The organism is Blautia ammoniilytica, assembly GCF_025566965.1.
GTDB classification, from domain to species: domain Bacteria; phylum Bacillota; class Clostridia; order Lachnospirales; family Lachnospiraceae; genus Blautia_A; species Blautia_A ammoniilytica.
Genome location: NZ_JAOQJL010000001.1, coordinates 203,150 through 243,957 on the forward strand (window position 1 = coordinate 203,150; position 40,808 = coordinate 243,957).

Consider the following 40,808-nt stretch of genomic DNA (forward strand, 5'->3'; position numbering starts at 1 on the left):
TGTTAAAGCTACTTCTGTGATGGGAGTTCTGTTCTTTGTGCTTGCTGTAGTTCTGAACCTGAATTTCTAAGCATATTCCAGTGACAGGACAAGCCGCAGGTTTTACAGCTTTATGCTGTGGACATTGTGTATAAGTTAGTAAATGGGAAAGGCTGTTGCATATTACAACAGCCTTTTTTTTATCAAAGGAGATATTTTGAGCGGAAGAAATAATACAGACAAAAGGAAAAAATTCATACTGGAATTAATGGGAGATCCTGTCTACAAGCCTATGCGGCTGCGGGAAATGGCCTCTTTGCTTGGCCTGTCAAAGGAAGAAAAAAGAGAATTGTGGCAGGTGTTGGATGAACTGGAGCAGGAGGGCAAGGCACAGCAGGACAAAAAAGGCAGGTATTCCAAAGTATCCGGTAAAAAGAAAAAAAACAAGATCAGGGAAAAAGATTCAAAAGCTGTAAAAGAATGGAACAGCGGAAAAGAAAAAAACCGGGTTAAAAAAAGACTGACAGAAAATCATTTCCAGGAAGATCTTGCGGATATGCCCAGGTATGAAGGGACATTTATCGGGCACAATAAAGGCTTTGGCTTTGTAGAAACCGAAGAACTGGAAGAGGATATATATATTCCGGAGGAAAATACAGGAACAGCTATGCACCAGGACCGGGTAGTGGTAGTTGTGACCAGGGAGCCGGAGGATGGAAAACGCAGGGAAGGCGCTGTTGTGAAGATCCTGGAGCGGGGTACTATCCAGATTGTAGGTACGTATCAGAATAACCGGGATTATGGCTTTGTTCTCAGTGATAATCCCCGATTTTCCAAAGATATTTTTATTCCCAAGAAGGATTCCAAGGGAGTCCGGGATGGAGATAAGGTGGTTGTTCAGATCACAGATTACGGCACTAAGAACAAAAGCCCAGAAGGTAAGGTGATCGAGGATCTGGGGAGTATGAAAGCGCCAGGGACAGACATCCTGGCTATTGTGAAAAGCTTTGGAATTCCAAGTGAATTTCCGGATAAGGTGCTGCGTCAGGCAGAACGTGTACCGGATCATGTGCTGGATGCAGACAGGGATGGCAGGCTGGATCTGACCCATCTTTTGACGGTTACCATTGACGGTGAGGATGCAAAGGATCTGGATGATGCGATTTCCCTGACAAAAGAGGGAGATATCTATCACCTGGGAGTACATATTGCAGATGTTAGCAATTATGTGCAGGGCGGCAGTGCATTGGACCGTGAAGCCTTGAAAAGGGGCACCAGCGTTTACCTGGCAGACCGTGTGGTGCCTATGCTTCCGGTGCGGCTTTCCAATGGGATCTGCTCCCTGAATCAGGGACAGGACCGCCTTACGCTTTCCTGTCTGATGGATATTGATTCATCAGGAAAGCGGATTTCCTACCAGATCGCAGAGACTGTGATCCGTGTGGATGAGCGGATGAGTTACACAGATGTTAAGAATATTCTGGAGGATACGGATCCACAGGCAAAAGAAAGATATGCATCGTTGATTCCCATGTTTTTCCTTATGAAAGAACTTTCAGGGATCATCCGTGAAAGCAGACATCACAGAGGTTCCATTGATTTTGATTTTCCGGAAAGCAAGATCATCCTGAATGCAGCAGGAAGGGCTATCGATGTAAAGCCTTATGAAGCTAATGTAGCTACCAGGATCATTGAAGACTTTATGCTGATGGCAAATGAGACTGTGGCAGAAGAATACTGTAAAGAGGGAAAACCATTTGTTTACAGGACGCACGATAATCCGGATCCAGAAAAGGTGGAAAGTCTGCTGACCCTATTGCGTAATCAGGGAGTGGCTGTACAGAAGATGGGCCAGGAGATCACTCCCAAGGAGATACAGCAGATCCTGGAGCAGATCCAGGGGCTGGAGAATGAACCGCAGATCAGCCGTCTTACTCTTCGCACCATGAAGCAGGCCAGGTATACTACCCAGTGCAGCGGTCATTTCGGATTGGCTGCAAAGTATTATTGCCATTTCACTTCTCCTATCCGCAGATATCCGGATCTTCAGATCCACAGGATCATTAAAGATAATTTAAGGGGACGCCTGATCCGAGAAGGAAGGACGGAACATTATCAGGAGATCCTGGAGGATGTGGCACAGCAGTCCAGTGCCTGTGAACGCAGGGCTGATGAGGCAGAAAGGGAGTCTGATAAGCTGAAAAAGGCAGAATACATGTCCTATCATCTGGGTGAAGAATATGAAGGGATCATTTCCGGTGTTACTGGCTGGGGCTTTTATGTGGAGCTTCCCAATACAGTAGAAGGACTTGTACATGTAAATACATTACGGGATGATTATTACACCTTTGACAAAGAAACTTATGAACTACGGGGAGACATGACCCGGAAGGTATACAGGCTGGGCCAGAAGGTAAAGGTCCGGGTAGCAGATGCAGATACATTTTTGAAGACTGTGGATTTTACAGTAGTCCATCCGTAAAAATATAAGAAAGGGAGAGAGCCAATGGCGAAGAAACCTGGGATCAAACTGATCGCAAATAATAAAAAAGCCTTTCATGATTATTTTATAGAAGATACCTATGAAGCCGGGATCGCACTAGCTGGCACAGAGGTAAAATCTCTCCGAATGGGGAAATGCAGTATCAAAGAATCCTATGTTCGGTCAGAGAGAGGGGAGATGTTCATATATGGTATGAATATCAGTCCTTATGAAAAGGGGAATATTTTCAATAAAGATCCTCTTCGTGTAAGGAAGCTTCTTCTGCACAGATACGAGATCAACAAGATCGAAGGAAAGCTGAAGGAGAAAGGCCTGACACTTGTACCATTAAAGGTGTATTTTAAGAACAGCCTGGTGAAAGTGGAGATCGGAATGGCAAGAGGAAAGAAACTGTATGACAAACGTCAGGATATTGCAAAGAAAGACCAGAGACGAGAGGCTGAACGAGACTTTAAGGTAAAGAATCTGTACTGATGGAGGCAGCATGAAGAAAGCAGGATTCATGGAGAAAAATCAAATTCAGGATAAAGAGCGACGGATTCGTACTGTGGCAGATTCAAGGACAGAACAGGTACATTTGATTATGCATCAGCACTTAAATGCAGGCGGCCGTCTGTTTGGGGGAATGCTGATGCAGTGGGCAGATGAGGTGGCCAGTGTGGTGGCCATGCGTCATGCAGGCACCAACCGTGTGACCACAGCTGCCATTGATAATCTTCAGTTTAAAGAAGCAACCTATGAAGGAGAGCTTTTGGTACTGATCGGATATGTTACCTGTGTAGGTAATACCTCTATGGAAGTGGAAATCGATACGTATGTGGAAAGGTCAGATGGCATGCGCTATTCTGTGAACCGTGCATTTTTTGTCATGGTGGCAATGGACGAAAACGAGCATCCTATGCAGGTACCGGGGCTTAAGATTTGTACTGAGGCAGAAAAGGGCAGACATGAGGCAGGGCTCCTTAGGAAAAACATGCGGAAGAACCGTATGAAGACAGGATTTTAGAAGATATTCAGTGAAAAGCGGTTATCCTTTTATAAAAACAAAAGTCTAAAAATTGTATGAAATCCTGCCGGGGTTGGTTGACAAGATGGGGATACTCTGTAATAATAAAATAGTATTTTTACTGGATTTGTAACTGTGAGGGTACAGAACAGTTATGATTTATGTCCAGGTCTTTATTGTTTATGATCCAATTTTCGGGAGGAATATATATTATGAAAAAACGTTATCTAATCCTGGCAGGGCTGCTTGTCTGTGTGGCAGCTGTAGCAGGATGTGGATGTGGAAAAAAGAGCAAAGACGATGGAAAACAGTCTGAGACGCAGGTAACAGTAGCACCTGCATCAGATGAACAGAAGAAAGATGGCTCTTCCGGCAGTGACACAGAACTGGTGGATATGGAAAAGAGCACAGATGAAGATATTACCAATATTATGGGAGAGAAGACAAGCACATCTTCCAAGGTGGTTGTGATCAATAAGACAGGTTCTGAAGTTGCCAGGATCTATATCCGTCCTAATTCCGATGAGGATGATGACTGGGGTGATGATCTTGTGAACGGTATGTTTACTTTGAAGGATGGGGATAAGGCCCTGTACTACTTTGAGAAGAATGCCAAGGATGCATCTGGTAATACCGTTTCCAGCTATGACATCCGTATTTCTTACACAGATGAGAATAAGAGCGAGTGCTTCTTCAGAAAGATCCCTCTTCAGAATATCAGCCAGATCACTTTGAAGATGGATGGCTCAGGAGATTCTTCTATTCCCTATGCTACTTACTTAACAGGCAGCAGCAAGAAGGAGACCTCCACACTTACAGAGGTTAAGAAGCGTCTGGGGCTGATCGATGATGATGGACAGAGTACAGATGGAAGCGACAATGATACAGATGTTACACCTACTCCTGGAGTGACCTCTGCACCGGCTGCTACTACTGCTCCTACTCCTACCCCGGATCCTAATAATACAGATCCTACAGACAATAGTGCCAGCGTGGCAGAGCAGTATATCGGGCAGTCCCTGGACAACCTGATCGCAGCATGTGGGGAGCCCCAGGGCAGTGACTATCAGAATGAGCCGGAGACTGGAGAGACAGGCTACCATTATTATCCATCTTTTACAGTTTCTACTACTGTGGACGAGAGTGGGAATGAGATTGTTGCAGGTGTATGGTAATAAGTACTGCCATTTGGCAGGAGCAGGTTACGACGAGCAGAGTGAGCATTAACCAGAGAATAATCGAAGCAAAGGCAGGATTTTACAATGGAAATGAAAAGAGTACTATTAAAATTAAGTGGTGAGGCACTGGCAGGCCCTAAGAAGACAGGCTTTGATGAGGCTACAGTGATCGGAGTTGCGAAGCAGATCCACCAGATCGTATCTGAAGGTCTTCAGGTAGGGATCGTGATCGGAGGCGGCAATTTCTGGCGGGGACGTACCAGCGGTGCCATGGAGCGCAGCAAGGCAGATCAGATTGGTATGCTCGCTACTATCATGAACTGCATTTATGTATCCGATATCTGCAGATATGTAGGCCTTTCTACAGAGATTTATACGCCATTTACCTGTGGTGCATTTACCAGACTGTATTCCAAGGACAGCGTAGAGGAGAGCTTTGCACAGGGTAAGGTAGTATTTTTTGCCGGTGGTACAGGTCATCCTTATTTTTCTACAGATACAGCGACTGTGCTTCGTGCAGTGGAGATCAGCGCAGATGCTATCCTTCTTGCAAAAGCAGTGGATGGTATTTATGACAGTGATCCCAAGGTAAATCCGGATGCAGTGAAGTATGATGAGATTTCCATACAGGAAGTGGTTGATAAGAAACTGGCAGCTATGGATCTTACTGCATCTATTATGTGTCTGGAGCAGAAGATGCCTATGCTGGTATTTGGTCTTGAGGAAGAGAACAGTATTGTAAATACTGTTCATGGTAAATTCTCCGGTACAAAAGTAACCGTGTAGAAAATAGAGAATAACAGGAGAGGGAGATTGAACAATGGATGAGAGAATTCAGAAATATGAGGACAAAATGAAAAAGACCCTGAGTGGTTTTGAGACAGAGCTTACAACGATCCGTGCAGGACGCGCTAATCCGCATATCCTTGATAAGCTGACAGTAGATTACTATGGAACACCTACCCCCCTTCAGCAGGTAGCCAATATTACCGTTCCTGAAGCACGTTTGATCCAGATCCAGCCATGGGAGAACAGTCTGATCAAGAAGATCGAGAAAGCTATTCTGTGTTCTGACCTGGGCCTGAATCCAAGTAATGACGGCAAGGTGATTCGTCTTCTTTTCCCGGAACTTACAGAGGACCGTCGTAAAGAGCTTGTCAAGGATGTTAAGAAGAAAGGGGAAGCAGCGAAGGTTGCTGTCCGCAATATCCGCAGGGATGCCAATGATGCTTTCAAGAAACTGAAAAAAGAAGATGTTTCTGAAGATGAAGTAAAGGAACTTGAAGAGAAAGTCCAGAAACTGACAGATAAGTATATCAAGGATGTAGATGCTGCAGTTGATAAGAAATCCAAAGAAATTATGACAGTATAAGCGCTATATATGGGAGGACTGCTGCAAATAAGGCATTGTCTGTTTGCGGCAGTCCTTTTGTGCAGTCTTAAAAGAAGGAGAGAATATGAAGGTACCCAATCATGTTGCGATCATTCTGGATGGGAATGGCAGATGGGCGAAAGCAAAGGGCATGCCAAGAACTTACGGGCATGTAAAAGGCTGTGCCAACCTGGAAACCATTTGTGATGATGTAAAAGACTTAGGAATCAAATATCTGACAGTATATGCGTTTTCCACAGAGAACTGGAAGCGTTCCAGGGATGAGGTGGAAGCGCTGATGAAGCTTTTTAGAAGCTATCTGAAAAAGTGTGTGAAAATTGCAGAAAGAAATAAAATGCGGGTGAAGATCATAGGAGATACCTCTGTATTTGATGAAGTGATCCGGGAGAGGATCCACTACCTGGAAGAAGTATCTAAGGATTATGACGAACTGTATTTCCAGATCGCACTGAATTATGGCAGCAGGGATGAGATTACCAGAGGTATGCGAAGGATGGCACAGGATGCTGCAGAAGGGAAGCTGATTCCGGCACAGATTACAGAGGAAACCATAGAGGGATATCTGGATACTGCTGGAGTACCAGATCCGGACCTTCTGATCCGCACAAGCGGAGAACTGCGTCTGTCCAATTTTCTCTTATGGCAGCTGGCATATACAGAGTTTTATTTTACAGAAGTTCCATGGCCGGATTTTGATAAACAAGAATTAATCAGAGCCATTGAGAAATATAATCAAAGAGACAGAAGATACGGTGGGGTAAAGGAGGAACAGCATGTTTAAAACAAGACTTATAAGCGGGATCCTGCTGGTAGCAGTGGCACTTCTTACGATCATGAGCGGCAGTTACGTACTGTTTTTTACCCTTCTCGGGATTTCCCTGATCGGTATGCAGGAATTATATAAGGCCATGCAGGTTCATAAAGAGAAGTTTACTCTTCTGGAGATCACAGGCTATGTGGGGGCTGTGGTATATTACATTGCCATGGCAGCAGACTATGAGAAATATGGCATGATGGGCTTGATCCTGGCATTGATCCTTCTGCTTTTTGTATATGTGTTTACATATCCAAGATTTCATGCAGGAGGAGTAATGGAAGCCTTTTTCGGGATCGTCTATGTTGCGGTTATGCTTTCTTTTATTTACCTTACCCGTAATCTTACAGATGGCAAGTATATTGTGTGGCTGATCTTCTTATGCTCCTGGGGATGCGACACCTGCGCTTACTGTACAGGTATGCTCATCGGTAAGCACAAGATGGCTCCTGTACTAAGCCCTAAGAAATCGGTGGAAGGAGCTGTAGGAGGTGTGGCAGGAGCCGCACTTCTGGGTGCATTATATGCAGCAGCCACCGGTGGTAAAGTGGCAGAGTATGCCTTGATCTGCGCGGTTGGAGCGCTGATCTCCATGGTAGGCGATCTGGCTGCTTCTGCCATCAAGAGAAATCAGGGAATCAAGGATTACGGCAAACTGATCCCGGGACATGGAGGAATCCTTGACCGTTTTGACAGTGTGATCATTACTGCACCGGTAATCTATTATCTGGCAACCCTGATCCTGGGCTGATCTATATAGGAAGAGAGGATGCACTTTTTATGAAAAAAATAGCAATTTTAGGTTCTACCGGATCTATAGGCACCCAGACATTGGATGTAGTCCGGGGCAATAACGATATACAGGTTCTTGGTATCAGCGCAGGGAGAAATATCCTTAAGCTGGAAGAACAGGTACGGGAGTTCCATCCCAGGCTGGTAGCTGTATGGGATGAACAGGCTGCAAAAGACCTGCAGATACGGATCGCAGATCTGCCTGTAGAAGTGGTTTCGGGTATGGACGGTCTGCTTCAGCTGGCAACGATGGATGAGACAGATATACTTGTGACGGCTGTGGTAGGGATGATCGGGATCCGTCCTACTATGGAAGCCATCTGTGCAGGAAAAGACATTGCACTTGCCAATAAAGAGACCCTGGTAACAGCCGGGCATCTGATCATGCCCCTTGCAAAGGAAAAGGGAGTACAGATCCTGCCGGTAGACAGTGAGCACAGTGCCATTTTTCAGGCTATTCATGGAGAAAACAAAAAAGAGATCCATAAGCTTCTGATCACAGCCTCCGGCGGACCTTTCAGAGGAAGAAAACGGGAAGATCTGCAGCAGGTGACTGTGGCAGATACATTAAAACACCCTAACTGGGTTATGGGACAGAAGATCACAGTAGATTCAGCAACCCTGGTGAATAAAGGACTTGAGGTAATGGAAGCAAGATGGCTGTTTGATATGGATCTTGATCATATTCAGGTAGTGGTACAGCCTCAAAGTATTATCCATTCCATGGTTGAATTTAAAGATGGGGCAGTGATGGCACAGCTTGGGACACCGGATATGCGCCTGCCCATCCAGTATGCCCTGTATTATCCTGAGAGACGTTATCTGGATGGGGAACGCCTTGACTTCCATAAACTCAGGCAGATCACCTTTGAAGAACCGGATATGGATACGTTCCTGGGGCTTCCAATGGCAATCCAGGCAGCGCAGGCTGGAGGCAGCATGCCTACTGTCTTTAATGCAGCCAATGAGCTGGCAGTGAAGCTATTTCTTCAGGAAAAGATCCGTTTTCTGGATATTTATCAGATTATCGGGCAGTCTATGGGAAGACATAAAGTGATCCGGCATCCGGATCTGGATCAGATTCTGGATGTGGAAAAAGAAACCTATCAGTGGATTGAAAGCAGGTGGTAGATTGAAGATCATTCTGGCAATCATTATTTTCAGTGCAATTGTATTGTTTCATGAGTTGGGACATTTTCTGCTGGCAAAGAAAAATGGGATCGTAGTTACAGAGTTTTCCCTGGGAATGGGGCCAAGGCTTGTAAGTACGGTAAAGGGAGGAACCAGGTATTCTCTGAAGCTGCTTCCTCTTGGCGGATCCTGTGCCATGCTGGGGGAGGATATGGAGGATGACCGGCCTGGCACTTTCAATGCGGCATCTGTCTGGGGACGGATCGCAGTGGTGGCAGCAGGTCCTGTTTTCAATTTTATTTTGGCATTTGTACTTTCGGTGATCATGGTTTCTCTGGCAGGATATGACCCTGCAGAGGTACTGGATGTAAAGACTGAATCTTCAGCAGAGAAGGCAGGTCTTCAGACAGGAGATGTGATCACGGAATATGAAGGATATACCATTGATCTATCCAGGGATCTGTACCTGTATACGTATTTTAATCCTGCACAGGAAGACAAGACCGTACACATGACGGTAGATCGTGACGGTCAGGAGATCAATCTGGCCTTTAAGCCGGATGTATCTGTCAGGTATCTGCTTGGCTTTAACAGAAGCGATGCTTCCTCTATGGAGGTGGAATCCCTGATCCAGGGAATGCCTTTGGAGGAAGCTGGTCTTCAGGCAGGGGATGTGATCACATCCATTAACGGGGTTAAAGTGGCAGACGGAGATGAATACCAGGCATATATTGATGAGCACCCGCTTTCCGACGAGCCTGTACAGATCACTTATGAGCGAAATGGACTGGAATATGATGCCACCATTACGCCAAGGGAATACCGTACCCCGGATCTTGGATTTTCCTATAATGCAGGTTATCAGAAGACAACAGGGATGGCTGTATTGAAATACAGTGCCTATGAAGTAAAATATCTGATCCGCTCTACCATTATGAGCCTGAAAGAGCTGATCACCGGACACCTGGGGATCAAGGATCTGAGCGGACCGGTAGGTGTGGTGGATGCCATCGGTACCACCTATGAACAAAGCAAAAAAGAAGGAACACTTGCAGTATGGGTAAACATGATCTATATGGCAATCTTTCTTTCTGCAAACCTGGGTGTTATGAACCTGCTCCCCATCCCTGCACTGGATGGAGGAAGGCTTATCTTCCTGGTGATTGAAGCAGTGCGGAAAAAGCCGGTGAACCGTCAGGTGGAAGGGATGGTTCATTTTGCCGGGCTGATGCTCCTTATGCTTTTGATGGTGGTAGTGATGTATAATGATCTTCTGAAGATTTTTTAATGTAATATTTTATATCTGAGGTCTGGAAAATCCGGGCCTCTTTTTGTTGCCCCAAAACCGGCACAAGATTCTACCTTGGTTCATATGCTAATCTGAAAAGCATTTTTTGAGGGACTATATGGGGGCAGTTTCAAAAATTCATGCCATGGAAGAAAATATAGACAAGGGAAAGCTTCAGGTAACAATAAGATCAGGGACAGACAATCATCCGGTAGAAAATGCGTTGGTCAGAATATCCTATACCGGTGACCCGGACAGCTTTGTTGAAGAGGTACGCACAGACGAATCCGGTCAGACACCGGTACTGGAATTAAAGTCTCCGCCTTTGGAATACAGTATGAGTGCAGACCAGGAAAAGCAACCATATGCAGAGTATACTGTACAGGTAGAAGCAGAAGGATATGAAAAGGAAGAGGTGGCCGGAACAGAAGTGTTGCCAAAAGTACTGGCAAAACAGCCAGTTCTGCTGGCGGCACGGAATATAACTGATTCTTATCAGAGGATTGTGATACCCCCTCATACATTGTTCGGGGATTATCCGCCTAAGATTGAAGAGGCAGAAGTAAAGCCAATAGAGGAATCCGGTGAGATCGTTCTTAGCAAAGTGGTAATTCCGGAATACGTTGTGGTTCATGACGGACCAGCCAATGACCCATCAGCATCCAATTATTATGTTCGGTACAGAGACTATATAAAAAATGTGGCGAGCAGTGAAATCTATGCCACCTGGCCGGACGATACCATCCGGGCAAATGTGCTGGCTATCATGTCATTTACATTAAACCGTGTATATACGGAATGGTACCGGAATGTTCACTAATTCGGTATTGCAGGAACATTCAGTTTGATGAGTTATGTATTAAAGTTCATGGAAAAAACGCTTATACCATAGAGAATAACAAGAATAGGGAAGATTAAAGAACTGCCTAAATTGGACTTTCCATATTAGTGCGAATACTGTATAGTATAAAATATAAGCAGTAGTCTAAATTTTCTAATAAGCGATTTTTCAGGCAATATCTGCCACTGATTCCAAAGATAAAAATACATAATTTTAAAGAGATTAAGTATTTGATAAAACTTGTCAAAATGTTATAATGTAGGTACAAAAAGGAGTGTTATATGAATAATACGATTTTTGATGATGTGTTCCGTACAATGATTGAGAAGATGCCATATCTGGCAGTACCGCTGATTAACGAGGTATTCCATACATCATATCCGGAAGATGTGAAGATCACACAGCTTCGTAATGAACATCAGCAGGAGGATGGAGAGATCATTACAGATTCTTGTCTGCTGATCGGGAAAAAAATGTATCATATTGAATGTCAGAGCACAGATGATACGACAATGGTTATTCGTATGATTGAGTATGATTTTGCGATCGGCATAGAACATGCAGAGAAACAAGGACGCAGATACAGGATAGAATTTCCAAAGTCCTGCGTACTATTTCTGAGAAGTTCTGGAAATACGCCGGATTATCTGAAAGCAGATGTGGTTTTTCCAGATGGAAATACATACTTATATTCCATACCGACTATAAAAATGGCTGACTATACAAAAGACAGCATTTTTGAGAAAAATCTGTTAATGTTGTTGCCGTTTTATATTATGAGATACGAGAAAAAAGGACATGATTTTAATAACAATCCAGAATTATTTCAGGTACTCTTAAATGAATACGAGGAAATTCGGATAAGTCTGGAAAAAGAACTGACAGAAACAGGAAGATCGGAGCTATATACAGATCTGACGAAACTGATTGTAAAGATTGCGGATTATATTTTTCAAAAAGAAGAGGATGTCCGGAAAGGAATAGGTGAGATAATGGGTGGAAAAGTTCTGGAACTGGAATCTGAAAGACTTAAAGCAGAAGGAAAAGCGATTGGTCAGGCTCAGGGAGAAAATCGCTTGGGAAGCTTGATTACTAGACTGATCCAAGATCAGAGAACTGAAGAAATTCCAATTGTATCAGTAGATTCTAAGCGACGTGAGCAGTTATATAAAGAATATAATCTTTAAGAAGAATGTTGATACCTCTATCCTATAATAAAGCTGATAGACCATGCTTTAGGGAATATCAGCAGGACCAGACGTCGCAGAAAAAATATCTGGATTTTCTGAGAGCATGGCTTAAGGATAAAGATTATATTGCTATGGCTTATATGACTGGCATTCTTCCTGTAAAAAAATATGGATCACATTCTGCCTTGAATATGTTTATGGAGTATTCTATGACAGATCCCGGCAATCTGGCAGAATATTTTGGCTTTACTGAGAGGGAAGTGTCAGTTCTTTGTGAGAAATATGAAATGAGTTTTGATGATGTAAAAACATGGTATGATGGTTACAAATTTATAGTGCATCGACAGTCGGGTGATGAGTATTTTTCTATGTATAGCCCGAAATCTGTTGTTGAAGCAATGTTAAGACATAAATTTGGTACTTACTGGAATCAGACAGAAACATATGAAGCGTTAAAAACTTATATTCAGATGGATATGGATGGGTTACAGAATGCAATTGTCAGAATGCTTGCAGGTGAATCAATAAAGGTGAATGTGGGTACGTTCAGTAATGATATGATTACATTTGCTACTAAGGATGATGTATTGACATTGCTTGTCCATTTAGGATATCTGGATTATGATGGTACAAAAGAAATGGTCAGTATCCCTAATAAAGAGGTTGCTCAAGAGTATGTAAACGTAATTAGTACAATGAATTGGCATGGCGTAGCTGATTCTGTGGAATCATCTCGCAAACTATTAGAAGCATTGTGGGAAGGGGATGCAGATGCCGTGGCAGCGGGAATTGAGAAAGCACATGATGAAATTTCAATTCTACAATATAATGACGAAAATTCACTTAGCTGTACGATTAATCTTGCATTTTATTTTGCAAGGGAATATTATACGATAGTTCGTGAATTGTTTACAGGTAAAGGGTTTGCTGATGTATGTATGATTCCACGTAAACGATATGTGGATAAGCCGGCGATAGTCATTGAATTGAAATGGGATAAAAGCGCAGTTGGTGCATTAGATCAGATTAAAGAAAAACAATACGGAAATGCATTAAAAGACTATCAGGGGAATTTATTGCTGGTTGGTATTAATTATAATAAGACGACTAAGAAGCATGAATGTGTCATAGAGACTATGCATAAATGAAAAGTTGGGAAGTACATGAGAATTGAAATGATAGATCGAATGAGTCATGGGAGGAAGAGATATGTATTGTACAAGATGTGGAAGAAAGCTGGAAGAAGGGGAGGTATGCACCTGCACACAGGATCAAAAGAATAAGAAGGTACAGGAGAAGGCTCCCACACAGTCATCTAACGAGAATCAGAAGGCAGTGGAAACGGCGCAGGAGCAGTCGTCAAAACAGGCAGAATGGCTGCAGGAGAGTGGTACACAGGCACTTAAGTGTATCAAAGAATTTCTTGGAAAAGTGTTACAGATCCTGAAGAAACCTGTTTCAGAAACAGAAAGGCTTGCAGCTGAAAATACGAAAACAACAAGCATGCAATTTATTTTGGTAAAAGCAGCGATCGTATTGATCCTTGTGTTAGTGACTACAGCAGGAATCAGAAAAGAATACGGCGGTATGATCGAAGTACCATATGCCAGCGTGTTGATCCTTACATTGCTAACTACCATTGGATACGACTGTATGGAAGCACATTTTATGAATTTTTTTGGCAGGGCATTTGGCGGTATTACGTCTGTTAATAACATGTACTGCGTAGTTGGTGTTCGGGCAGTATTTGATTTTGTACTGATGGTGGTTACTGCAATTTTATCTGTTTTTTCAGACAGTCTGGCAGTATGTGTTTATCTTGGGATTATGATGCTGATCCCCTTTGTTCAGTTTGCTTCGTTCAGGGCTGCCATTAATGCAGATGAAAATAAAAAGGTGTATGCCTTTTTTGTATCTAAGCTCTGTAGTATTCTGATCATAGGCATTTTAGTATATCTGATTGGCAAAGATACGGTAAATGATATGATGAGTACGTTATCATCCGGGTTTTACAGTGCCTTTTAAGAAAGAAAAAACGTACATATAATCCCAGTATAAGGAATACAGCTGTAATAAGAATGATCGGGGCTGGAGTATGTATGAAAGATTCTGAACATAATCATGAATATGACTGTGTGGAAATGCTGTCGGAGTCCGGGATAAAGCTATATTTGGAATTTCCGAAACAAGCAGAGATGAACGATATAAAGATCCTGCAGGAAGCAAGGGAAATCCTTTCGGGAGTGCTGAAAGAAAGCCTGACCCGGTCAAAAGGCGGTTTATTGCATGAAGAAAGTGCGGATCCTGTTAAGAGTAAGCTCTAATCAGCAGCTGGAGGCAGACGGTGATTTAAGCGTGCAAAGGCAGCTGGTGACCGAATACATACAGCAGCATCCGGACTGGAAGCTGGATGCAAAGGAGTATTTTGAAGGAAGTAACAGCGGTTATCAAAATGCTGTTACTGACCGGGATGTGCTACAGGAAGCACTGGAGGACGCACGAAAGAAAGAATATGATATTCTGGTTGCGTACAAGGACGACCGGATAGGACGCCGTATGTGGGAGATCGGTGCTTATGTGATGTCACTGAAAAAATACGGCGTAGATATTTATACTGTGAAGGACAATTGCATCTCACCGGAATCAGACGATATTATGGGGCAAATGGTGCTGGCACTTCGTTATGGGAATGCACAGAAAAGCAGTTCAGATACCGGCATGCGGGTAAAAGATACTGCAAAAAAGCTGGTACAACAGGGGAAATTTATGGGTGGCAAAGCACCCTATGGATACAAACTGGAACTGTCCGGAGAGATCAGTAAACATGGTCGGGCGCTGAAGCACCTTGTGATCTGGCAGGAACAGTGTGAGGTGGTTCGATTTATCTATGAACAGGCCTTACATAAGGAATATGGCTCTGTAAAAATCGCCAAAATCCTGAACAGCCATGAAAAGTATAAGCACATGGCTCCCAATGATGTGTGGAAAGCCGGAACCATCACCAGTATCCTGACCAATCCCATATATGCGGGGTATACAGCATACAACAGAAGAACCAGGATTGATGGAAAATACCACAAGATCGGTAGTGAGAACTGGATCCTTGCGGCTACGCCTGATCCTGGTATTTCTATTGTTGATGCAGATGCATGGAACCGGGTTCAGTATATGCGAAAAGAAAGAGCGGACAGAATTGCTAAAACTGAAGACCAGCAGAAACGGGATTCTGTGGTGATCCGGAATCATCTGGGTACTTTAGCCCTTATTGATGTTCTGTATTGCAGCTGCTGTGGGTGTAAAATGACCAATGGCACCCGATATAATTATTGGAAAATAAAGGGCACCAAAGAACAGAGATCCAGTAAGACCAGAGTTTATAAATGTCAGAACAAGGATAGGGGAATACCTCATCCGGGAACAGGGGCATACAGGGCAGATAAGATTGAATTAATTGTTTTTGAGATCATTTCTGAATATGTAGAAAAGCTTCAGAAAAACAAAGATGTGGCCGAAGAAATTAAACTTTATAAGCAGTCCGAAAAGAAGACATTAATAGCAGCATTGGAAAAAGAATGTCAGGCGCTGGACAGGATCAAGAAAAGAATTAATGTGATGGAAGATCAGATTCCACAGGCTATGACCGGGGAATATCCATTGTCCTTAGAGGAACTTGTTCCTCTGATAGATAAGCAGAAACAGGCGTGTACCCGACAGCAGAAAATAATTAAGGAAAAAGAAATGATACTGGAAAGCATGGACAGACCCGATTCTGAATGGAAGCTTTCCACGGAAAATGTTCCTACATGGAAGCAGGTATTTATGGGTGCAGATCCCCATACCAAAAGGATTCTGATCAATAAACTGGTAGAAAAAATCCACATAAAGGAGAAGCAGATAACAGTACGGTTCCGCATCCCGTTGGAGGAATCTGACACTTTATTGGTTGAATCATGAGATATGAGCAACGGTCTGCGAACTTTTGCCAGCACTTGCTATTTGACAGGGCAGATGATAAAATTAAGTTATATTTATTTTTATCTACTACTTCAGACGGAAGGAGGGATTACAGAAATGGGAGAACTGTTAAAGCTGCCAGTAGGGATTGATGATTTTGAAAAGATACGTAAAGAAAAGTTTTATTATGTGGATAAAACTAAGCTGATTGAACAGATCCTTGAACAGTGGGGAGAAGTAAACCTGTTTACCAGACCACGTCGTTTTGGAAAAACATTGAATATGAGTATGCTCCAGCATTTTTTTGAGATCGGAACTGATAAAGCTTTGTTTGATGGGCTTTATATTTCAGGTAAATCAAAACTCTGCGAAGAATATATGGGACAGTTTCCGGTAATATTTCTGTCGCTCAAAGAAGTGGACGGACTTACTTTTGCAAGTGCTAGATATCGTTTGACTGAATTAGTGGGTATAGAAGCAGAGCGTTTTTCTTTCCTGGCAGACAGTGATAAACTATCAGAAAATGAAAAAGAAAAGTACAGGACATTGATCAGGCTGTGCGATGGAAAATATTCCATGGGTGAGGAATTACTGAAATCTTCTCTGAAAATATTATCTCAGCTTTTATATAAGTACTATGAAAAGAAAACCATTATTATAATAGACGAATATGATGTCCCATTAGATAAAGCCTTCCAACATAATTATTACAAAGAAATGGTATCATTGATTCGGGGATTATTTGGTCAGGCCCTTAAGACGAATAATGCCCTGCAGTTTGCCGTTTTAACAGGATGTCTCAGGGTATCTAAAGAAAGCATTTTTACAGGCCTGAATAATTTTAAAGTGCTTTCTATTACAGATGCCCGCTTTGATGAACAGTTTGGATTTACTGACGAAGAGGTTATCAGGCTTTTGCATGACTATCATCTGGATGACCATTTAACTGAGACGAAAGAGTGGTATGATGGATATCATTTCGGAAATACGGATGTTTATTGTCCTTGGGATGTGATCAATCATGTAGACCGGCTTCTTGGGGAGCCAGGCGCGGAACCCCAGTCATATTGGATCAATACCAGTGGTAATGACCTTGTAAAAAGATTTATTTCCAAAGCGGATAAAACTACTAGGAATGAGATTGAGCGTCTGATTGCCGGGGAGTCTATTGTGAAAGCTGTCCGAACAGAACTGACTTATGATGAGATAGACGACAGTATAGATAATCTTTGGAGTATTTTGTTTACAACTGGTTATCTTACACAGAAGGGAAAGCCAGAGAGGGATGTTTATCATCTGATTATTCCAAACAAAGAGGTACGGGATGTTTATATCCTTCAGATCAGAGAATGGTTTAACAATACAGTTCTCCATGATACAGAGCCGGTGAGAGAACTTTTGCAGGCATTTGAAAACGGAGATGTCGGAATTATTGAGAAACAGCTTACCAGAATTCTTGGGAACACAATTAGCATTTTTGATACAAAGGCCCGGAGTGAAGAGAAGGAAATCTTTTATCACGGAATACTTCTGGGACTATTAAGGTGTGAATCAAACTGGCTGATCCAGTCAAATATAGAGTCAGGGGATGGGCTTGTAGATATATTGGTTGAGCCGGAAGATCCTGATGCGGGGATGATTATTGAATTAAAGTATGCACAGACATTTGATGGATTGGAAAAAGCATGTGAAAGGGCAATGAGTCAGATACGGGAGCGACGTTATGATGAACGCCTTCGTAACGAGGACAGAAATAATATACTGGCATATGGGATTGCTTTCTGTAAAAAGAAGTGCAAAGTGATCGTTGAAAGAATGTAAAGAATAAATTTTTATATAACAGTGATTGTGAGAAAATGGAGAAGAGAAACTATGATTTGAGGGGGCTTGTCGGCCCCCTCAAATTTATGCCCAGTCATTTTGGACTTCATTTAATTTTGGGTTAAGTAACTTTTCAAGATTAACAAAAGCAGCCTTCCAGGCCAGTTCAAAAGTAAGATTAAACTGACCAATAATGCCTGTTCTGTAAATATCATTTGTTTCTGCAAACTTAAAATCAGCATTTTTCAGTATAGACAGGCAGTTTGAAAAATTATCAAGCTTTTTCATAAATGACAACACCATCCTTTTTTATTTCTTTATTTAGTTCATCTGAAATTGGCAAATCTGCCTGTACAATATCAAACATTAATAGAGAATTGATTTTTTCTTTCACATCCCAATAAAAACTGTCAAAATCTCCACCGTATACTGCAATATCGATATCGCTTCTTTTGGTGTTAGTACCTCGTGCACGGGAACCAAATAATATAATTCTTGTGACGGAATACTTTCGGGCATAAAAAAAAAGCTCTCTTAAAACCCGATCCGGAAGATCATATCCTATTTTCAGTGACCTCCATGTCTGATGTTGAATAAGAAATTGTAGTCAGGATTTTTCTATAGAATAGCATATTTGAAAATAATTAACAAGCATGGCTAATCCAATCCTGCATTGCCAATTCCATATCCAATTCCATATATATGCACGGAATGTGCGTGTAATCCTGAATGACTATATAACAGGTGGTACCGGAATAAAGGCTATGATTTTACCATTACTTCATCTACAGCCTATGATCATAAATGGATTCGGGGAAGGAATATTTTTGATTCCATTGAACGGATCGTGGATGAACTTTTTGAAAACTATCTTTCCAGGCCAAATGTGCGTCAGCCGATCCTGACCCAGTATTGTGATGGCCGGAAGGTAGAGTGCCAGAGCCGTGGGTGGATGACACAGTGGGGGAGCAAGGCTCTGGGTGACAGAGGATATTCTGCTATAGAAATCCTCAGATATTTTTATGGGAATGATATGTATATCAATGTAGCCGAGGAAATCTCAGGAGTTCCTGCCTCGTGGCCAGGGTACGATCTGGATATTGGTGCGTCCGGAAGTAAGGTTCTGCAGATCCAGGAGCAGTTAAATGCCATCAGTCAGGCATATCCTGCACTTCCAAGGGTAAATGAGGACGGAATCTATGGACCGCTTACAAAGGCTTCTGTGCGGAAATTTCAGAACATTTTCGGCCTTCCGGAAACCGGGATCGTGGACTACAGTACCTGGTACAAAATCCAGGAAATCTATGTAGGTGTCACCCGGATCGCAGAGCTTCAGTAAACATAAAATCTGCTGGGATGTACAAATAAAAGAATGAATCAATAATATGTGCGTTTATTATTTTTATTTGTAAAAAACGGTGGTACAATATACGTAAACATAAAAAGGACATGAGAGTACAAATGAAGAAAAAACTGAGAAACGGATTATTGATATTTTTATTCCTTCTGCTTATTCCGCAAATGGTGTGGGCCGGGGATATGCAGGTGCATTTTCTGGATGTAGGTCAGGGTCTATCTATATTGGTGCAGTCAGAAGGAGAGAATCTTCTTTATGATGGAGGTGGCAGGGATGCTTCCAGTTATGTGGTTTCCTATCTGCAAAATCAGGGCGTGCAGCAGTTGGATTATATGATTGCATCACATTATGATGCAGATCACATCAGCGGGCTGGTTGGCTGTCTTAGCAGTTTCCCGGTAGAGAACCTGATAGGGCCGGATTATGTGCATGATTCCCAGCTGTATACTTCTTTTATGGGTAAGGCAAAACAGATGGGATTAAAGATGCAGCATCCATCGGTTGGGGATGTGTATCCTGTTGGCAGTGGGACTTTTACTGTGTTGTCACCGCAAAATGCCAGTGATCAGGATAGTAATAACAGCTCTGTTGTGATCCGGCTGGATAATGGAGAAGACAGCTTTTTATTCACCGGAGATGCAGAACATGACAGCGAGGAACAGATGGTATCAGCCGGGCTTGACCTGGAATGCACAGTACTGCAGGTAGGCCATCACGGCTCAGCAAGTTCCACAAGCTGGGATCTTCTTCAGGCAGCAGTGCCTGAATATGCAGTAGTTAGCTGCGGCAGTGGGAACAGTTACGGACATCCGGATGCAGATACCATGGAAAAACTGCAGTCCATGGGGATCCAGGTATTACGTACGGATAAACAGGGAACAGTGACAGCGTACTCCGGAGGAAACGGGATCACCTGGGATGTTTCTCCTTGTGATGATTATACACCTGGGAATCCGGACGATACCGGCACAATGGCAGGCGATGCAGGTGTTGCTGCATATACGTACACACAGGGAGCAACCGAAAACAGCCAGAGCACTGATGCAGATACACAGGATCTGGGGGATGGAAACTCTGATCAGGAAACCGAAGCAGAGCAGCAGGTCTGGATCTCTGCAACTGGAAGCAAGTATCACAGCAGACCAGACTGTGGGAATATGAATCCTTCTAAGGCAGTGGAAATGCCGGTGGATCAGGCTGTGGCACAGGGGTATGAGGCCTGCAAAAAATGCTGGTGACAGCCACCTGGTGTGAGAGCAGATAAATCATAGATGAATAGAAAAATCCGTGTAATCATGATTTTGGTGTTTTGACACCAAAATCATTACAAACATTCTGAGAAAGAAATTCTAAAAAATATCTTGACTTCTGAAAAATGATTTGCTATAATTCTATCTGTTGCGAGGGCGAAAGACAAAAAGCCCATGAAATGCAGCATGCGGAAGTGTCGGAACTGGCAGACGAGCAAGACTAAGGATCTTGTGAGCATTGCGCTCGTGTGGGTTCAAGTCCCATCTTCCGCATTAAGTAAGAAACCTTTTGGATGTAAAGGTTTCTTTTTTTATGCATTTATTCTTTTTTTAATGGAGAAAATCTGTTATACTTAATAAGTATGACAAAAATTGGGAAACTTAACAGGGTATACATTAGTATACCTGAATAAAAATGGTGGTGTAGAATATTTGAAAGAACAGACAAGAGTAACATTCACAAAGGAGGAACTGGCTGCTAAGGTAAAGGTTCCTGCGATTGTGGAACAGGATTTAAAAAGGATCATCAGTGACCGTCTGGAGCAGTGCGGATTGTATTACCGGGTTTTTTCACGTACAAAGACGGCTGCATCCATGGCACATAAATTTGAATTAAAGGATTATAGTGCTGAGGATAAGAAGCTGCAGGATCTGGTAGGAGTAAGGATCAACCTTTATTTTGATGATGATGTGGATATCTGCCAGAATATTGTAGAGAATACTTTTGATGTAGAGGGATGGTCCACATCAGAGCGCAGCGAAGAAGAGTTTAAGCCGACCAAGCTGAACGGGGTATGTAAGCTGCCGGAGTATCTTAGATCTGAGATTTCCCCAGAAACGTGGGATATGTGTATTGATGACACATTTGAGATCCAGATCAAAACCATGTTTTTTGAAGGATGGCATGAGATTGAGCATGACATGCGTTACAAGGGTGAGGAGCTTTGGCATAATTATAAGGGATTTTCCAGATACTTTAACAGTATTCTGGCTACATTGGAGCTGTGTGACAAATCTATGGTCACTTTATTTGAGGATCTGGGACATTCCCTTTATAAGTCAGGCAGATGGAGCGATATGATCAAAAGCCATTTCCGCCTGAAGCTTGGAGAAGGAACTCTTTATCCGGAGGTTGCCAGCCTTTTAGATGAGGATAAAGACAAACAGGTAGATAATCTGGCAAAGCGAATTTACAAAACCAGTAAACAGACTTTGGTGGAACAGCTTTTAAAGCGTCCCAAGAAAACACCTATTAATGTAAATACTATTATTGCATTGTTAAATGACAGCCAGTTTCACGACAGCCGGCTGACAGCGATCTTTAAGGAGCGGGACGTATACAATGACGGCCGTGAGGAGATCCCAGGTGAGTCCAGGCATTATGAGATGAAGCCATTGATCCGTTATAATGTTTTCCAGATGAATACACGGGTGGATGGAAGCCGGATCAAGGATTCTTCTGCCTGTGACGCTGTTTCTATTTTTCAAAAATCGGCAGATATTATTTATCAGTGGATCGTAGAGAAATATGGCGGCCTGTTTAAGAGCATGCCAAGGGAAACCGTGACCTATCACGCAGATATCCTGGCTTACCATGTGGCTGTGAACTATAATCCGGAAGCACTTCGGATGAATATGCATGTGCGCCATATGGATCTGGAGGTTGGCGGACGTATCTGGTATTCAGAAGCCGGTCTGGAAGTGAAAGATGGACAGGTGCTTCTGAAAGTATGCAACGGATATGCAGATCCGCAAAGAGAGCATTCCGCCCAGGAACCTGGAGTGGTATTCTTCAGTTACCCCGGATATTATAAGTCTATTGTAGACGAGGTGGGAATCATCAGCGGGATTTCCTGCTCCAACCGGCGCAGGATTTTAAAGGAGGATCAGTTTTCCATGCTGGCTGCAGCACTTAAGGATCCCAAGAGGATGTTTCCAGTAGTGCTGGTTATTTCCAGAAGCACACCGGATGGCATGATGGATGAGGATTGGCTGGGGCAGTTCCGTGTATCGGATTTTACAAGAACTGTATGGCGGTATGCCCATGTATTTACCTGCCACGAAAGCACAGGTAAGAAGTTTCTTCATGTTGCAGGAGTTGATCCAAGACAGATTGAGGATATTCCCAGATTATATATTTTCTGGCCAGGGAAAGAGATTGATGATTATGGACCTGAGGATGTGGAGAACTGCAGCTTTGGCCGTCACCTGGAGGCAAGGGGAGACGCCCGTACCTATGATATTGTAAGAGGAGGACAGGCATTTTACCATAAGATCGTTACAGATCTGAGGGAATGGAATGTGTCTGCAGATATGTGGGAAGGCTTTAAGCTGGAGACCCTTACTGAGATTCCTAAATAAAATCCAAAATAAAATCCATAACAAAATCTAAAACAAAATCCCTGTGGAACACGGTTTTTTAAATTGTTCCACAGGGATTTCTTTTCTTGAAGACAAAAAAAGAAACCTTTCTAATAAAAGGTTTCGAAAATACTAATGCGGAAGATGGGACTTGAACCCACACGAGCGCAATGCTCACAAGATCCTTAGTCTTGCTCGTCTGCCAGTTCCGACACTTCCGCATGCTGCATTTCATGGGCTTTTTGTCTCTCGCCCTCGCAACAAAACGTAGTATATCAAAAGCCCTATGGAAAGTCAACAGCTTTTTTGAAAAAATAAAATAATTTTCAAGATTTTTTTGAAAAAAAGAGGAATTTGCAATTTTGTGTAGAATATAATTAATAAGAGGTTTGTCTCAGTTGATCCGGCAGAGGGGATGTGCTGCCGGGCACATGGTTGTTCTGTGGAGGAAATTGGATGAATATCAGAGAGAGCATGGAACAAAGAGAACGGGAGCTTTTAAGCCCTTATGCTGCTCTAAGCGGTGATTCCAGGGGGCGTGGCAGACCGGAAGAAGAATGTGATGTGCGAACTGTTTATCAAAGAGACAGGGACCGGATCCTGCACTGCAAGGCTTTCCGCAGGATGAAGGACAAGACACAGGTTTTTCTTGCGCCGCAGGGAGATCACTACAGGAACCGGCTTACCCATACTCTGGAGGTATCGCAGATCGCACGTACCATTGCAAAGGCATTGCGGCTGAATGAGGATCTGGTGGAGGCCATTGCCCTGGGTCATGATCTGGGCCATACACCTTTCGGTCATGCAGGAGAGCGCGCACTAAACCAGGTACATCCAGGAGGATTTGAGCATTGCAGTCAGAGTCTTCGGGTGGTAGAACTTCTGGAGAAGAATGGGGAAGGACTGAATCTGACCTGGGAGACCAGGGATGGGATCCTAAATCATCGTACCAGCGGTCATCCTTCCACACTGGAGGGACAGGTGGTGCGCTTTGCTGATAAGGTCGCCTATATCCATCATGATATGGATGATGCCCAAAGAGCTGGGATTCTGACAGAGGATGATCTGCCAGTTACACTTAGGATGTTTCTTGGGTATACCACACGTGAGAGGCTGAACACCTTTGTACATGATATTATTGAGAACAGCCTGGACCGTCCGGCGATCAGTATGTCGCCTCAGGTACAGGAGGCAATGATGGATCTTCGCAGCATCATGTTCCAGGATGTTTACCTGAATCCTGTAGCAAAGAAAGAAGAATCCAAGGCAATCAAGATGCTTACTGAATTATATCAGTATTATATAGAACATCCGGAAGCTATGTCTGGTGAATACAGGGAGCTGATCAGCAGGAAGCAGGAGTCTGTGGCTCAGGCTGTATGCGATTATCTTGCAGGGATGACAGACCAGTATTCCATGGAAAAGTTCCGGGAAATATATATTCCGAAAGCATGGGAAGTATATTAGCTGGGAGATGACTCCCACCTCTATAGGTGGTGAGAAACAAGCTTGTATCAGTGGTGGGAGTCAATCCCCCAGCTGATATAGCCTCCGGCAGGATTGCAGAGGTGCGCAGTAGAAGTGAGTCGTGCAATTGCACGACGCGCACCTCGCAGCAAGAATGCCGAGGCATTCTTGAATATAGAGGAGGATGCACATGCGATATTCTGACGATATTATTGAAGAAGTCAGGATGAAAAATGATATTGTGGATGTGGTTTCACAATATGTGAAACTTACCAGGAAAGGCAGCTCTTATTTTGGACTGTGTCCATTCCACAATGAGAAAACGCCTTCCTTTTCTGTTACGCCATCCAAGCAGATGTATTACTGCTTTGGTTGTGGTGCAGGAGGAAACGTATTTAATTTTGTAATGGAATATGAGAATTATTCCTTTGGTGAGGCTCTTTCCCATCTGGCAGACCGGGCGGGGGTACAGCTTCCAAGGATCGAATATTCCAGCGAAGCCAGGGAAAAGGCAAAGCAGAGGGAGACTCTTCTTGAGATCAACCGGCAGGCTGCCCAGTATTTTTATTATCAGCTTCGCAGAGAAAGCGGACAGATCGGTTATCGATATCTTACGGACAGAGGATTAAGTGATGAAACCATCCGGAAATTTGGCCTTGGGTACTCGGACAAGTTCAGCGATGACCTTTACAAATTTCTGAAAGGCAAGGGATATGGTGACGATCAGCTGCGGGACAGCGGTCTGTTTAATGTGGATGAGCGTCATGGAATGTATGACAAATTCTGGAACCGAGTTATTTTCCCAATTATGGATGTGAATAACCGGGTGATTGGTTTTGGTGGCAGGGTCATGGGAGATGGAAAGCCCAAGTACTTGAATTCCCCGGAGACAAAGATCTTTGACAAAAGCCGTAACCTGTATGGGCTGAATGTGGCTCGTACATCCAGAAAGCCATATCTGATCCTGTGCGAAGGTTATATGGATGTGATCTCCATGCATCAGTCAGGCTTTACCAACGCAGTGGCGTCCCTTGGAACCTCGCTTACTTCCGGGCACGCCAGCCTTCTAAAGCGCTACACCCAGGAGGTGCTGCTTTTGTATGACAGTGATGAGGCAGGAGTGAAGGCAGCATTACGTGCCATTCCCATATTGCGGGAAGCAGGGATCAATTCCAGAGTTGTGGATCTGAAGCCTCACAAGGATCCGGATGAATTTATCAAGACAGAAGGAGCAGAGGCCTTTCAGCAGAGACTGGATCAGGCAAGAGACAGCTTTATGTTCCGGGTGAGCGTATCAGAGAAGGAGTTCCCTATGGAGGAGCCGCAGGGACAGAATCGTTTCTTTGAACGGTGTGCACGTCTTCTTCTGGAGTTATCGGATGAGCTTGAGCGGAATCTTTACATAGAAGCCATTGTCAGGCAGTATCACAGATATGGGATCAGCGTGGAGGATCTCCGCAAAAGAGTAAATACCCTGGCTATGAAGGGAACGCCTATAGAGCAGCGGCAGCAGCCAAAGACTGTGGAAGCCCGTCAGGCACAGAAGAAGGAATCTGCAGCAGATAAGGCTCAGAAACTGATGCTGACCTGGCTTGTAACTTATCCGGGGATTTTTGATACAGTTGAGAAATATCTGTCTCCGGGGGATTTTATCGTTCCTTTATATCATGAAGTGGCAGAAATGCTTTTTGAACAGCATGCCCAGGGAGATGTGAATCCGGCACGGCTGCTGAACAGCTTTACTGACAGCGAAGAGCAGCGAGAGGTAGCATCACTTTTTAATGCAACCATCCATCTGGAAACAATGGAAGAGCAGGAACGGGCATTTAGCGACACTCTGATCCGTATTAAGCAGGAAAGTCTTGCAGAAAAAAATAAAAACTGGGATCCTACAGACATGGCTGGGTTGCAAGAACTTGTAAAGGCCAAGAAGGAACTGGAGGATCTGGGAAGAAAAAGACAGCAGCTGCATATTTCCTTTGAATAAGGATAAAATATAAACACTATATGGAGGTTAAAACACCTATGGAAATGAATATGGGCAAATTCAGTGAGAAACTTGTAGAGCTTCTGGAACTTGCAAAAAAGAAAAAAAATGTGCTGGAATATCAGGAAATCAGTGACTTTTTCAAAGACCAGCCACTGGATGTGGATCAGATGGAAAAGGTTTTTGATTTTCTGGAGGCCAGTGGTGTAGATGTTCTCCGTATCACTGGAAACAGCGGAGAAGACATGATCCTTGATGATGATGTGGATATTGACGGCCTGGATGATGAGGAAGAAGTGGAATTGGACAAGATCGACCTTTCTGTACCTGAAGGGGTAAGCATTGAGGATCCGGTCCGCATGTATCTGAAAGAGATCGGCAAAGTGCCTCTTCTTACAGCAGAAGAGGAAATCGAACTGGCAAAAAAAATGGAACAGGGAGATGAAGATGCTAAGAAAAGACTGGCAGAGGCTAACCTGCGTCTTGTGGTCAGTATTGCAAAGCGTTATGTAGGTCGGGGAATGCTGTTCCTTGATCTGATCCAGGAGGGAAATCTTGGACTGATCAAGGCAGTTGAGAAATTTGACTACAGAAAAGGCTATAAGTTCAGTACGTATGCTACCTGGTGGATCCGTCAGGCGATCACCAGAGCCATTGCAGACCAGGCAAGAACTATCCGTATTCCTGTTCACATGGTAGAGACCATTAACAAGCTGATCCGTGTTTCCAGACAGCTGCTTCAGGAGCTGGGACGGGAACCTACCCCGGAAGAGATTGCAGAAGAGATGGACATGTCTGTAGAACGAGTGCGTGAGATTCTGAAGATTTCCCAGGAACCGGTATCTTTGGAGACACCAATCGGTGAGGAAGAGGACAGTCATCTGGGTGATTTTATTCAGGATGATAATGTGCCTGTTCCTGCAGATGCAGCAGCCTTCACCCTTCTTAAGGAGCAGCTGGTAGAAGTTCTGGGAACCCTTACCGAAAGAGAGCAGAAAGTGCTTAGACTTCGTTTCGGATTGGATGACGGCCGTGCAAGAACATTGGAAGAGGTTGGCAAAGAGTTTAATGTTACCAGAGAGCGTATCCGCCAGATCGAGGCAAAGGCCCTTAGAAAGCTTCGCCACCCAAGCCGCAGCCGTAAATTAAAAGATTATTTGGATTGATCAGGAGAAGCGTATGCAGTTGTCTTTACGTTTGGCTGCCATCAGTAAAATGGTGCATGGCGGCAACCGGCTGGTAGATGTGGGATGTGATCATGGATATCTGCCGGTGTACCTGGTTTTGAATAAAAAGATCCCTTCTGCGATCGCCATGGACGTGAGAAAAGGCCCGTTGCTTCGGGCAAAGGAGCATGTGCAGCAGTACGGGGTTTCAGATTACATAGAACTTCGTCTTTCTGATGGCTTGTCTGCACTAAAGGCCGGAGAGGGAGATACCTTGGTGATCGCAGGGATGGGAGGTCCTTTGATGGAACGGATCCTGACAGAGGGAAAACAGGTGCTTGATTCTTTCCAGGAGCTGATCCTGCAGCCTCAGTCGGATGTGTGTCATTTCCGGCATTTTATCCGGGAACAGGGCTGGGAGATCCGGGAAGAGGAGCTGATCCTTGAGGATGGCAAATTTTATCCTATGATGCGTGTGACCAGGAGCATAGAAGGATGTGTTCCTTGGACAAGGGAAGAAGAGGCCTTTGGTAAATTTCTTTTAGAAGCCAGGCATCCGGTGCTTAAGTTATATTTGCAAAGAGAGCTTGGGATCCGTAAGAAGATCCTGGAGAAGCTGGTGGATGCAGGAGAAGGCGCCAGGGAGCGAAAAGCAGAGGTAGAGGAGGAAAAGCAGCTTTTAATGGCTGCGCTTACAAGATATGAAAGCAAGTGAACTGACGGACTGGCTGGAGAAGGAGTTTCCTTCTTCGGCAGCAGAGGACTGGGATAATGTAGGACTTTTGGTGGGAGATGACCAGAAAGAAATTTCGCATATTTTTCTTGCGCTGGATCTTACAGACCGCGTGCTGGAGGAAGCTGTTTCCTGCGGTGCAGATATGATCATTACTCATCATCCTATGATCTTTTCAGGCCTGAAAAAGATCAATACCCATGATTTTACAGGCAGAAAGGTGATCCGGCTGATCCAGGAGGATATTCCTTATTATGCTATGCATACAAATTATGATATTCTTGGAATGGCAGATCTAAGTGCAGAATATATTGGTATTTCACAGACCAGCGTTTTGTCTGTGACAGAGGACGGCTTGGATGGAACACAGGGATTTGGAAGAGCAGGCAATCTTCCAAAAGAGATGAGCCTTGGAGAATACGCAGGTTTTATCAAAACATCTTTAAAGCTAAAGGATGTGAGAGTGTACGGAGATCTAAACATGCCTGTAAAGAGGGCTGCTGTTTGCACAGGATCCGGAAAAAGCATGATTTCGGATGCACTGGCAGCAGGAGCAGATGTGTATGTGACTGGAGATATTGATCATCATTCAGGGATTGATGCATTGCAGGCTGGTTTGGCAGTGATCGATGCAGGTCATTATGGTACAGAGTACATTTTCATGGATGCCATGAAAAAAAGAATACAGGAAGTATTTGACGGGCTGAAGGTAACATGTGCAAAGGTTCAGTGTCCCTATACCCTGATGGCAGATTTGTGATACCATCAGCATGCCATAGAAATGGAGGTGCTATACATGGAAACAGTAAAAGTAACCATAAACGAAACCGTAAAGGAATATCCAAAGGGAATTTCCTATATGGATATTGTTAAAGAATACCCGGCAGATGAGAAAGCACCTGTGATCCTTGTAGTTTCAAATGGAAAACTGAAAGAGCTTCACAAAAAAGTAAACAGGGACTGCACCCTGCGCTTTGTCACAACCAGAGAAAATATCGGGAACCATGCATACAGGCGCAGTGCCTGTATGATCTTTCTGAAAGCAGTTTATGATGTGGCCGGCAAAGAAAATATAAAAAAGGCAGTGCTTCATTATTCCATTGGAGCAGGCTATTATTTTACCATTTCCGGCAAGCAGCAGGCGGATCAGCAGTTTCTGGATCAGGTAAAAGCACGGATGCATCAGCTTGTTGATGCAAAGATCCCGATCATGAAAAGAAGCGTTGGGACAGATGAGGCCATTGAATTATTTCACAAACATGGCATGTATGATAAAGAGAAATTGTTCCGATATCGTCGTGTATCCAAGGTGAATATCTACAGTATTGAAAATTTTGAAGATTATTATTACGGTTTTATGGCATGCAATACTGGATATATACAGTATTTTGACCTGGTTTTATATAAGGATGGCATCGTTCTTATGCTTCCGGAAGCACAGGCTCCAGATCAGATCCCAGAGTTTGTACCTAAAGATAAGCTTTTTCAGGTGCAGAAGATTTCCGAGGAATGGGGAGACCGGCTGGATATTTCCACTGTTGGGGAACTGAATGACCAGATTGTTGTTAAAGGTCTGCGTCAGATCCTTTTGATCCAGGAGGCGCTGCAGGAGTCTAAGATTTCTGAGATCGCCAGGCAGATCGTCACTGCCGGAGATAAGAAGTTTGTAATGATCGCCGGACCTTCTTCTTCCGGCAAGACCACCTTTTCCCACAGGCTTTCCATACAGCTTTCTGCACATGGGCTGAATCCTCATCCCATTGCTGTAGATAATTATTTTGTAAACAGAGAGGATACTCCTGTAGATGAATACGGGGAAAAGAATTATGAATGTCTGGAAGCCCTTGATGTAGAGCAGTTTAACAAAGATATGCTTGCATTGCTTGCGGGAAAACGGGTAGAAATGCCTGTATTCAATTTCAAAACAGGGCAGAGAGAGTATAAAGGGGACTATCTGCAGCTGGGGAAAGGGGATATTCTGGTGATTGAGGGGATTCATGGATTAAATGACAGGTTAAGCTATGCACTTCCATCAGAAAGCAAGTTTAAGATCTATATCAGTGCACTGACTCAGTTGAATGTGGATGAGCACAATCGGATCGCCACCACTGACGGACGTCTGATCCGAAGGATCGTTCGGGATGCAAGAACCCGAGGTACTTCTGCAAAGGAGACCATTGCCAGATGGCCCTCTGTGCGAAGAGGAGAGGAGCAGAATATTTTTCCGTTCCAGGAAGGGGCGGATGTTATGTTTAACTCTGCTCTGATCTATGAACTGGCATGTCTGAAAGTTTATGCAGAGCCTCTTCTATTTGGCATTAAGAAAGGGGAGCCGGAGTACTTGGAAGCCAACCGTTTGTTGAAGTTCCTGGACTATTTTGTGGCAGTGCCCAGTGAAGAAATCCCCAACAATTCCATACTCAGGGAGTTTATTGGCGGCAGCTGTTTTAATGTGTAAGTGATTTTGGGCTTTACACATAGAAAAAACCATGCTAGAATAGCATTTGCGTAAGCAGACCAGGTAATCGCGGCTGGACAGACGAAAGGGTTCAGACGAGGAAAGTCCGGGCTTCACAGGGCAGGATGCCGGATAACGTCCGGTGGAGGCAACTCCCAGACCAGTGCAACAGAAATAAACCGCCGGTTTTCCGGTAAGGGTGGAAAGGCAGTGTAAGAGACTACCGCCGGCCTGGTAACAGGACGGGCACATGTAAACTCCATTTGAAGCAAGGCCGAGAAGAAAGCGATACGGCTGCCCGTCGTGCTTTCAGGTGGGCCGCTTGAGCCATTCGGTAACGGATGGCCTAGATAGATGATTACCCAAGACATAACCCGGCTTATAGGTTTACTTACGCAGTAAAATAACAAATTATTTTTTATAAATAGCAGCAGCCCCGGATCCATGGACCCGAGGCTGTAGTTTTGTTTTATGGAAATCATCTTATTTATTTCTGTGTCCGGAATATTTCTCTTCACAGTATTTGCAGCGGTAGACCTCTTTTTCTTCATCAGCCAGTACAAATACCTGGTCAAGCCCCTGCTCGATAGAAGTAATGCAGCGGGGATTCTTACAGCGGATCACATTTACTACCTGCTTTGGAAGACGAAGCTCTTTTTTCTGAACAATCTTCTCATCTTTAATGATATTAACTGTAATATTGTGGTCAATAAAACCAAGAATATCAAGGTCAAGCTTCTCGATAGGGCATTCAACCTTGATGATGTCCTTTTTGCCCATTTTGTTACTGCGGGCATTCTTGATAATCGCTACTGTACAGTCAAGCTTGTCAAGCTTCAGGTCATGGTAGATGGTCATTGCCTTTCCTGCTTTGATATGGTCTAATACGTAACCTTCACGAAGTGCACCTACATTTAACATGGTAATTCTACCTCCAGTAATGTGAGAATCAGAGCCATGCGGACATAAACGCCGTACTGGACCTGTTTGAAATAAGCTGCTCTTGGATCGGAGTCAACCTCCACTGCGATCTCATTTACTCGTGGAAGAGGATGAAGTATGTACATATCTTCTTTGGCAAGCTCCAGCTTTGCCTTGTCCAGAATATAGAAGTCTTTCATGCGTACATAATCTTCTTCGTTGAAGAAACGCTCCTTCTGCACACGGGTCATGTACAGGATATCCAGTGCAGGAATAGCTTCCTCCAGACGTTCTACCTCCTGGAACTCAATGTTATTTCGCTTCAGAACATCTTCGCGGATATAGCTGGGGATCCGCAGCTCTTCTGGGGAGATCAGGATAAATCTGACATTTTTGTAACGTACCAGTGCTTCAATAAGAGAGTGTACAGTACGTCCGAATTTCAGATCCCCACACAGACCGATGGTAAGGTTGTCAAGACGTCCATGAAGGGAACGAATGGTAAGCAGGTCAGTTAATGTCTGAGTGGGATGCTGATGACCGCCATCACCGGCGTTGATCACAGGAATGTTAGATGCAAGAGAAGCAACAAGAGGAGCTCCCTCTTTAGGATGGCGCATCGCACAAATATCTGCATAACAGGAAACAACCCTGATAGTATCAGCAACACTTTCTCCCTTGGATGCGGAACTGGAATCAGCAGATGAGAAACCAAGGACCTTGCCGCCAAGATTCATCATGGCTGCTTCAAAGCTTAATCGTGTACGTGTGCTTGGCTCATAAAAAAGAGTGGCAAGACGCTTGTCATCACACAGATGTGCATATTTCTTAGGATCCTTCTCAATATCGCTGGCCAGATCCAGAATTTTTTCAAGTTCTTCGGTGGACAGATCCAGCGGACTCATTAAATGTCTCATTTCATACCTCCATGTATGATCGTGATTTGTAACAGGTTTTTTTCTAAAATCCTTTCGGTCTATAATATAATACTTAGATGATTTTTTCAAGATGGTTTTGTAAGTATTTTTTCAAAGAGAAGACCTGTGATAAACCATAATGGGGCATAATCCAGACGGATCAGTCCTTTGTACTGAAGAGGAGCATCATTGTAATTCCAGGGGCACATATGAAAATGCTTCAGAATGCTGCCGCTGGTAAACTCTGTGAAGAAAATCCCTGCTGTATATACAAGACCTCTGCAGGCTGTTGGGATGCGGGAGATCCTTTGATAGACAATTGGGATTACAGAGGCACAGCCATAAATAGGAAACATCAGCAGGGAGGTTTTTCCTATCATAGTGGTTTCACCTTGTAAAAATGCATGAAGGCCTGTCCAGAAAATTTCCAGGCACCAGCCTGTAAGCCCGCAAAGAATAAAATTTTTTTTCATATGATCTGACACCTATTTTACAATTATTTTACATGAAACTAGTATTGCCTGCCTTGAAAAATTAATACGTGTAGGATATAATAATATGAAAATCTGGCCCGTCCAATATCCATGCACCTGCTTATACAGGCGTGGCTGCTGTCCGGGACTTTTATAATACATTAGAGGAGCAGTAGAGATGGACTATGGTGAAAGCCGTGCATATATTAAGGATGCAGAGAGATATGGAAGTGTTCTCGGCCTTGATAATATGTATGAGATGATGAAACGTCTTGGTAATCCCCAGGACAGCCTGAAGGTTATCCATGTGGCTGGTACCAACGGCAAAGGATCTGTTATTGCATATCTGTATTCTGTCCTTGGAAAGGCAGGATATCGTGTAGGACGCTATGTTTCCCCAACCCTTTATTCTTATCGTGAGCGTCTTGAGATCTGTGGGGAGAGAATTACCTGTGAAGAATTTGCGGAGTGTGTGACTGAGATTTCGGAAGTGATCCGGGAAATGACCAGGGAAGGCCTGCCTCATCCAACCCCTTTTGAAATTGAAACCGCTGCCGCTTTTTTATATTTTAAAAAAGAAAACTGTGATATTGTACTGCTAGAAGTAGGAATGGGCGGCGATCTGGATGCGACCAACATCATTAAACGGCCGGTACTGTCCATAATTGTTTCCATCAGCATGGATCATATGGGATTTCTTGGCAGCACCCTGAGGGAAATCGCAGAGAAAAAAGCAGGGATCATCAAAAAAGGATGCCCTATGATCACCGTGAAACAAAAACCGGAGGCAGAGGCAGCACTTAAGGAAAGATGTAAAAAGATGGAGATTCCTTTTGTGTATGCAGACAGCAGTGAGGCGCAGATCACGGAAGAAGGGATCTGGGGACAAAGCTTCTGGCTGAAGGGAGAGGAATACAGGATTTCCCTGGCAGGAGTTTATCAGAAAGAAAACAGTGTGCTTGCATTAAAAGCTTTGGAACTTTTGGAAGAGCTTGGTTATCCTACCAGTCTGAAGGAGAGAAAGGAAGGACTTCTGGCAGCTAGCTGGAAAGGCCGTTTTACAGTGATCCACAAGGATCCGCTGATGATCGTGGACGGGGCACATAATCCGGGAGCCGCTGATATGATGGCAGAGACCATTCGGCATTACTTTATGAGGAAAAATGAAGGACAGAAGCTGATCTACATTATGGGCATGTTCAGAGATAAGGACTGCAGGAGTGTACTTTCCAAAACACTTCCATTTGCACAGCAAGTGTTTACCATTCAGACTCCGGACAATGAGAGGGCACTTCCCTCCGGTGAACTGGCGGATATGGCCAGGGAATTTCATCCGGATGTAACAGCCTGTGATCATATTAGTGATGCAGTAGCACAGGCTTTTCAGGCAGCAGGACCAAAGGATGTGATCCTTGCATTTGGATCGTTGTCCTTTATCGGAGTTCTTACAGAGGCTGTAAAGCAATATAAGACAACGGAAAGAGGAAATTGATAGAAAATATGACTGATTTACAACAATATCGTCATGAAATTGACAGGATAGACAATGAGATTGTACGCCTTTTTGAAGAAAGGATGGAAGTCTGCGAAAAGGTGGCTAGATATAAGATACAGACAGGCAAACAGGTACTTGATCCGGAACGGGAGAAGATAAAGATAGATGGAGTAAAGGCAAAGGCACATACTTCCTTTAATGCAATGGGTACAGGAGAGCTGTTTAAGCTGATCATGGCCATCAGCAGGAAGAGACAGTATCAGCTGCTTACCCAGAATGGCATTGGAGGCAGCAACGGTTTTGAACAGATCCAGGAGCTTCCAAGAGAAGGAGTAACTGTAGTGTTTCAGGGTGTGGAGGGAGCCTATAGTTACGGGGCAATGCGTGCTTACTTTAAAGAAAATATAAAGAGCTACCATGTGAAAACCTTTAAGGATGCAATGGAAGAGGTGTCAGAGGGCAGAGCAGATTATGCAGTCCTTCCTATCGAGAATTCCACAGCAGGGATTGTGGCAGATATTTATGATCTTCTGATGGAATACCAGCTTTATATAGCAGGAGAGCAGATCATCCGGGTGGAGCATGTGCTTCTGGGACTGTCCAATGCACAGCTTGAAGATATACAGACGGTATATTCACACCCACAGGGACTTGCCCAGTGTAAGGCATTTTTAGATGAGCATCCTTGCTGGAAACAGGTGAAGGCTGGAAATACAGCGGCTTCAGCAAAGAAAGTCAGCGAAGAACAGTTGGTTTCCCAGGCTGCTATTGCCAGCCGTGAAGCGGGAGAGCTATTTGGACTGAAGGTGCTTGCCAAGAATGTGTGTAAGAATGATGGGAATGCCACCAGATTTATTATTCTTGGAAGAAAGCCGGTGTATGTAAAGAACGCTTCCAGGATCAGCATCTGCTTTGAAGCTGAGCATGAAAGCGGTGCTCTGTACAATATGCTTTCTCATATTATATATAATGGGCTGAATATGACTAAGATCGAATCTAGGCCGATTCCGGACAAGAACTGGCAGTACCGGTTTTTTGTGGATTTTGACGGCAACCTTCAGGACAGCGCAGTGAAAAATGCATTGATGGGGATTCGTTCAGAAGCGAATATGCTGCGTATACTTGGAAATTATTAAAAGAGGGATTTAAAAATGGCAAGAATTGAGGAATGTATCCTTTACAGGGATTTTGAAAATGGTGAGATCTTAAAACAGATTACCTTTTTGATAGATAGATATGAACTGACAGGAGAAAAGGAATTTGAGGAAGAAAAAGATATTTTTTATAAAAGTGTAGGCGGTCTTGTGGAAATGGCCGGTATGTATGGCTTTTCCGGAAATCTCTGGCACAATTACCTTACTTTTCTTCTGGTAAATCATGAAAATGCATTTAGCACAGCCTGTGAGATTAGAGGTGCTGTGGAGGGCAGCATCAATCAGCTGGCACTTCATGATTTCCGGATTTTTAAAGAACTTTATGATTTTGACCTTCAGGTATTTGACCGGGTATTTCATACTACCTGCTGCCAAAGCCTTAAGGATTATGAGAATATTAACGGCAACAGTAAAATGTTTAATCAAAGGATCCGGGATCGAATCTGTGATATGAGCAAGACCCTTGCTGCAGCTGCAACCACAGAAGAGTTTATGAAGGATATGGTGCAGTTTTACAAGGACTTTGGTGTTGGAAAGCTGGGGCTTCATAAGGCCTTCCGTATTGAGCATGTAGATGGGGAAGGGGCAAGGATCGTACCTATTACAAGGATTGCCCATGTGAAGCTTGAAGATCTGGTAGGCTACCAGATCCCTAAGCAGAAGCTGATCGAGAATACAGAAGCCTTTGTAAGAGGAAGAAAAGCCAACAACTGCCTTCTGTTTGGTGATGCAGGAACCGGCAAATCTTCCAGTATCAAAGGAATCCTGAACAAATATTATGATGAGGGGCTTCGGATCATTGAGGTGTACAAGCACCAGTTTCAGGATCTGAATGATGTGATCGCCCAGATCAAGAATAGAAATTATAAATTTATTTTATATATGGATGATCTTTCTTTTGAGGAATTTGAGATTGAATACAAATATCTGAAGGCAGTGATCGAGGGAGGCCTTGAGAAGAAGCCGGATAATATCCTGATCTATGCAACCAGCAACCGCCGTCACCTTGTAAAAGAGAAATCAACGGATAAGCTGGAAATCGCACCGGATGACGATCTTCATTCCTCAGATACCGTACAGGAGAAGCTTTCTCTTGTATACAGGTTTGGGGTACGGATCTATTTCGGGGCTCCGGACAAAAAGGCATTCCAGAATATTGTAAGAGTTCTGGCCGAAAGGAATGGGGTGCATATGCCGGAAGACCAGCTTATGCTGGAGGCCAACAAATGGGAGCTTTCCCATGGAGGACTTACAGGGCGGACTGCGCAGCAGTTTATTGATTATCTGCTTGGCAAACCTGTGGATGAATAAAGCAAAGGCACTTTCAGGGATGATCTCTGACATGGTAAATAAAAGTGAACGGGTCCCCTCAGGGGCAGGAAGGAGCAAAGAATGGCAGTTACTACTTTTGCAGCCATAGATATTGGTTCATATGAAGTAAGCATGAGGATATTTGAACTGTCAAAAAGGATCGGTTTCCGGGAACTGGATGATGTTCGATTTCGGCTGGAACCGGGAAAAACGGTATATTCTACAGGTACCTTAAGCATGGAGATGGTAGATTCCATCTGCGAAGTGCTCATCGATTTCAAACGGATCATGGCAGAGTTCGGCGTGGAAGAATGGAGAGCCTGTGCTACCAGTGCATTCCGTGAATTGAAAAATCCGCTGATCGTGATCGAGCAGATATACCGGCGGACAGGGATACGTATAGAGGTACTTAGTAATGCGGAACAGCATTTCCTTGGATATAAGTCCATTGCTGCCATTGAAACGGGATTTAAAAAGATCATCCAGAAGGGCACTGCGATTCTGGATGTGGGCGGTGGAAGCCTGCAGGTTTCCCTGTTTGATAAGGATGCACTTGTTACTACCCAGAATCTTAAAATCGGAAGTCTGCGTATCCGTGAAAGGCTTCGTGAACTGGAAAAGTCTTGCAATCATTATGACCAGTTGGTGGAGGAATTTATCCGAAATGACCTGGTTGGTTTTGAACGGCTTTATCTGAAAGAACGGGATATCAGAAATGTGATACTTATGGGAGATTTCCTTACAGATACCATTTTCAGGGAAGAACGGCAGGATAATATTATTACAAAAGAAGAATTTATGACCAGGTATGAGCAGATCGTACATAAGTCTGCACAGGTACTGGCTGAGGATATGGATATTGATCAGGAATCTGCGTCCCTGATCGTGCCTACATTAGTAGTCCTTAAGAATTTTATGGATGCATTTCATGCAGAGTCTTTGTGGCTTCCAGGGGTTTCACTGCTGGACGGGATCGCCTATGATTTCGGAGAAAAGAAGAAATTTATTAAAAGCGGCCATAATTTTGAAAATGATATCCTGGTGGCTTCCAGGAATATTGCAAAGCGGTATTCTACCAGCAAAAGCCACATCCAGGGTACGACGGATGTAGCACTTGCTATTTTTGACAGTATCCGTAAGATCCATGGGATGGAAGCAAGGCAGCGGCTGCTTTTGCAGATCGCAGCTCAGCTGCACGATTGCGGAAAGTATATCAGCATGGGAGATGTGGCAGAATGTTCGTATAGGATCATTATGGCTACAGAGATCATTGGACTTTCCACAGAAGAAAGAAAGATTATTGCCAATGCAGTGCGGTATAATACTACGGATTTTGTTTCTTATGAAATGCTAAAGGATGAAGAAACAGGACTGGACAGAAGCCAGTACCTGCTGATCGCAAAGCTGACAGCGATCTTAAGGCTTGCCAATGCTATGGACAGAAGCCATTACCAGAAGGTAAAAGGGATCAAGGCGGTATTAAAAGAAAGAGAGCTGCAGCTGGTAGTGGATTCAGATCAGGATATTTCCCTGGAACTTGGACTGCTTAAGGATAAGGTGCAGTTCTTTGAAGAAGTCTTTGGTGTGCGCCTGGTTCTCAGACGTAAAAGAAAAATGTAGAGGAGAGCATCATGGATAAAAAAAATTTTGAAAAACCGGAATATTATGTGAATCGTGAATTAAGCTGGCTAAAGTTTGATGACCGGGTGCTCAGTGAGGCCAGGGACAAAAACCTTCCTCTGTTTGAAAGACTGAAATTTTTAAGCATCACTTCTTCAAATCTGGATGAGTTTTACATGGTACGTGTGGCTTCCTTGAAGGATCAGGTACATGCAGATTATGAGAAAAAAGATATTGCAGGAATGACTCCAAAGGAACAGTTAAAGGAGATCAGCTCTCAGACCCATGAACTGGTGAATGTTCAGTATAATACTCTGAACCGTTCCCTTCTGCCGGCACTGGAAAAGGCTGGATTTCATCTGATGGCAAGACATGAGGATCTGAATCAGGAACAACAGGAGTATGTGGATCGCTATTTTGAAGATAATGTATATCCTGTGCTTACTCCTATGGCTATGGATTCCTCCAGACCCTTTCCGCTGATTCGGAATAAAACATTAAATATTGGCGCACTGATTTCCAAAAGGGACAAGAAAAAAGGAAAAGAATCCACTGTATTTGCTACTGTGCAGGTTCCATCCGTGCTTCCGAGAGTGATCCAGATCCCATCCGTTAAAGAAAGCGACACAACAGTGATCCTTCTGGAAGAAGTGATCGAGAAAAATATCGGTGAGCTGTTCCTGGGGTATGACGTCGTATGTGCACATCCTTACAGGATCATGCGTAATGCAGACCTGACCATTGATGAGGATGGAGCAGAGGATCTGCTGGTTGAGATCCAGAAACAGCTGAAGAAACGTCAGTGGGGCGAAGTGATTCGCATGGAAGTAGAAGAAAAAACAGATGAAAGACTGCTGGATATCTTGAAAACAGAGTTTGAGATCAAGGATGAGGATATTTTTTATATTAACGGTCCGCTGGATCTTACCATGCTGATGAAAGTTTACGGTGTGGAAGGCTATGAGGAGTACAAGGCGAAAAAGCATGTGCCTGCTCCTGTACCAGCCTTCCAGAACGACAAAGATATTTTCCAGGTGATCCGTGAAGGAGATGTTTTCCTTCATCATCCATACATGAGCTTTGATCCTGTAGTTAATTTTGTACGCCAGGCTGCAAAGGATCCGGATGTACTGGCTATCAAGCAGACTTTGTACCGTGTCAGCGGCAATTCCCCTATTATCGCAGCCCTTGCGCAGGCAGCAGAAAATGGCAAGCAGGTATCTGTACTTGTGGAGCTGAAGGCAAGGTTTGATGAAGAGAATAATATTGTATGGGCAAAAATGCTTGAAAAAGCAGGCTGCCATGTTATTTATGGACTGGTAGGGTTGAAAACCCACAGCAAGATCACACTTGTGGTGCGTAGAGAAGAAACAGGCATTCGCAGATATGTGCATCTGGCTACCGGTAATTATAATGATTCTACTGCAAAGCTTTACACGGACTGTGGTATTTTTACCTGTGATGAACGTTACGGGGAAGATGCAACTGCTGTATTTAATATGCTGTCCGGATATTCAGAACCAAAAAGCTGGAACCGGCTGGTTGTAGCTCCGATCTGGATGAAGGATCGTTTTTTGAAGCTTATCAACAGGGAAGCGGAAATGGCACAGAAGGGGATTCCGGCTTTTATTGTGGCAAAGATGAATTCACTTTGTGACCGCAAGATCATTGCAGCTCTGTATCAGGCTTCTGCTTGCGGAGTACAGATCTACCTTTTGGTAAGAGGAATCTGCTGCCTGAAGGTGGGAGTGCCAGGAGTAAGCGAGAATATCCATGTAAGATCCATTGTAGGAGATTTCCTGGAACACAGTCGTATTTTCTATTTCCATAATGGCGGTAATGAAGAGATTTTTATGGGAAGTGCAGACTGGATGCCGCGTAACCTGGATCGTCGTGTAGAGATCGTATTCCCAGTAGAGGATGAAGAGATTAAAAAAGAAATTAAGCATATCCTGGATGTGGAGTTTAAGGACAATGTAAAGGCGCATATCTTGCAGCCAGACGGAACCTATGAAAAGATGAATCGACGTGGAAAAGCAAAAGTGAATTCTCAGATGATTTTTTGTCAGGAAGCGGAAGATAAGGCTAAAGCTGTGAAAAAGCAGAAAACAGATCATGGACGTGTATTTATTCCGGCAGAACCGGCAGAAGATATTGAATAATGATCTCTCGGAATTCTGATTGATCATGCCAGCGAAACTCTGGCAGTGAACTTTGAAAAGTAGATATTGTTTCTGGAACAAAAAAA

At 43.7% G+C, this 40,808-nt stretch carries 36 protein-coding genes, 2 tRNA genes, 1 other RNA gene and 1 pseudogene (1 of these 40 cut by a window edge); 34 read left to right on the plus strand and 6 right to left on the minus strand.

Going from position 1 to position 40,808, the window contains the following annotated elements; genetic code table 11:
• From secG to OCV61_RS00950, 18 genes are all read left to right on the plus strand, one after another.
• A protein-coding gene (gene secG, locus OCV61_RS00865; RefSeq protein WP_158420169.1) for a preprotein translocase subunit SecG crosses the window boundary here: on the plus strand, positions 1-70 show its end. It extends 167 nt beyond the left edge of the window; 70 of the gene's 237 nt are visible here — the last part of the coding sequence; its start codon lies off the left edge, out of view; the stop codon is at positions 68-70.
• Positions 71-247: 177 nt separating this feature from the next.
• Positions 248-2,461: a ribonuclease R gene (rnr, locus tag OCV61_RS00870; protein ID WP_416796798.1), complete on the plus strand. Its 2,214-nt coding sequence runs from the start codon at positions 248-250 to the stop codon at positions 2,459-2,461.
• A gap of 24 nt (positions 2,462-2,485) precedes the next feature.
• Positions 2,486-2,956, plus strand: coding sequence for an SsrA-binding protein SmpB (smpB, locus tag OCV61_RS00875; protein ID WP_158420171.1), 471 nt, complete (start codon positions 2,486-2,488; stop codon positions 2,954-2,956).
• A 10-nt stretch (positions 2,957-2,966) separates the two neighbouring features.
• Positions 2,967-3,488 carry an acyl-CoA thioesterase gene (locus OCV61_RS00880; protein ID WP_158420172.1) on the plus strand — a complete coding sequence of 174 codons (522 nt, stop codon included), beginning with the start codon at positions 2,967-2,969 and terminating at the stop codon, positions 3,486-3,488.
• A gap of 212 nt (positions 3,489-3,700) precedes the next feature.
• Positions 3,701-4,663, plus strand: a complete 963-nt coding sequence (locus OCV61_RS00885) for a hypothetical protein (RefSeq protein ID WP_158420173.1) — start codon at positions 3,701-3,703, stop codon at positions 4,661-4,663.
• A gap of 93 nt (positions 4,664-4,756) precedes the next feature.
• Entirely contained in the window at positions 4,757-5,452 is a 696-nt protein-coding gene (gene pyrH, locus OCV61_RS00890; RefSeq protein WP_158420227.1) for a UMP kinase, read from the plus strand.
• A gap of 34 nt (positions 5,453-5,486) precedes the next feature.
• Entirely contained in the window at positions 5,487-6,038 is a 552-nt protein-coding gene (gene frr, locus OCV61_RS00895) for a ribosome recycling factor (protein ID WP_158420175.1), read from the plus strand.
• Positions 6,039-6,123: 85 nt separating this feature from the next.
• Positions 6,124-6,840, plus strand: coding sequence for an isoprenyl transferase (locus tag OCV61_RS00900; protein ID WP_158420177.1), 717 nt, complete (start codon positions 6,124-6,126; stop codon positions 6,838-6,840).
• A complete protein-coding gene (locus tag OCV61_RS00905; RefSeq protein WP_158420179.1) occupies positions 6,833-7,624 on the plus strand; it encodes a phosphatidate cytidylyltransferase in 792 nt (263 codons plus the stop codon). Before OCV61_RS00900 ends, OCV61_RS00905 begins: the two co-directional genes overlap by 8 nt.
• A 29-nt stretch (positions 7,625-7,653) precedes the next feature.
• Positions 7,654-8,796: a 1-deoxy-D-xylulose-5-phosphate reductoisomerase gene (locus OCV61_RS00910; protein ID WP_158420181.1), complete on the plus strand. Its 1,143-nt coding sequence runs from the start codon at positions 7,654-7,656 to the stop codon at positions 8,794-8,796.
• Positions 8,753-10,084 carry an RIP metalloprotease RseP gene (gene rseP / locus OCV61_RS00915; RefSeq protein WP_158420183.1) on the plus strand — a complete coding sequence of 444 codons (1,332 nt, stop codon included), beginning with the start codon at positions 8,753-8,755 and terminating at the stop codon, positions 10,082-10,084. The genes OCV61_RS00910 and rseP overlap by 44 nt, the downstream gene beginning before the upstream one ends.
• A gap of 118 nt (positions 10,085-10,202) precedes the next feature.
• Positions 10,203-10,904 (plus strand): carboxypeptidase regulatory-like domain-containing protein, encoded by a 702-nt coding sequence (locus OCV61_RS00920; protein ID WP_317258448.1) that lies wholly within the window; start codon positions 10,203-10,205, stop codon positions 10,902-10,904.
• A gap of 302 nt (positions 10,905-11,206) precedes the next feature.
• Positions 11,207-12,112 (plus strand): hypothetical protein, encoded by a 906-nt coding sequence (locus OCV61_RS00925; protein ID WP_158420184.1) that lies wholly within the window; start codon positions 11,207-11,209, stop codon positions 12,110-12,112.
• 134 nt (positions 12,113-12,246) lie between these two features.
• A complete protein-coding gene (locus OCV61_RS00930) occupies positions 12,247-13,263 on the plus strand; it encodes a PD-(D/E)XK nuclease domain-containing protein (RefSeq protein ID WP_470257053.1) in 1,017 nt (338 codons plus the stop codon).
• Positions 13,264-13,324: 61 nt separating this feature from the next.
• The gene (locus OCV61_RS00935; protein ID WP_158420185.1) at positions 13,325-14,140 is read left to right on the plus strand and encodes a hypothetical protein; all 816 of its coding nucleotides are present in this window, start codon (positions 13,325-13,327) and stop codon (positions 14,138-14,140) included.
• Positions 14,141-14,214: 74 nt separating this feature from the next.
• Complete coding sequence (locus tag OCV61_RS00940; RefSeq protein ID WP_158420186.1) at positions 14,215-14,439, plus strand: hypothetical protein; 225 nt, start codon at positions 14,215-14,217, stop codon at positions 14,437-14,439.
• Positions 14,402-16,069: a recombinase family protein gene (locus OCV61_RS00945; protein WP_158420187.1), complete on the plus strand. Its 1,668-nt coding sequence runs from the start codon at positions 14,402-14,404 to the stop codon at positions 16,067-16,069. The genes OCV61_RS00940 and OCV61_RS00945 overlap by 38 nt, the downstream gene beginning before the upstream one ends.
• A gap of 117 nt (positions 16,070-16,186) precedes the next feature.
• A complete protein-coding gene (locus OCV61_RS00950) occupies positions 16,187-17,890 on the plus strand; it encodes an AAA family ATPase (protein ID WP_158420188.1) in 1,704 nt (567 codons plus the stop codon).
• Positions 17,891-17,974: 84 nt separating this feature from the next.
• Here OCV61_RS00950 and OCV61_RS00955 read toward each other — a convergent pair whose 3' ends face one another.
• Complete coding sequence (locus tag OCV61_RS00955; protein ID WP_158420189.1) at positions 17,975-18,178, minus strand: hypothetical protein; 204 nt, start codon at positions 18,176-18,178, stop codon at positions 17,975-17,977.
• A complete protein-coding gene (locus OCV61_RS18730) occupies positions 18,165-18,485 on the minus strand; it encodes a nucleotidyltransferase family protein (RefSeq protein ID WP_334292242.1) in 321 nt (106 codons plus the stop codon). The genes OCV61_RS00955 and OCV61_RS18730 overlap by 14 nt, the downstream gene beginning before the upstream one ends.
• Positions 18,486-18,623: 138 nt before the next feature.
• Between OCV61_RS18730 and OCV61_RS00965 the strand changes: the two are divergent.
• From OCV61_RS00965 to OCV61_RS00980, 4 genes and pseudogenes are all read left to right on the plus strand, one after another.
• A pseudogene (locus OCV61_RS00965) lies at positions 18,624-19,229 on the plus strand (peptidoglycan-binding domain-containing protein); the annotation flags it as partial.
• 122 nt (positions 19,230-19,351) lie between these two features.
• A complete protein-coding gene (locus OCV61_RS00970; protein WP_158420191.1) occupies positions 19,352-20,485 on the plus strand; it encodes a ComEC/Rec2 family competence protein in 1,134 nt (377 codons plus the stop codon).
• 200 nt (positions 20,486-20,685) lie between these two features.
• A tRNA-Leu gene (locus OCV61_RS00975) sits at positions 20,686-20,770 on the plus strand.
• 99 nt (positions 20,771-20,869) lie between these two features.
• Entirely contained in the window at positions 20,870-22,858 is a 1,989-nt protein-coding gene (locus tag OCV61_RS00980) for a nucleotidyltransferase family protein (RefSeq protein ID WP_158420192.1), read from the plus strand.
• A gap of 136 nt (positions 22,859-22,994) precedes the next feature.
• On the opposite strand, the gene OCV61_RS00985 is transcribed toward OCV61_RS00980, so the two are convergent.
• Positions 22,995-23,079, minus strand: a tRNA-Leu gene (locus OCV61_RS00985).
• Between the two features lie 235 nt (positions 23,080-23,314).
• Between OCV61_RS00985 and OCV61_RS00990 the strand changes: the two genes are divergently transcribed.
• The 7 genes from OCV61_RS00990 (at position 23,315) to rnpB (ending at position 31,067) form a co-directional block, all read left to right on the plus strand.
• A complete protein-coding gene (locus OCV61_RS00990) occupies positions 23,315-24,325 on the plus strand; it encodes a deoxyguanosinetriphosphate triphosphohydrolase (protein ID WP_158420193.1) in 1,011 nt (336 codons plus the stop codon).
• 190 nt (positions 24,326-24,515) lie between these two features.
• Positions 24,516-26,312, plus strand: a complete 1,797-nt coding sequence (gene dnaG / locus OCV61_RS00995; RefSeq protein ID WP_158420194.1) for a DNA primase — start codon at positions 24,516-24,518, stop codon at positions 26,310-26,312.
• 38 nt (positions 26,313-26,350) lie between these two features.
• Positions 26,351-27,478 carry an RNA polymerase sigma factor RpoD gene (gene rpoD / locus OCV61_RS01000; protein WP_158420195.1) on the plus strand — a complete coding sequence of 376 codons (1,128 nt, stop codon included), beginning with the start codon at positions 26,351-26,353 and terminating at the stop codon, positions 27,476-27,478.
• A 13-nt stretch (positions 27,479-27,491) separates the two neighbouring features.
• Entirely contained in the window at positions 27,492-28,193 is a 702-nt protein-coding gene (locus OCV61_RS01005) for a tRNA (adenine(22)-N(1))-methyltransferase (RefSeq protein WP_158420196.1), read from the plus strand.
• Positions 28,180-28,971, plus strand: a complete 792-nt coding sequence (locus OCV61_RS01010) for a Nif3-like dinuclear metal center hexameric protein (protein WP_158420197.1) — start codon at positions 28,180-28,182, stop codon at positions 28,969-28,971. Before OCV61_RS01005 ends, OCV61_RS01010 begins: the two co-directional genes overlap by 14 nt.
• 36 nt (positions 28,972-29,007) lie before the next feature.
• The gene (locus tag OCV61_RS01015) at positions 29,008-30,669 is read left to right on the plus strand and encodes a nucleoside kinase (protein ID WP_262582571.1); all 1,662 of its coding nucleotides are present in this window, start codon (positions 29,008-29,010) and stop codon (positions 30,667-30,669) included.
• A 51-nt stretch (positions 30,670-30,720) separates the two neighbouring features.
• Positions 30,721-31,067: RNase P RNA component class A (gene rnpB, locus OCV61_RS01020), an RNA gene on the plus strand.
• Between the two features lie 85 nt (positions 31,068-31,152).
• Here the strand turns inward: rnpB and OCV61_RS01025 are convergent.
• The 3 genes from OCV61_RS01025 to OCV61_RS01035 form a co-directional block, all read right to left on the minus strand.
• The gene (locus OCV61_RS01025) at positions 31,153-31,590 is read right to left on the minus strand and encodes an aspartate carbamoyltransferase regulatory subunit (protein ID WP_158420199.1); all 438 of its coding nucleotides are present in this window, start codon (positions 31,588-31,590) and stop codon (positions 31,153-31,155) included.
• Positions 31,584-32,507, minus strand: coding sequence for an aspartate carbamoyltransferase (gene pyrB / locus OCV61_RS01030; protein WP_158420200.1), 924 nt, complete (start codon positions 32,505-32,507; stop codon positions 31,584-31,586). The genes OCV61_RS01025 and pyrB overlap by 7 nt, the downstream gene beginning before the upstream one ends.
• Positions 32,508-32,593: 86 nt before the next feature.
• The gene (locus OCV61_RS01035) at positions 32,594-32,980 is read right to left on the minus strand and encodes a putative ABC transporter permease (protein ID WP_158420201.1); all 387 of its coding nucleotides are present in this window, start codon (positions 32,978-32,980) and stop codon (positions 32,594-32,596) included.
• A 178-nt stretch (positions 32,981-33,158) separates the two neighbouring features.
• Between OCV61_RS01035 and OCV61_RS01040 the strand changes: the two genes are divergently transcribed.
• The 5 genes from OCV61_RS01040 to OCV61_RS01060 all read left to right on the plus strand — a co-directional run bounded on the left by OCV61_RS01040 (position 33,159) and on the right by OCV61_RS01060 (position 40,722).
• Positions 33,159-34,472, plus strand: coding sequence for a bifunctional folylpolyglutamate synthase/dihydrofolate synthase (locus OCV61_RS01040; RefSeq protein ID WP_158420202.1), 1,314 nt, complete (start codon positions 33,159-33,161; stop codon positions 34,470-34,472).
• An 8-nt stretch (positions 34,473-34,480) separates the two neighbouring features.
• Entirely contained in the window at positions 34,481-35,611 is a 1,131-nt protein-coding gene (pheA, locus tag OCV61_RS01045; protein ID WP_158420203.1) for a prephenate dehydratase, read from the plus strand.
• Between the two features lie 15 nt (positions 35,612-35,626).
• A complete protein-coding gene (locus OCV61_RS01050; protein WP_158420204.1) occupies positions 35,627-36,940 on the plus strand; it encodes an ATP-binding protein in 1,314 nt (437 codons plus the stop codon).
• Positions 36,941-37,021: 81 nt separating this feature from the next.
• Positions 37,022-38,560, plus strand: a complete 1,539-nt coding sequence (locus OCV61_RS01055) for a Ppx/GppA phosphatase family protein (protein ID WP_158420205.1) — start codon at positions 37,022-37,024, stop codon at positions 38,558-38,560.
• 11 nt (positions 38,561-38,571) lie between these two features.
• Complete coding sequence (locus OCV61_RS01060) at positions 38,572-40,722, plus strand: RNA degradosome polyphosphate kinase (protein WP_158420206.1); 2,151 nt, start codon at positions 38,572-38,574, stop codon at positions 40,720-40,722.
• The last annotated feature ends 86 nt before the right edge of the window (positions 40,723-40,808 follow it).

Bases quoted from the DNA above. Each gene is read 5' to 3' on its own strand.
- rnr (WP_416796798.1), top strand. From the start codon at position 248: ATGGGAGATCCTGTCTACAAGCCTATGCGGCTGCGGGAAATGGCCTCT.
- smpB (WP_158420171.1), top strand. From the start codon at position 2,486: ATGGCGAAGAAACCTGGGATCAAACTGATCGCAAATAATAAAAAAGCC.
- OCV61_RS00880 (WP_158420172.1), top strand. From the start codon at position 2,967: ATGAAGAAAGCAGGATTCATGGAGAAAAATCAAATTCAGGATAAAGAG.
- OCV61_RS00885 (WP_158420173.1), top strand. From the start codon at position 3,701: ATGAAAAAACGTTATCTAATCCTGGCAGGGCTGCTTGTCTGTGTGGCA.
- pyrH (WP_158420227.1), top strand. From the start codon at position 4,757: ATGAAAAGAGTACTATTAAAATTAAGTGGTGAGGCACTGGCAGGCCCT.
- frr (WP_158420175.1), top strand. From the start codon at position 5,487: ATGGATGAGAGAATTCAGAAATATGAGGACAAAATGAAAAAGACCCTG.
- OCV61_RS00900 (WP_158420177.1), top strand. From the start codon at position 6,124: ATGAAGGTACCCAATCATGTTGCGATCATTCTGGATGGGAATGGCAGA.
- OCV61_RS00905 (WP_158420179.1), top strand. From the start codon at position 6,833: ATGTTTAAAACAAGACTTATAAGCGGGATCCTGCTGGTAGCAGTGGCA.
- OCV61_RS00910 (WP_158420181.1), top strand. From the start codon at position 7,654: ATGAAAAAAATAGCAATTTTAGGTTCTACCGGATCTATAGGCACCCAG.
- rseP (WP_158420183.1), top strand. From the start codon at position 8,753: ATGTGGAAAAAGAAACCTATCAGTGGATTGAAAGCAGGTGGTAGATTG.
- OCV61_RS00920 (WP_317258448.1), top strand. From the start codon at position 10,203: ATGGGGGCAGTTTCAAAAATTCATGCCATGGAAGAAAATATAGACAAG.
- OCV61_RS00925 (WP_158420184.1), top strand. From the start codon at position 11,207: ATGAATAATACGATTTTTGATGATGTGTTCCGTACAATGATTGAGAAG.
- OCV61_RS00930 (WP_470257053.1), top strand. From the start codon at position 12,247: ATGGCTTATATGACTGGCATTCTTCCTGTAAAAAAATATGGATCACAT.
- OCV61_RS00935 (WP_158420185.1), top strand. From the start codon at position 13,325: ATGTATTGTACAAGATGTGGAAGAAAGCTGGAAGAAGGGGAGGTATGC.
- OCV61_RS00940 (WP_158420186.1), top strand. From the start codon at position 14,215: ATGAAAGATTCTGAACATAATCATGAATATGACTGTGTGGAAATGCTG.
- OCV61_RS00945 (WP_158420187.1), top strand. From the start codon at position 14,402: ATGAAGAAAGTGCGGATCCTGTTAAGAGTAAGCTCTAATCAGCAGCTG.
- OCV61_RS00950 (WP_158420188.1), top strand. From the start codon at position 16,187: ATGGGAGAACTGTTAAAGCTGCCAGTAGGGATTGATGATTTTGAAAAG.
- OCV61_RS00955 (WP_158420189.1), bottom strand. From the start codon at position 18,178: ATGAAAAAGCTTGATAATTTTTCAAACTGCCTGTCTATACTGAAAAAT.
- OCV61_RS00970 (WP_158420191.1), top strand. From the start codon at position 19,352: ATGAAGAAAAAACTGAGAAACGGATTATTGATATTTTTATTCCTTCTG.
- OCV61_RS00990 (WP_158420193.1), top strand. From the start codon at position 23,315: ATGAATATCAGAGAGAGCATGGAACAAAGAGAACGGGAGCTTTTAAGC.
- dnaG (WP_158420194.1), top strand. From the start codon at position 24,516: ATGCGATATTCTGACGATATTATTGAAGAAGTCAGGATGAAAAATGAT.
- rpoD (WP_158420195.1), top strand. From the start codon at position 26,351: ATGGAAATGAATATGGGCAAATTCAGTGAGAAACTTGTAGAGCTTCTG.
- OCV61_RS01005 (WP_158420196.1), top strand. From the start codon at position 27,492: ATGCAGTTGTCTTTACGTTTGGCTGCCATCAGTAAAATGGTGCATGGC.
- OCV61_RS01010 (WP_158420197.1), top strand. From the start codon at position 28,180: ATGAAAGCAAGTGAACTGACGGACTGGCTGGAGAAGGAGTTTCCTTCT.
- OCV61_RS01015 (WP_262582571.1), top strand. From the start codon at position 29,008: ATGGAAACAGTAAAAGTAACCATAAACGAAACCGTAAAGGAATATCCA.
- OCV61_RS01025 (WP_158420199.1), bottom strand. From the start codon at position 31,590: ATGTTAAATGTAGGTGCACTTCGTGAAGGTTACGTATTAGACCATATC.
- pyrB (WP_158420200.1), bottom strand. From the start codon at position 32,507: ATGAGACATTTAATGAGTCCGCTGGATCTGTCCACCGAAGAACTTGAA.
- OCV61_RS01035 (WP_158420201.1), bottom strand. From the start codon at position 32,980: ATGAAAAAAAATTTTATTCTTTGCGGGCTTACAGGCTGGTGCCTGGAA.
- OCV61_RS01040 (WP_158420202.1), top strand. From the start codon at position 33,159: ATGGACTATGGTGAAAGCCGTGCATATATTAAGGATGCAGAGAGATAT.
- pheA (WP_158420203.1), top strand. From the start codon at position 34,481: ATGACTGATTTACAACAATATCGTCATGAAATTGACAGGATAGACAAT.
- OCV61_RS01050 (WP_158420204.1), top strand. From the start codon at position 35,627: ATGGCAAGAATTGAGGAATGTATCCTTTACAGGGATTTTGAAAATGGT.
- OCV61_RS01055 (WP_158420205.1), top strand. From the start codon at position 37,022: ATGGCAGTTACTACTTTTGCAGCCATAGATATTGGTTCATATGAAGTA.
- OCV61_RS01060 (WP_158420206.1), top strand. From the start codon at position 38,572: ATGGATAAAAAAAATTTTGAAAAACCGGAATATTATGTGAATCGTGAA.